A 57,671-nucleotide genomic window follows, 5' to 3' on the forward strand; every position below is an offset into this window, starting at 1 on the left:
CTCACTATTTGTTTCGGGAGCGATGGTAAAATACAGGGAAGAACTCTTGAATAGATCATTGCTGTGGCCTTGCATTTTGGCAACGGCAATCAGTTTTGCGTTTGCCCCGGTATATTCCTTCTCGGGCAAACCCAAGCCTTTGATAATTTTCAGATAGGTTCTGTCATCAAGAAACTGAATTTGCATGGGCAGATTTACCGTTTCGTTCGACGAATGTGCCCCTGCGGATTCCCAATAAGCGTCTGAAAGGTCACTTGCTTTGGCAGCGCAGGAATACTTCATAACAACTTGATAGGAGCTGTCGGTAACACCGGCGGCCGTTTTTAGTTTGTCGTAAAGCTGCAGCATTTTGCTGTCGGTCATATCCTGTGTGCCAAAACCGATGTCGTAGTTGCTAACCGCTTTTGCCTGCTCTGATGCCTGTTTCAAATCCGTTACAAAAGCGCTGGCCGATATAAACAACACGATGCTTAAAACAAGTGACAACACAATGCTGCGATAACGTTTCTTATTTCTTTTGAAGTTTTTCAGCGCAAGGGCTCCTTCCAGGCCGAAGATGTGCTGTGCCGGTTTTGAGGTTTTGATTGTTTTGGCTTCCACTTTCACCTCATTCGTCTGGCGAATACACTCCATCACAGGCATATTGGCAGCTTTGCGGGCCGGGATATAGGCCGAAATCAGAATCGTAACCATGCTGACCGCCGCCGCGCCGATAATCACGGGGGCGAATACCGTTAAGGTTAAAGGGACGTTATCGTAAAGTATGTTTTCAAAATTCTTGGCGACATCGGAAAGGACAAGTCCCATGCTGCCTATTCCGACAATAACGCCAATCGGTATGCCGATCGCACCAATACAAAGCCCCTCAAACAACACAGAATGGCGCAGTTGCTTTGCGGTGGCTCCCACTGACGAGAGAATCCCGAACTGGTGTGTGCGCTCGTTCAAGGAGATGTTGAAGGAATTATAAATTAGGAAAATTGAACCAATCATAATGATGAGGACAACAATGCCCCCGACGGAGTATAGAAGCGCGTTGAACACCTTATCGCCTGGATCGTCTGAAAGACCCATGAAGCGCAGCACATCATTATTGAAGATGAAAGCATGGCTTCCGGCTGTACTTTTTGCGTAAGCGTGTACTTCACGCGGGTTTTTCAGCGTGACAAATAAGCTGAGATCGTCGGCCGTGTTTGCGGCATCTGAGGTTGTGATGACGGTGTATCCCGGTGAAGAATCTTCCTGAAAATGGGGCGTTTGGCAGATGCCCACTACCTTGTAAGTTCTCTCTGCTTTGGGCAGAAGCGTTTCTTTCCCGGGAATGTAAGGGTCGCCCTGACCGAGTTTCTTGTTTCCGTTCATGCGGTTCCCGACAGCAAGGGTAAGTGTGTCGCCCACCTTGAACTGAACGCCGCCCTTTGTCATGACGCTCCCCGAAACAAGAATCTCCCCGCTGTTTTTCGGCAGCCTGCCGGATGCCAGAGTGATAGGCAGGGCAGCAAAGGTTTTTTTGTTGAATCCGGCGATAAAAAGATACGGTTTGTTGGGATTTTTCCCGCCGTCAAGTTTTGCGCAGCCGATATTTTCAAATGTTGCGGTATTGGCTACTTTATCATTGCTTGCCTGTTTCGCCGCGAAAGAAGAATTCACATCCTCAAACTCAACATGCCAACCGCCGTATTTCTGGGCTGCGCCCTCAGCCATATAGTTCAACAGAGAAATACCAAAGGTGGCAACTGCCGTAATCAGGGCGGCGGACAGAATAACTCCGATCACCGTTACAATCGTTCGTGTGCGGCTTTTTTTCATGCTTTGCAGGGTAACTTTGTGGAAAATGTTCATGATCTCACCCTCTCGTCTCGCACGACTTTGCCGTCTGATATACCGATAAGACGGTCTGCTTGCAAGGCGATAGTTTCATCATGGGTGACGACGATAAGGGTCTGCCGATATTTTTGATGGCTTAATTTCAGCAGCTTGATAATTTCATGTCCATTTCGGCTGTCCAAACTGCCCGTGGGTTCGTCGGCAAGCATGACCGCCGGGGCGTTCATCAAAGCGCGTCCTATGGAAACACGCTGTTGCTGACCGCCGGAAAGCTGATTAGGCAAATGGGTTTTGCGGTCTTTTAGCCCAAGCAGCTCCAACAGGTCATTCAGCCGTTCCTCGTTGACCTTTCGCTTGTCCATCAGAATCGGCAAGGTGATGTTTTCCTCCACATTCAGAGTGGGAATGAGGTTGTGGAACTGGTAAATCAGCCCAACCTGCCGCCTGCGGAAGATGGCGAGTTTTTCATTGTTTTGGGTATAGACATCCTGCCCGTCCAAATAGACTTTTCCGCTTGTCGGCACGTCCACGCCGCCAATGATGTGAAGTAATGTGGATTTGCCGGAGCCGGAGGAGCCGATGATTGCAGTAAACTCCCCCTTATCGATGGTAAGTGAAACATGGTCAAGGGCGGTAACTTGATTGTTGCCCTTGCCGTAGACCTTGCATAAATTTTCAACTTTTAAAAACTCCATTATGTGAGCCTCCTTCGTCACGGTTTACCCATATAATAAAGCTTTCAACTTACATCTCAGTGACTTTCCGGTGAGAGATTCGTCACTTTGGGAAACGGATGGCAAATATCGCGCCGCCCTGCGGGTGATTTTTAGCGGTAATCGTCCCGCCCTGCCGGGTTATAATCATCTTGCAGAGAGCCAAGCCAATCCCGTATCCTGTCGCGCCTGAGTTTTTCCCGCGATAAAACCTGTCAAACAGGCAGGGTAAATCTTCTTTCTCAAAGCCAGCGCCGCTGTCGTGGATGATAATCTCGGTAAACAGTGGGTTATCCATGCAGACAATCTCAATTCTCCCATTCTCGCCTGTGCTTTCCAGGCAATTTTTGAGGATGTTTTGAATGGCTTCCGAAAGCCAAGCGGAATCGCCCTGAATCATTAACCCTTTCGGTGCATCTATTTGCCAATCAATATCGTGCAGTTCCATTGGGATTAGGAACGGGCGCAGCGCGGCACCCAGCAAGTTGTTTACATCAATTGACTCGCTTTGAAACTCCACAATGCCCGCATCCAAGCGGGATAATTTTAATAGAGAAGTAATCATCCAATCCATCCGTACAAGTAATTCCTCTGTTTCCCGAACAAATGATTTCCGCTCATTTTCGCCAGGGTTGTTCGCTAACAATGACAGAATAAGGTTCGCGGATGTGAGCGGGGTGCGGAGTTGGTGGGCTATGTCAGCCAACGAATCGGCAAGATGTTCTTTTTCTTTTTTCAGCGCTTCGTTTTGCTCCCGAATACGCAGCATCATTTTTGTGATCTCGCTTTGCAGAATGGAAAGTTCGCCCTCATCCGATTCACCAATATACAGATGGTCAACATTATGCAGCACAAGGTCGATTTGATTTGAAATCTGCGCAAGGCTTTGGTATCGGGCTTTGGTAAAGGCAAAAAACGCTGTGCCAAAGGCGGCGGCAGAAGCAATGGCAAGGATTCCTGCTGTCATATTGATTGCAAATCCCAGCATTATTGCAGCAGCAGCTATTAAGACGAACAAAATGACCAACTGCCGAAACTCTCTATTCCGTAACATACTTGCCACCTAATTTATACCCCGTCCCGCGAACGGTCAGAATGATTTGCGGGCTTGCCGGGTCATTTTCTATCTTCTCCCGCAAGCGTTTGATGTACACAGTTAGAGTATTGTCATTGACAAACTCGCCCGCCGCGTCCCACAATTCGTCAAGCAGCCTGCCCCTCGTAATAATGCTTTTAGGGTTGCTGATAAATATCAGCAACAAGCGGTATTCTAAGGCTGAAAGAAAAACCTCGCTGCCGTTTTTTTTCACAACGCCGCTTGCCATATCGACATGAAGCCCGCGAATTTCAAAACCCGACCCGGAACGGCCGCTCTTGCGCAGGGCGGTTCTTATACGTGCAATCAATTCGCGCGGACGAAAAGGCTTGGTGATATAGTCGTCCGCGCCTATGTTCAGCCCGGTAACAACACTCGCCTCATCGCCGAAAGCCGTCAGAAAGATAACGGGAACATCTTGCGTTTCTTTGATTTCCGTGCAAACTGTAAAACCATTTCCGTCAGGCAAAGAAATATCAATCAATGCCAAGTCAAATTTATTCTCGGCAAGCGCGGTAAGGGCGTCACCCCGTGTAGGGGCGTGGGTGACCGTAAATCCCTCCGAGTGGAGCAAAAGCATAAGGTTTTTGGCGATTGCCTTATCGTCCTCGACCAAAAATATCCGTGGCATTAGTCAGACCCCCGTTTGCTTATCCATTCTTGTAAGTCGCCTAAATCTTCGTCAGTCAATTCTTTGTCTTGATGAAGATGAGGTTATGACTCTTGCTGCTAATCAAGAGTGTTAGATTGATCGCATAATACATCTTGTATTAAAGGGCTGTCAAGTGTTGTCGTTCCTGTTTCAATGTCAATTACCAAAAGAGGCCATTGCGCCACGGACTAATAATTCGTGCGCAATGGCCTCTTATAAAGCAAGAACGAACTTTAAGTATTATTTTTTTGTTAGATACTTTCGTATGTCAAAGGCAACGGCAGCTATGATGATCAAGCCTTTAATAATGAGCTGCCAGTAGGGGCTAACTCCGATATACGTGAGTCCATAGTTGATGACTCCAAAAATAAGAACTCCTACGAGGACTCCAGGGACAGTACCTATCCCGCCGGCAGTAGATACTCCGCCCACAACACAGGCGGCAATGGCATCTAACTCATACATATTTCCGTAATTATTCGTGGCTCCGCCTGTTCTGGCAGCTTCCATGACTCCAGCCAAGCCATAAAGGGCTCCGGCGATGGCATAAACATAGAGCAAGACTCGTTTGACGTTGATGCCGGAAACAATAGCTGCTTGAATATTTCCGCCTATGGCGTACATGCTTTTGCCAAGACGTGTTTTGTTGAAGATGACCCACACAATTAAGGCGACGATGAGAGCAATAATAACAATGTAGGGAATCGAGTAAACTCCTGTTCCAATATAACCGCTTCCCAAGTCGGTAGTGAAATCCGGTCTTAAACCACCAATGGGCTGGGATTGATTGGGTTTCATATCAAAGTAAAGGGAGTTTAGCCCATATACAGCAACCATTGAACCCAAGGTGGCAATGAAGGGAGGGACACTAAACCATGCAATAATAGCGCCATTAATTATACCAACAAGAAGCCCGGCGAAGATAGCAATTAGAACAGGTACTAATAAGGGCAGATTAGGCATCCCGGGGTAAAAACGGTGGGAATATTCTTGGATTTGCAGCATCGAAGCGGACAAAACAGCAGCAAATCCTACCATGCGCCCGGCTGAAAGATCAACTCCTCCTGTGATTAGAACAAAAGCTGCGCCTAAAGCAATAATTGCTCGGGTGGAGGACTGCAGCAAAATATCCCTAAAGCTGCTGAGGGACAGAAAGCTTGGATCAATGACCGCAATACCTAGAATAAGAATTACAAGAACAAAATAAATTGCATATTGAAAAAAGAAACTACCAATATTCTTGGAACTGACATCCTTCGTCGTCATTTAAAGACCTCCACTCAAACCATAAACTTTGTTGCGAGGTGCATGATGTCTTCTTCAGTTTTGTTTTCTTCTTCCAAAATACCAGACATTCGGCCTTCGCACATGACCATAATCCTGTCGGACATGCCGATAAGTTCAGGCATTTCTGAAGAAATCATGATGATGCTTTTCCCTTGTTGGACTAACTCAGTAATAATTGAATAGATTTCAAACTTTGCACCAACATCAATTCCTCGTGTTGGTTCGTCAAGCATGAGAATCTCCGGTTCAGTTAGGAGCCATCTTGCGATCAATACTTTTTGCTGATTTCCTCCTGAGAGGTTTTTAATTTGTGTCTTCGCGGAGGGAGTTTTAATGCGCATCTGGTTAATACTATGCTGGACGTCCAGGCTCATCGCTTGTTGTTTTAACAAAAAGTAGGGACTGATATACCGATTCATGTTGGCCATCACTGTATTTTCCACAATCGGAAGTACGGGGAAAATTCCCGTTGCCCGCCGCTCTTCTGTAAGTAGGGCTATTTTGTGTTTTTTGGCATCAATAGGCGATTTTATTTTTACGTGTTTTCCTTTGACAAAGATCTTTCCGGAAGAGACCGTTCTTAAGCCAAATAGGGCTTCGATCAGTTCCGTGCGCTGGGCTCCGACAAGCCCTCCAATACCTAAGATTTCACCTTGACGTAAATCGAAGGACACATCTTTGAAACCTTTGGGAAAGGGTGATGTCAGGCCTTCAACTCGCAGCACTGTTTCTCCCGGGGCATGATGACGTTCAGGATATCGTTGGGCTAAATCCCGTCCCACCATTTTGGAAATAATAAGATTAGTCGTTAACTCTGCGGCAGGCCAAGAGCCGATACGCTGACCATCACGCATGATCGTTACTTCATCAGAAATCTCCAGGATCTCTTCGATTTTATGAGAAATGTAGATGATAGAAACTCCTCTTTTCTTCAAAGAACGAATAATTTTAAAGAGTTGTTCTACCTCATTTCCCGTTAATGAGGAAGTGGGTTCATCCATGACAATCACTTTCGCTTGATAGGATACTGCTTTAGCGATCTCAATTGATTGGATTTTGGAGACGGATAAAGAGCCTACAAGCACGCGTGGGTCCAAGTCCATTTCCAGGTCTTTAAATATGGTCATTGAGTCTTCATACATTCGCTTATCATCGATTAACTTCAGGGGTCCTATCTTGGTGAGGGGAAAACGGCCGAGCCAGAGATTCTCCATCACACTTCTGCGGGGTACGGGATGAAGTTCTTGATGAATCATCGAGATTCCATGATCGAGGGCTGCTCTGGAATTTTCAATTTCAATGGTTTTTCCGTTTAAGAGAATTTCTCCTGCGTCAGGCTTATAGATTCCAAACAAGCATTTCATTAGAGTTGATTTTCCGGCACCGTTTTCACCCATCAAGGAGTGTACCGTACCGGGGCGAACTTGCAGGGTGACATTGTCAAGCGCTTTTACGCCGGGAAACTCTTTAGAAATGTTTTGCATTTCCAGTAAGAATTCATTTTCAGGCATTTTTACCCTCCTGTGCTCCGTCCTTCCCTAAGATCTATAAGGATATAATGTGGCTGTAGATTGAAAAATCTAAAGAAGCAAGGGGGAATCGTGAAACATTGCCCCCTTGCTTTATACAATGTAATAATCAAGCCAAATGGTTTGCGAAGAAGAATATTATTGGGCGTCTGCTATATTAGCCTTAGTAATTTTTTTGTAAGGAACCCACACATATTTGCCGTCAGTAATATCGTATCCTGTATTATCTTTACTGGGAGTCAATCCTTTAGCTAGGGCAACTGCCAGGTTAAGGGTCGCTGCACCTTGATTCTTGGCATCATTTAAAACAGTTCCTAAAAGAGTTCCGTCTTTCAGTGCCTGCAGGCCGGGAGCTGTTGCGTCGACACCGACGACAGGCATATATTTATTATTTGTGAAGTAACCTTTGGCTTTCAATGCTTCGATAGCACCTAAAGCCATATCATCGTTATTAGCAAGAACGGCTTCGATTTTATCTCCATGAGAACCTAAGAAAGCAGCCATTTTATCCTGAGCTTTAGAACGATCCCACATTGCGGTGTCCTGAGCAAGTATGTTCACTTTGATTCCGGCATCTTCAATTGCCTTTACAGAATATTTAGTACGGGCGATAGCGTCTTGATGTCCGGGTTCACCCTGGAGCATAACAATATCCATGACTCCGTCTTTGTTTTTGTCCATTTCCGGATGAGCCTTCCAATAATCTACGAGGATTTGTCCCTGCATGATGCCGGATTCTTCGGCTTTGGCACCAACATAATATACTTTGTCCCATTTGTTCATATCATTAGTCTGAGGTTCGCGATTAAAAAAGACAACAGGAGTGTTTGCAGCTTTAGCCTTATCGATAATAACCCCGGCAGCGGTAAGGTCTACCGGATTTATTGCCAGAGCATTGACTTTCTTATTAATAAAGAGGTCTACTTTATCATTTTGCGTAGGCTGGGAGTTTTGACTATCTACGATGTCAACAGTGGCTTTCCCTTGAGCAGCATTGGAAATGGCATTGCGAACACCAGTCATGAACGTGTCATCAAACTTGTAGATAGCGACACCGATCGTGGGCTTTTTGTCCGATGTGCCTGATGAGCTTGAACTTGTGGTTGAGGTTGAGCCTGCACCACAGCCGGCTAAAAAGAGCATGGCTCCGGCGAGCATCGCTGGAAGAAGTTTTTTCATTTGAATCCTCCCTTTAATTAGTTTTTTCACAAAATTGACTTAGTAAATTTAATTTCTTAAGTCTATTATAGTGTTCGCTATTCTGAGTAGTCAAGGACTTTATTTAAGCAGTTAGGTAAGCTCAAAAGGAACATTGTACCAAAAAGCTTTTAAAGTTAAGCGCTCTTCAAACATTATTAGTTCGTTAAATTAACCAAGTTAGTTATCACCATAGTGTATGCCTCCGCTTGAAGCCAGAAAAGGCCGTTCTGCTTGCGGAAAACAGTAAATAATTAAATAAAATGCCTGTCTTGTTGAAGGAGAATAGTGACGATAAGGCGAATAAAGTGATATCTTGAAAAGAATAATAATACAATAGACGGAGGATTTTAAATGAAGAGGATCGCACTGGTCACTGACAGTACGGCCGACCTGACCGAAGAAATAACTAAAGAGTATGACATTTACGTCATTCCCTTGAAAGTTAACTTTGGTGATCAAGAGTTTTTAGATGATGAGCTTTCCAGCGATGAGTTTTATCGGCGCTTAACTATAGAAGAAAAGCTTCCCCAAACCTCCCAACCATCACCTGAAGTTTTTCGACGATTATATAGTAGGTTACTCGAAGAATATCAAGAGATTATTTCCATACACATCTCTTCTGCATTAAGCGGAACATTTAATGTGGCAAACTTGGCTAAAGAAAAGTTCAAAGAAAGGATACATCTTATCGACTCCAAAACTATTAGTCTCGGTATGGGCTTAATGCTGATCGAGGCTGCCCGAAACATCAAAGATGGATATGACGCCGGGTGGATTGTCAATAATCTGGAGAAAGCCAGGAAAAATATCGAAACACTATTTACGCTGAATACCTTAGAATATCTGCAAAAAGGTGGTAGAATTGGCAGAGTCCAAGGCTTTATGGGATCTCTTTTAAACCTAAAGCCGATTATTCGTGTGGGAGACGATGGAGTCTATCATACTTATGCTAAGGCCCACAGCCAGAAAAAATCGCTTGAATGTGTAATTCAAGCTTTTCAGGATTTAGCCAAGGGGAGGAAACAAATCCGATTGGCTGTTGCACATGGAGCGGCAGAACAAGCTGGCCATTACCTTAAAGAAGCTTTAGAGAATGTATGTCAACTTCAAACAACGGTTTTCACACAGGTTGGGTCTGTTGTCGGTGTCCATACCGGTCCGGGAACAATAGGTGCCGCTGTTCAGTTTGATTAGTCAAGATTTGGCATTAATTCTGATGAAGATTTTTCCTTAAAGGTGATGACTATGAAGTATATTGAGTTGGCAATCGCGATAGGAATAGTTTTACTTTTTGCTTATTGGTCGAGGTATTGCCGTCGTCGACCAGAAAGGAAAAAGGTCAAGAAAGCCTCGAAAATATATCCTTTAAAGAAAAGGTCGAGACAAACAAAATTGCGCAGAATTAAATAGATGGTTTTTAAGCTCTTCACTGCAGAGATCGCCAAACTATAGTCTATAACTCCGAAAAAGGAGTGTTATATAAATGAGTGACCTGGCTAAACTTTCTTGGAATAGATAGTTAACCAGGTCTTATTTTCGTTATATTTTCAGGCAGTATTGCTGCGCTACTGATGAACGTGAGTTTGTGTCCTGAATGGACATAATGACTTTGCAGCAAGATTGCTGAGCTATGACGTGTCGTAACTAAACCAGGCGGGCTTTGCAAAGACATAGGGTAAGAGTGTGAAGACGTGAATGCGGCTCTATAGTCATTGATCGTCAGAGATATCTATATTTGTCTTTTGGTTTTGCCTTGCTTTAACAATGAGATAGATACCGGACAGGATGAGCAAAATTGGGATTAAACTGCTTTTAAGCATATAGTAATAATCCCAATTTCTAAATAATAGACGTACGAGATCAGAATTTTCTATAACTCGCAATAGGCTAAGAAACCCAAGAACTGTAATAATGATGCCTAAGATGCGACGGTTCTTAAACAGCAACGAGTAATCAAACATTTGCTGCTCAAAGAGATCATGGTCGCACAGTAATTGACCTTCCGCCATTCTTCGCTTTAGACTATGGCTTTCAAAGAAACTAAAGAACCAAGTGGGGATTACGATTAAGGGGATAAAAAAATCTAAATTAATATAATCGGCTATGACACATACACCCAAGGCGAGGATCATTAACTGCAAACCCCGCCGCATAAGCCCCATTTGCATATGAGCTGCACCAGGAATTAGGCTCGTACAGAAAAAGATGAATTTCTCGCTAAGGGATGACTTGTTTTTTGGCGGCAATTCGGAGAAAAGATTTTTTTGGATACATTGATGGCAGAGATTTTGGCCATCTATTTGAAGAGTACACTCTGGACATATTGGGTTTCTGCATTTTTCACAAAGAGCTTGGGCTTCTGCATTAGGGTGATACTTACATTTCATTAAATTAGGCCTCCTTCGAGTTATTGGTTACTTTTGTTTTGATTGTCAGTTAAAGTATCAATTTTTATAAGAAGAGTGTGGGCCAGCTGATTCATTTTGGTGAAAGGGAGTATTATTTGCTTATTGAATCCACTATCTAATTGAGCAACTTGAGTGTTCAGCAAATTGGGAGATAAGGACGATAGGTTCAAGGCGAAAAGGAGGAATCCGGCTGCCATCATACTGAACCCCCAATTTCTTAGTTCAATATGATAGGATGAGGCCGTCTCTTTTTGAGTTGGTTCTTTGTTAGAGTCTGCTTGGTATCCGCTTTTAGTAATAGTTTTCATGATGTTGAGTTTGAGGTCTGGTGGAGGATCGAAATTGATTTTCCCCCTTGCTAAAAGTTCGGCAGTTTCTTGGATTTGCCAAAGGGCATTTTGACATTCAGAGCATTGGGCCAGGTGGCTGCTCATTTCATCAAGTTTTTGTCTATCTAAACTTTTCTTATAATAACTGTGCCAATCATCCTTGCTTAGATAACAAGTCATGACCATCACCTCCTAATACTGAGTGTCTTAATTTTTCTTTCAGCATTTTGCGGGCTCGGAATAAGCGGGTTTCAATAGTCCTTTTTGAGGTATCCAATATATCTGCGATCTGCTGAGGACTAAAATCCTGGAAGTAGTATAAAATAAGTACAGTTCGGTAGATCTCATGTAAACTTCTAACCGCAGTCTGAATCTCTTCGGAAGATTCCTGGCGAAGAAGTATTTCTTCCGGACCTACACTTTTATCAAAGCGATTTTCTAAAGAAGCTGGCTCTATAAAGAGCGGCTTTTTTTTTCGAGACCAATCAAGGCAATGGTTAACGGCGATTCGGTAAAGCCATGTGGAAAAAGCCGAGCCTTGTTTAAATCTGGGAAGGCTGTTAAAGGTTTTGATAAAAATTTCTTGAGTGATGTCTTGGGCATCCTCAACGCTTTGAGTGTAGTAATAAGCGGTCCGGTATACTCCTGTTTGATAACGTTCAACGAGATCTTCAAATAGCCCCGCATTTCCATTTAGAATGCCGGTAATTAATTCGTTATCTTGCAAATATTTATCACCGCCTTACTACTGATTAGACGTTCTAAAGCTCAGATATACGTCAAGGAATTTTAGCTTTTTTAAAAGAAATTATACCAGCCTTCCACGGCGTGACTATCCATATCATGCCATGAAATGTGTTTAGCAAGTAAACATAGTGTACCTGAATAAAACAAGGAACTCCTCAACTCATGTTAGGAGCTGTGAAAATAAAGAGTTTTAAGTTAGAGAGAGAGGAAAGTCAGTTGGCATACAAATTGCAATCAATTCGATTTAGAGAGAGCTAATACGATCGACAGAGGAGGAACTAAGCAATTTAAGAAAAAGGAGGAATCTTGAATGTGCTGGGTATGTGAAAAATATGGTAAGGGCGGGAAATGGTATCTTAATCCGGAAAATTACGCTCGCCGCCTTTATAAAATTCGTAAAGAAGGTAAAGAGGCTGCAGGGGCAGATGCAGACCCCCAAGCGGCGGGAATGGGAGCAGGTGTGGTGGCGGAATTAGTGAAAGCGAGGATCAGTGGAGACAGGGAATGGGAAAATGAAATTAAGCGAGAAGCTTTGGAACAGGCTTATCAAACACATTTTGGGCAGGTAGTTACCTTAGACGAATATTTGCAGATTTTAGACACGGCTTATCCTTTGGCCAAAATGACTTGTGGGTGTCGCCGTGTACAACGCGGTATGCCTGATGAAGAAAACTTCACCTGTATGGGGATAGGCCCAGGTATGTATAAATGGGAGCGCTGGCCTGAAACCTATCGAGGTGGTGTGGAATTTGTTACTCCCGCCGAAGCAAAAGAATGGGCAATGATGAATCATAAAGAAGGACGTGTTCAAACTGTTGACGTTTTTGGTACGCCCTATATTGGCGGATTATGCCAATGTGAATACCCGGGTTGTGTAGCAGTTCGGAATAGAATTGACTACGATTTTAAGTTTTTATTAAAAGGACATTTTGTAGCCAAGGTTGATCGAGAAAAATGCACGGGTTGTAAAAGCTGTTTAGGGCGTTGTCAATTTAAAGCTCTAAACTTGGAAGTCTATACGAGTAAAGCCTATATCGATTTGGAGCAATGTTTTGGATGCGGACTTTGTGTGACGGCCTGCCCAAGCGGTGCTATACAACTGCTTGAGCGGCAAAGTATGCCCGGATTAGCAGAAAATTGGTAATGGAGGGAGTTAAATGATTGCTCAAATAAATATCGATTATGCCTTATGTCGAGATCCTTTAAATTGCCGCAAGTGTTTAAGCGTGTGCCCTTCTGTTGTTTTTGTCTGTGGGCCTACAAAAGTATGGAAAGGTCGGGAAAGCGATTCTCGTGAGTATAAAATTTTTGGTCGTTATTATGACAAGTGTTCCGGCTGCGGCGATTGTGTAAAGGTATGTCCTGCAAATGCTGTTCAGCTGATCTTTGTACCTCGTGAACAATTAGCCCGTAAGTTTCGTGAAGAACGAGCAGCTCAATTAAAGGAACGTTAGTTGTACATTAAGCTATTTCAGGATGGAGGGAGTATGGTATGGATTTGGATTTTAAAGTCTTGCAAAAAATCAAGGGTAACCCCAGTGCCGAGGTGGCACCTAATCGACGTTTGAAGGTAAACCCGGGACAAGACTATGTTTATGATATGCCTAAGGAATTGATCTATAACGTTAATAAAGAATTTCCGCTGGAAAATATGCTTAAGCAAGTAACTGACGCCGGAGAAGAGTCTTTGTCTATTCAGGGAAGGAAATTCATGACTATTTTAATCAGAGAAGCCGATTCTGAAAGATTTCGGGATCGAACAGCTGAGATGATTGAAAAAGTCGCCCAACAAACAGGTATACGTTTTCCCCATGTATTTGAGAGGTATATTGAATTGGGAATACTTGCGCTGCGTCCCCGAGATGCCTGGACGGTCACGGAGGCAACAACTAGGACTTTGAAAGTGCGCAGTTATAACTGTAGTTTAAGTAAACTTCTTGCTGAGAAAGGAGTTAATAATTGTGGCCTGTTTTGTTTGGCTGCAAACAAAACTGCAGCCGAAAGAATTGGAATAACATTAGATATAACTTGCGCTAAGGACAATATGGGGATTTGTGAGTTTACATATCGACCGCAGTAAAGGGGGCATTTAAGTTGCATATTGGGCACAATCACGATGACATTGATCCGGAAAGCTTAGCTTTGAGGCATTATGGAGAGGGGATTTATCAAGAGTCATTGGGCAATTTCTCTGAGGCCTTAAATGAATATATGATGGCGAATGTATTAGATCCCAAGTTAGTGGCGGTTCAGAACAAACTTATCAGTTTGGGACAAAAATTAAGTCTTTAAATTACCGGGAATATCGATCGAGGAAGGAAGGTAGAAGGCTTTTGCTAAGAAAAGAATTAATTGGCAGAGAGAGTGAGTCGATTGTAGTAAAGATTAAGCCCGAAGAAGTGCGCCGTTTTGCCGAGGCTACGGGAGTTCCTTATAATGATCGAGTTCCGCCAACATTCGTAGGTACACTGTTACATGCTTCCATCGATGGAGTTGAATTGCCAATTGTCGGGATGATTCATGGTGAACAAAAAATAACCTATTCTCGTCAACTTCGAATTGGCGAAACTATTTCCTATAAAAAACGAGTTAAAGATATTTATGATCGAAGCGGTAAACTTGGAAAAATGACGTTTATTGTGCTGGAGACGATTGGGTATGACTTAACCGGAGAATTAGTATTTTCCAGCAGTTCAATTATTATTGCTCAGGGAAAGGAGGATGCCTAATGAAAAGTTTGTCTGATCATCAGGTATCTGAAAGGCTCCCTGTCCGTAAATGGATACCTACTCCCATGCAAATTCGTCAGTATGCCGAAGCTTCCGGGGATTTTAATCCTATCCACCTAGATGACAATTATGCCCGCCAGGCCGGTCTTGGAGGAGTGATAGCTCATGGCATGCTGTCAATGGCTCAAATGGCGGCAATGTTGACAGATTGGATTGGAGATGAAGGAATAATTTCCAAAATTGATGTTCGTTTTGAACAGATGGTGCGCCCGGGAGATACTGTCCTCTGCTCCGGTTTTATAAGGGCACGTTCGGAGAAGGTTTTAGTCTGTGATTTAGCGGCCTTTAATGAGCGTGACGAAAGAGTATTGTCAGGTTTAGCACATATAACAATTAATTAAAACAGAGTTTTGAGTAATTCAAAGGGGAAGCAGTAACTGGAGAGAGCTATTTTTACAGTTCCCGGTTGATAATTGTCTGGTGTATGAATTCCATACATTTTGCAGCCCTCCTAAGAGTGTTAAGCACCCTTAGGAGGGCGTTTTTATGCCAGGAGAAAGTAACTTTTGGCAGTGTAATTTCTCCTGGCATGTATTTTGCAAATAGATTACAACTATAAGAGATTTTTTTCGTTAAAATTTCCTGATTTGATTTGGAGGAGGAAAACCAGATGAGAACAAGAGCTCAGTATTTAGAAAGGCTAAGTAAAATGAACAGAAATCTCTATTCGAATGGAGAAAAAATTGACAGGCTTGATCCGCGTCAAGAAGGCGCTCTGAATGTAATGGGGTTGACCTTTGATGCTGCTTGGGATCCCGCCAGCAAAGACCTTTGTACGGCAACCTCCCATATTACAGGGGAAACTATCAACCGCTTTAACCACATTCATCAAAATTCCGAAGATCTGCATAAAAAACAAGATATGACTCGTTTGTTATGCAATAAAGTTGGAGGATGTATTCAACGCTGTATGGGAATTGATGCGGCCAACGCCATCAACGCTGTTTCTTATGAGGCTCAAAAATCACCTAAAGCGAAAACAGCCTATCATGATAATTTCCTCAAGTGGCTGGAATGGTTCCAGAGTGAAGACCTTGTGGCAAGCTGCGCGCAAACTGATGTCAAAGGAGAACGGCTCAAGCGCCCAGCGGAACAAATCGATCCTGACATGTATGTTCATGTTGTGGAAGAACGCAGTGATGGGATCGTAGTTCGCGGCTCAAAGGTTCATATTTCAGAAGCCTCAATTTCGGATGAAATCTTAGTTGTTCCCAACAGAGCTCTGCAAAAAGGTGAAGAATCTTATGCCGTGTGTTTTGCGGTGCCTTCAGATTATGAGGGGATTAAGCAAGTAGTTCATTATCATCTGAATCGTAAACGAGATTTTTTTCAAAAAGGAATTGAAACAGGATATACAGACTCTTACATTATTTTTGACGACTGTTTTATTCCTTGGGAGAGGGTTTTCCTGTGCGGAGAGATTCAACACGGGGGTATTGCAGCTTTGCTTTTTGCCTTGTTTCATCGGCATTCTTATTCGGGCTGTAAACCGGCAGCATTGGATTATGTTATTGGCATGGCAGGCCTGGCAGCAGACATTAATGGTATTGACAAGACTCATCACGTGCGCGAAATGCTCTCCAGATTAATCATGACAGGTGAACTTGGCTATGCAGCCGGTTACACGGCTTCTGCTTTGGCTAAGCCAGAGGTTTACATGCCCGGTATGGGAATGGTTCCTTATGGACCAGGGAGTTACATCCCAAATTCAATTTATGCTAATGTTGGGCGCTGTCTAACTGGTGAGGCGGTGTTTCATGAACAGGAAATCTTATGCAATATAGCGGGCGGAATGCCGGCAACCTTCCCATTTGAAAAAGATTTGATGAATCCGGAAACAAAGGCTCTACTGGAAAAATACTTAAATCGCAATCCGAAAATTCCTATTGAGGATCAAATTAAATTCTGGCTTAACTTCATCGATTTTGGGCTTTCGGGTTATGCAGGTACTTCGCAATATGGCAATTATCACGGGGGAGGGTCTCCTATCATGGAGCAGATCGCCATTACCACTCAATACGATTTAGAGTCTAAGAAGGACATTGTTCGTGAGATCGCCGGAATGTCACAGAGGAAGAAATAGTCCGAATCTTGTTTCAGGCCTTGAGAAAAAGGTAAAGAAGATCTCCCCTGGCGAAAAGTTAGGGGAGAATCTCTTGTTTAAGTTAAAATATTTGTTACAATTGTTAAAAAAAGACAATGTTCAAATGAGGGGAGTTGATTAAGTGCCTTATGCATCAGTTAAAGGAATAAACATCTTCTATGAGTCTACCGGCGGAGATTTTTTGCCTCTCGTTGTAATTCACGGGGCTGGAGGCTCAAGTCAAAGCTGGTCAAAGCAAATCTCGGGATTACAGGAGCAAGGAAATCTGATCGCCCTGGATCTGCCTGGGCATGGGAAGTCCGGCGGCAGTTTGCTTGCAGATATCCCATCAATGGCTGATTTTCTAAATGATTTTGTCCAAACTTTAGGTATTGAAAAATTCTTCCTAGCGGGGCATTCCATGGGGGGAGCAATTGCTCAGGAGTTTACTTTACGCTATCCGCGAAAAGTGACCGGGCTTATTCTCCTTGGAACCGGAGCCAGGCTGAGAGTAGGCCAAGGGATTTTGGATGCTGCTGCTTTAGGAATGTTTCCGTTTAAGAATGTCGATCATTTATATGGTTCCGCAACGTCTGATGAGGAAAAAGCTAAGGAGATGAAAGAACTGCAGAAGATTCCGGCAAACGTATTTTGGGCTGATTTTCAGGCTTGCAACACCTTTAATCGAATAGATGACGCAGAAAAAATTCAAGTTTCCACTTTAATTCTTGTCGGAGAGGAAGATGTGATGACTCCGGTAAAATACTCCCGATTTTTGGCTGATAAGCTTCCCAATACGAACTTAAGAATTATCAAGGGAGCAGGACATATGTGTATGCAAGAAAAAGCAGCCGAAGTCAACGAGATACTCTGGAATTTTCTTGAGAATTCCAGAGTGTAAACGACCGATGTTAATTATTGCTCAAAGAAACTTGGAACTTGCCTTCAATTTTTGAAGATCCGTTTAACCTATAAAAGGATTAGAGGTGAAAGTCTGGTTATAATACCGGACGCATAATGGTTAAAAAATATGGAGACATAATCAAATTTGAAAGACAAGATTATTGTGGAGCTATTATTTTAGACAATGCGGAAAAACTAAATGTCGTAGGAGATGAGTTCCTTAACGAACTAGGAGCCCTGCAACAAGAAATTCTAACCATGGAGGACTTGCGGGCTTTAGCCATTGTTGCCAATGGTGACAACTTTTCCGCGGGGATCGACTTGAAATTCCTTCAGGAAGTTAGTTCGGAAAAAGTGAAAGCAACTTTAACGTGGCTGCAAGGACTATATAGTTTCTGGCAAACCCTTTCAATACCAGTTGTGATTGGGGTGCAGGGATTTTGTTTTGGCTCGGCAGTAGAATTGATGTTAGGGTGTGACATTAGAATCGCCGCTGAAAACCTTAGATTAAGTTTACCAGAGGTCAAACTAGGGTTATCTCCCGATATGGGCGGGACAACGCGCTTAACAAAACTTGTTGGAACGGGGCAGGCTAAGAGACTTATAATGGTTTGTGAGGAGATAGGGGCTCATGAAGCGCTGCAAATTGGGCTTGTGGAGAAAGTCGTTCCTGTTGAAAAATTGCGTGAGGCTACCATCCGCCTTGCTCAGAGGATGTCTGGATTCCCTCCTTCAAGTATTGCTTTTGCCAAAAAAGGTATTAATCTTGCTGAAGAAAGCAGTGTGACTGCAGGGCTTTTATTTGAACAAGCCCAATCAACCTATTGCTGCGGGACAAAGGATATTAAAGAGGCAATCTCTGCATTTTTCGATAAAAGAAAACCCAGTTTCACAGGTAACTGATCATTATTATTTTGCAGGTCTAAGCACATTGTCCAATCGTAAGACTCCCATTTCTTTAAGTGGGAGTGGGTCCCCCGTACTCTGCTTCGGTCCCCTACCGAAGTCTCGATGTTCAGCTTTAGCTAAACGAGTTCACTAGCAATGACAGAAATTATTTGTCTAAGTTAAGCTTATATAAGAAGATATGATTGCAAATTACGGTTAAATCTAAAAAGAATCTTTGGGCGATTCGTCTGTCCAAGATTCTTTTTAGATATTGTATGTTAATTCAAATCGGTTAAGTTAAGTTTCAGTTAGGTCGAGTTGAACTGATCAGAATTCAGCTTAACTTAACCTAACTGAAAAAAGAACAGAAAAGAACAAAGCAGCTTACTTATCTAAGCTTAGGTAAGCTAAGCGTGAAAATCGACAGATGTAGTAAGTTTATTTTTTTGGTCACCGACAGCATCCATAAATGTATTCCAACTATTAGAAAGATATTTAATCTCATTTACAAGATCTGATCGAGAAGCACCGTCAGAATCCGGTTTGTAATTCGATAATATGTTTTTATACACAGAATCTAATTGATCTTTCAAGGTGTCGGGATTTGTGACACTAACGCTATTAAATAGACTTTGATACTGATTTTCCGATGTTTGGAAAGAATAGGAACCATTCTCCAAATCATCTTGCATCGTTGTTCCTTTATCCTTCCAACCCGTTTTAATAAGTACGGGATCGGTGGTATTGGCAAGTTGATCTGCGAAACCTTTTAAAAGGTTTACGTAATTAGTAGACAATTGATTCGTGTAATTATCTACGAATGAATTAAACTGTTGTTGATATTGCTCCGGTATTAGGTTTTTTGATATGTATTTGAATTCCAAATTTGTTTGACTGATGCGCATCCCATATGTACCGCCAACCGTTTGGCTGTTGTTCATCGTCTGAGATGCAGCACTTAATGCGCTTTGAAGTTGAGAAATTTGATCCTTACTTAAACCTTGCATATCGTTTAAAAAAGATTCAAAGTTACTGCTATTAATGATGTTAGGGCTGTCATCCAGCAAATTTAAAGTTATGCCATTCGATTTTTTGGCTGGCAATGATAGATCAATATTATCTGTATTAATATGAAAACCTTCTAAGAATTTATCATGAGTTACATCATTGGGATTAATCGCCGAAGAAGTATCAAGCTTATTGTGCTGTAACAAAGTCCTTGTTTGGTCATAAGAAATTGGTGGATAAGATTGCAAACTACTAATGGACATATATTTTTCCTCCTTAAGAAATGGTTTCCAATTTTGATATCGGCAGTTTCAGATTGATGGATTAGTTTTTTAATGGAAACTCTTACTTCATACATCCTATGTGGAAAAACAAGGTCGGCTAACTATAAAAGTTAGAATGTTTTAAATATTTAGGCATTAATCTTTACTTCGCATGCTCATGTCTAGTATAATGTTTACAAATGATACAAAAATGGGGGAATTTCATGAGTGCAGGAATTCATGCTGTCACTACAATCGATTTTCCACGTTGGGATCAAGCACTGTTGTTCAAAATCCTCGATAATATTCACGACGTGGTATTGGTTATTGATTCCCACACAACAATTGTCTATGTCAATGAAGCCTATGCCCGAATCCTGGGAGTTCCTGTGGAAAAAGTCCTGGGCCGCAGACTCGACAAAATTGAACCAGATTCTGCAGCAATTAAAGCTCTTCACAGCGGAAAATCCATAAAAGGCTCAGAGCATTTGAAGTCTCTAGGCATCGACGTTATAGGCAGCGCGTTTCCCTTGTATAAGGGGAAACAAATTATCGGATGTATCTCAACGTTCAAAAATGTTACCGAAGAACTTGAGCTTAACCGCGAATTGCAGCAAACAAAAGGCGTTGCGGATTATTTAAAAGAGCAGTTGGATCAATGGGAACAACTGCCGTTGTCGTTTAAGGAATATGTTGGGCAAAATCGTAATGTGAAAGAAACCTTGATATTGGCAGCGAAGGTAGCTCGTACGGACAGCACGGTCTTGATTCGCGGGGAAAGTGGTGTGGGAAAGGAAGTGCTGGCCAAAGCAGTTCATAACGCCAGCCGTCGTAAAAACAAACCTCTAATAAAAGTAAATTGTGCAGCAATACCGGAAAGCTTAATAGAAAGCGAATTGTTTGGATATGAAGAAGGAGCGTATACGGGTGCCAAAAAAGGGGGCAAACTCGGGAAATTCGAACTAGCTCATAGCGGGACAATTTTTCTGGATGAAATTGGAGATATGAGTTTAACAATGCAAGCCAAATTGCTAAGAGTTCTGCAAGAAAGAGAATTCGAAAGAGTCGGAGGATCAGCGACGATTAAGGTTGACATACGAGTAATAGCAGCCACCAATCGTGACTTGGAAACGATGATTGACGAAAAAACCTTTCGGAAAGATCTTTATTACCGCTTGAATATTGTTCCCCTGAATCTCAACCCGCTGCGTGAACGAAAAGATGATTTAATAGCTTTGACCCAAACATTTCTTGATCAGTTTTCGCGTGAAGTGGGGCATGAGTTAAGCTTATCTCCCCAGGTATTGAGGATCTTCCAAAATTATAACTGGCCGGGCAATATTCGCGAACTGCAAAATGTTCTGGAACATGCAAGCATTGTGTGCAATGGGTCTACCATTGAAATTCACCACTTACCCGCCAATATTATTCCAATGAATAATCAACCCCCTGATTTAAAGGATAAGACCTATAACTTAAAAGAAATTGTCGCGAGAGTGGAAAAGGAACTTATAGTATCTGCTTTAGCTAACAATAACAATAATCGAACAAAGACTATGGAAGTCTTAGGGATTTCGAGACGGGCCTTTTATGACAAATTACGCAGGTATGGTATTGAGGAATAGTGCGCTTTCAATACCTTTGTACTTCGAAAACTGTATAAAATTCATACACAAACCAACTCAATATTAAAGAGTTTGGTTTGTGTATGGATTTTTACTTGTTTGGCAATTGGCACGTATCTTGCAATATTTTAGTAAATAAAATATCCCCTTGTGAGGCAACGAAAAACTATTTTATTTTTAAGGAGGATAAGTAGGCACTTTTCCTTCGGCAGAGAGTTTTAATGCTTCTGCTAAAGGCTGGAGAACTGCGATTAGTATGAGCGAAGTGATGTTTATTAATTTACTGCCCCATTTATATTTTGTTTCAGGTGAACAAGGGGGACGGTTTCCATACAGTAATGGTCTCTTGATTGAGGGTGACAAAAGGGTTCTGGTTGATACTGGCTTTGGCCCTAGCCGACGTAAAAAGATTTTGGAAAAAGGCAGGGTCGATATCATCATAAACACTCATTTCCATTTGGACCATGCTTATGGAAATAAGTATTTTCCAGAGGCAGAGATTTGGGCCCATGCTTATGATGCTCCACCAATTCGTTCTCTCAATAAATTTATGGCTTATTCGGGTTATGGCGAACTTTCCGCTTTTCCCAATCCTGAATATTTTCCAGACGGGCCGACAAATCAAATTGTGCATAGAGAACTTAAAGATGGTGAGGTCTTAAAGTTTGGAGAGATTTCTTTAAAGGTTATTCATACACCGGGTCACACTCTGGGGCATATTGCACTCCTTGAGCCTCAATCAAGCCTTTTGTTTTCCGGGGACATAGACCTGTCATCCTTTGGCCCTTGGTATGGCAATGTACTCTCTGATCTCGAGGAATTTGTTGACTCCATTAATCGGCTTATTGACTTAAAACCTAAAGTGATAGTGACCAGCCATGAAGGAATTATTTCTGACAATATCACTGAGAGACTAAAGAGTTATGCCGAAATGATTAACCAACGAGATGAAACTATTCTTAGACATCTGCAAATTCCAAGTGGAATGTCAGATCTCCTGGATAAGAAGATTATTTTTAAACGCTACCCTGAACCCCAAAAAGTATATCGTTTTTTTGAGCAGACAATGTTAGAAAAGCATCTGCAGCGTTTAGCCAAGCAAGGAAAGATTATTATGAATCCCAATGGTAAATATAAGGCCTATGCCTGAAAATTTTACTCATTATTATGAATCGAGGGAGTTTAATGGATAAACAAGATAAACCGACCGTATCTATTGTCAAAGTAAAGGACGTTTATGAGTCTCTTCTTGATAGTATAAATTTGTGTGATGGCTTAGCAAACTTGGATACTAATGATATGATCTTAATTAAGCCCAATATTGTCAGCTGGGATTTCGACTTGCCATTTCCTCCTTTCGGTGTAGTAACGACAAGTATTGTGATCGAAGCCTTAGTCCGTATTCTTGCTGAGCATGGGTTTAGTAAATTGACAATTGGCGAAGGTGCTCTGCCTGTATTTAATCCTAAGAGTGAAGCTGTTTTTGAAGCTTTGGGCTATCATAAATTAGTGCAAAGATATGGGGTAAAACTTGCAGATTTCAATCAAGAAGCGTTTGAAACGATTGACTATGGAGAAGGCCTAAAGCTGGATGTAGCTAAACAAGCTTTAGAAGCGGATAAAATTATTAACGTACCTGTATTAAAAACGCACAATCAAGCTAAAGTTTCTCTAGGGATTAAAAATTTAAAAGGTTGTCTTCATAGAAAGTCAAAACAGTTATGTCATGGTATCGCTAATCAGGAACTCAGCCTTATGTTCCCCCGTATCATAGAAAAACTCCCTGTAGCTTTAACGGTTATCGATGGTCTATACACGCTTGAGAAAGGACCAGGCCCCACAGGAAGAGCCTTCCGCAAAAATTTGCTGATATCTTCGCGTGATCCCTTTGCCTGTGATCTGGTGGGCGCGGCTATTCTCGGTTATCCCGTAAATGAAGTTGAACATCTAAGTATCTACGCTAACCGCCATGGGTACAGCACGGATTTAGCGGATTACGATGTAAAAGGAGAAACCCTTGAAAATCACCGGGAATATGTAGAGTATGATTGGGAGTGGTCAAAAGAAGATACAGGACCGGCGGGATTTAAAAAACGAGGCATTACAGGTTTAGCGATTCGCAAATACGACAGCACGCTGTGCACAGGATGTTCCGTGCAATATAATCCGATGTTAATCCTCCTTTCTTCAGCCTATAAAGGTCAGCCGTTTCCTAATGTTGAAGTGGTTTCTGGAAAGAAGCAATTGGCATCACCGGGATTTGAAAAGTCTGTCCTTTTCGGCAAATGTGCTTGCCACCTGAATAAAGATAATCCGAATATTAAGAAGGCAATTCCGCTTTGGGGATGCCCGCCTGATCTTAATAAATTTGTTGATACTCTTGCCCAAGAAGGGATCGAATGTGACTATAAGGATTATGTTCGCTTTCGCCATTATTTAATGGACCGTTATAAAAACGATGCGAATTTCCAGCTTTCTGATTGGTCTATCGAGTAATACCCTGTGAAATAATTAGTGAACACCTGATAGTATTACCTAATGATAGAGGAGCTGTTAGTGTAAAAGAGCCCGAAAGGACGTTATTAATGCCTTTCGGGCTCTTTTTTTAAGCACTTAAGGTTTGGAATTTTGTAACTCGGTTTGAAATTTTGATTTGTATATTATGTATACAATCAGCTGGTCAATATGTTGCGATATTGTAACAATTACCTGCGGATTTAACTACTCCGTAAAGGTTGGACTCTTAAAGCCGGATCTTCTGATGATATGGCTGAGAAACGATGTCAAGAAGGATAGAAAAATTGTTTAATAGCTGGCACAGTTATTGCAAAATAAAATAGACAAATAATTTTGAATGTTTTGAAAAATATTGAGACCATTTTCGGTTCTTGTTGGGAGATTCTTTGAGATTGCAAATAGTCTCGGATTGGTTATTAAGGAGCATTCCTGTAGTAGGAAAAAATGAGCTTTGTCAAAAAGAAGACCTCACGTTACAATTTGAAAGGACTGTTGGCCAACAGAATCCAATCAAAATAACGGAGGTCATCCCAAATGAATTTTACACAAAACGAGAAACTAAAGCAACTTTCTGAAAGAAGTATTGTTATCGGAGTGGACATCGCCAGCGAGCTTCATTACGCCAGGGCTTTCGACTGGCGAGGAGTAGAGCTGGGCAAAGTATTCAAGTTTGAAAACAGTGCTGAAGGATTCAGGGATTTCTATGCATGGATTGAACGTTTAAAAGGTCAAGCACAAAAGGACTGCATAGTGGTAGGCGCAGAGCCAACCGGCCATTACTGGTTCGGCCTGGCATCATATCTAAAAGAGCAAAGCATTAAGCTAGTCCTCGTAAACCCATTCCATGTAAAGCGTAGTAAGGAGCTTGATGACAACCACCCCAGCAAAACGGATGCTAAGGACCCCAAAACAATTGCTAAGCTGGTCATCGAGGGGAGATACAATGAGCCCTATATCCCGGAGGGGATCTATGCAGAACTGCGAATAGCGATGGCTTGCAGAATGCGCATCCAAAAGGAAATGAGCAGTATAAAAAATCGCATTCAGAGGTGGCTGAAAATCTACTTTCCCGAGCATGAAACGGTGTTTGGAAAGTTTGATGCGACAAGTAGCATGCTGGTTCTGCAAGTTGCCCCGCAACCTAGGGATATCAAAAGACTTGGAGTAGAAGGAATAAACCGAATTTGGAGAGACAACAAGTTGAGAGCAGTCGGAATGAAAAGGGCTAAGAGCCTGTATGAAGCTGCTCAGAAGAGCATTGGTTGCACCGAAGGAGAGTCTTGTTCCCGAATGGAAATTCAGCTATTACTCCAAGACTATCACACTAAAACAGCACAATATCAGGCAGTCATAGAAACCATCGATGAGTTGTGCCGTCAGATACCAGAAGTAGCGAAGTTACTTGAAATTAAAGGTGTTGGCCTTGTTACCGTGGCAGGCTTTCTCTCCGAAGTTGGAGATATTAGACGCTTTAATTCTCCAAAGCAGATCCAAAAGCTTGCGGGCTTAGCCTTACGAGAAAGCAGCTCAGGTAAGCACAAGGGACAGACCACGATCAGTAAGCGCGGCCGCGCACGACTGAGGGCAATCCTATTTCAAGCAGTGATGCCGCTAGTCGCAAAAAACGCAGAGTTTGCAGAGATACACAACTACTACACAACAAGGATCAAGAATCCCCTGAAGAAGAAACAATCACTAATTGCCTTAAGCTGTAAACTAATTCGGGTGTTCTATGCAATATTAACAAAAGGTACAGAATACGATCCAGAAAAGCTAATTAAGGACATTCATCGTCCAGTTGAGCATTTAGCAGCGTAATTAGAATAGCAGCGAAACCATAAGAAACAAACGATCTGTGGGTTAAAGCGTCACCACAGAAGCGAGCAATCCAGGTAACCTAGCAAAACAAAAGAGCTGGTAGTCAGTCGCATATTTTTCCATTAGAGCAAGGACTCGGTAGAGGAGCATAACTGACACCCAATCATGGATAGGTGGAACGAAGGAATTTAGGGCAGATTTATAATCTTGACCCTGTTAGACATGGGAGGTTTACCACCGTGAGAATCATGGGTTTACAACGGCCAACATATCCACAAATAGTAGACGTTGGCTTTGCCATATCCAATTTCTCCGAATTAGACATTTTATGCGAATTCTATCCGTGGTGAGCTAATTTGGTTAGCTAGGAATTCTATGAAAATACGAGATATCTAAAGAAAATATCAAGATATTATAGGGAGGTTAAGTAATCATGCTGCCACATGAAAGGCCTTGGTTTAAAAGCTATCCGTTCTATACAAAGCGAAGCCTTGAGTACCCTGAAATAACACTTGGTCAGTTACTTGATGATGCAGTGAGCAAATGTCCTGATACTTTAGCTATGATTTTTGAGGATCAAAAGATAACTTATAGGGAGTTTGGAGATCAAGTGAACCGTTTAGCTAAAGGGCTATTCGATCTGGGGGTAAAAAAAGGTGAACGAGTTGCTCTGATGGGCCCTAATTGTCCTCAATGGGTTGTCAGTTTTTATGCGTTGCTTAAATTAGGTGCGATAGTTGTACAAACAAATCCAATGTACGTGGAACGTGAATTGGCCTACCAAATAAACGATTCTGGTGCCACAACAATTATCGTGTTTGAACCTCTGTATCCCAGAGTCCAAAACGTTTTTCATGAAACAACATTACAACGAGTCATAGCTTTTAATTTTATTGTTCCTGTTAAACAGACACAAGACATAAATTCTTATGATGTGTTGATCAGAAGTGACTTGATTTCGGACGTTGTTGAAATCGATCCGGTTAAGGATCTGGCAGTTTTACAATATACAGGCGGAACAACAGGCGTATCTAAAGGCGTCATGCTTACCCATCGCAATTTAATCTGCAATACTATTCAAAATATATCTTGGTCCTTTGATATAAAATACGGGGAGGAACGAATATTAAGCATTTTACCTCTGTTTCATGTTTATGGAATGACTAACTGTGTAAATTATGCTGTGGCTAGTGCATCGACACAAATACTATTGCCTCGCTTTGAAATAGATAAGGTTTTAGAAGTTATTAAAAATCATAAACCGACCCTTTTCCCTGGGGCACCAACTATATTTATGGCATTAAACAATCATCCTCGAATTGCTGCTTATCGAGAAAACTTAGCGGCAATCAAAGTTTGTAACAGCGGCTCAGCTCCTCTGCCATTAGAAGTTGCTCAAAAGTTCAGCGAAGTAACCCAGGGAGCGGGAAATCTAATTGAAGGGTATGGTCTTTCCGAAGCGTCACCGGTAACTCATAGTAATCCATTGGACCGGCCTACACGCAAAGGCTCGATAGGAATCCCCTTTCCTGACACGGATAGCGTTATTATGGATATGGAAACTGGAACGCGACCACTTCCTGTGGGGGAGATTGGTGAACTATGTGTTAGAGGTCCTCAGGTTATGAGCGGATACTGGAATAAACCTGAGGAAACAAAAGAGACCCTGCGAGATGGCTGGTTGTATACCGGTGATATTGCTAAAATGGATAAAGATGGTTATTTCTATATAATTGATCGGAAGAAGGATATGATTATTGCGGGAGGGTTTAATATTTACCCCCGTGACATTGAAGAAGTGCTTTATGAGCATCCTAAGGTCAAAGAAGTTGTTGTTGCAGGAATTCCAGATCTCTACCGAGGAGAAACTACTAAAGCCTATATAGTACTGCATGAGAACATTGAAGGGACTGAGGAGGAATTTATCTCGTTTTGCAGAAGCAAGATGGCGGCCTATAAGGTTCCGCGGCTTATCGAGTTTAGAAAGGAGTTGCCCAGAAGTATCGTAGGAAAAGTATTGCGACGTAAGCTTGTCGAGGAGGAAACAGCTAAACTGCAAACGGCGGTGACGAGTTAGAATATTCCTCGTCCATTGTTTGGGATTCGGCACCCTCATTGAATCCCCACTTTTCTTGCTAATCATTCAATTTAAGCCGATCTCACTCCACAATACCAGTGAAGCGAGATCGGCTTTCGCTATCTGAACCCACTTTTGATTTTTAACGTTAAGTTTCTACACATCCCCAGTCCTTCGTTAACGAGTTCACTCCTCGGAATAAATCCGTTTTTCTCCCTGGATATTTTGTAACTTTTGGATATCTTGAGTGACTTCCATAGTACCACGGTAGGTTCCTTTTTCATCACGTATGGCAAAATATTGTATATAAACATACATGTCGTTCATATGTAACCAGAATTCAGCGGTATCGCGCTGACCGCTTTTAAAATCTTGAACAATTTTGTTAACAATGTGCACGCTATCAGGCGGATGACAGTCTTTAACATTCCGGCCAATGATCGCTTTACTGCGCTGGAAAATACGTTCTTTGCCAAAGGAGAAATAGCGGACGATATCAAATTCATCCACAAAGGTGATATCTACAGGCAGGTGGTTAAAAATCAGACTTACTTGCTCTAAGGACAAACCGCCAGTTGGAAACGAAAGAAGCCGATGGGATGTAACAGTTGGTTCAGGAGGAGCGGATGGAACCCACCCTTCGTCCGGCTGAATCAGCGTATAGCCGATCTCACTGCTCTGTTCTGCTACTGCCGCCCATTCCGCCTCAGTTAGAGTTTCCATACTCATCGGAAACAAAATATTCTCTTCCTTGTAGATCATATCTTCGATAGCTTTCAGTGCTGGTAAAGCGGTAGCTTGAACCAATTCCGGTAAAGAATGTTTAGCGGGCAAATGGTCTAGAAGGTTTTGGGAAATCTGTTTAAGCTGAGCTCTGATCTCATCATGGATTCCCCACATTACTTTAGGGGGCCCGCTTACCCCATGCTTTTCGAGATAAGCAAAAAGAATATTCTCTTTACGACTGTAATGCTTTTCAAGTTCTAACAATTGGCGATGAAGAACTTGCCATTTATTCAGGTCTTCTTCGGGAATAGTTTCTTGGGTTGTGTCAAGAAGTTGTTTCAGAAGTGGGCGCAGCTCTTGAATTACGTCTGCAATAGCATGGTTTTCTTTGCGAAAGGTTTGGATGGGATGGCCGCCTTGTTCTTGGGATTTCGGTTGTTGATCAAGACTATCTTCAAAGACGGATACATGAACATCACAGAGACTTTGAATTTCTTTTTCTGGTAAACCTTCTTGGATAAGCTCCTGTTCTAAAGCAGCGATCTCTGTTGCGCCAACGTCGGATAAGAGCTCGCGAAACCTCTCTTTCAGTTCTTGAGGATTTTTATTCTGGTGAATGTCACGGATAATTTGCTTGAGGGTTTCTCGCCGTTGCTGATGATTTCCTATGAGTTCGCTCATAGTATCTCTCCTTTCGCCTTAAACCTTATCTCCTAAAGGTTGTGACGATTGAGAGTTTTTCATGCATTCTTCTTCCACCGTTGGCCGACTTTAAGGATAAGCCAATCTCCTAATGTAATTGTGCTCAGGGCTAAAAGAATGCCGGCAATGACATCGGTAACCCAATGGATTTCCAGATAGAGTGTTGAGTAGATGATCGAAAGGCAAAATAATGTCCAAACCCATCGGAAGAGTTTATCCTTTTCTCTCCATGCCAATAGCAGCATGGCAAAAGCTATAGAGGTGTGCATTGAAGGAAAACAATTTACTACCACGACGGCAGCCTCTGCTGCTGAAAGGTGACGGGCCATCCCGTCGGGCTGCCCTAAGACATACCACACTTCATTAACATGAATCGTTAAGTAGAAAGGGAAAATCAAGAGAAACTGTAAAACATGGGCTGACAAGCTGTAGCGAATCATTTTTAAAGAGTCTTTAGCCCAGAAGGAGCGAAAAATTGGAATGAGTACAGGAAGCGTGAAACCATTAGCGTAAATCCATTGAAAATAGCTTGTTAGCCATGGGGTTTTAAGAACTCGAAAAATCCAGCCGTTATTTCCGGGAATCGACTTAAACAAAGCATCTAAGTCCAGCAGATGTACACGAGTTCCCAGTTGCCAATAGACAATGTCATTCCAAACGGGAGGGAAATATTGCCACATTAGAATTGGAAACAATACTAAAGGGATACCGATACCCAAAAAACGCTGCCAAGAGACTGGCAAACGATCAGGTTCAATATTCCAGAAAGCTCCGACTAACAAAAGATAGGAATAGTGGGCAGGACGATTGGGGGCAATGAAAACGAACAGTGTGACGGCAACTAAACAGAAACGCAAAAGGTTTTTTTTAGACCAGGTAACCCAGCGCGCAGTTTTCAGATCCATTGAAGAAATCATGGGTATGAATCAGTCCTTTCCAAACTTATGGCGAAATTGACAAGTTTACCAGTGCAATCGGGTTCCTACTGGCGAATAAGTTTTGGATAAATGTCGAGATTTATGCGATAATCTCCATGCTTGATATTTAAGATTGAGCGGGTAAAGGATTATAATACCCAGAATCCAAATCACAACTCCCGCTAAGAGGGAAAGACAATTAAATCGGGCCAGAACTGCCGGTATTGCGGCATAAAGCCAGAGGTGAGCGTTATAAAAGAAAAGTGGTGATTGTCCGAACTTTTCCAATACCTGACCTAACTTAGAAGTCTGAGACAATCTGAAAAAGAAATAACCCAGCAAGAAGACAAGCCCAAGATAGAGAAGAAAGAAAATGATACTTGGCGGGTATTTGGAAAGTCCGAAGAAGCCTTGCAAAGTTCCGTCGGGACTAAGATAATCCCCCACTCCCAGAAAGCGTAAAACAAAGAAAAGAGCTAAACTGCATAAACCCGACAGCGCAAATCTTTTTGCTTCATAAGTCACGCCGCGTTCTTCTTGATAAGTCTGCCCGTACAACCATCCTAGGACCATCGGCAGAAGCCAAGGAATCAAGGGGAAATTATTATTCACTAATAACGTTGAAGAGAATGGTACGGGAAGAAGCAAAATAGTCTGCAGCGCTTTGTAGAGCGTTTGATGCAAAGGAAAGTTTCTTACAACTGTCGGCAAAAATAGCTGACTCAATAAATAGAGCAAGCCAGTTAAGCTAAAGAGTTTCCAAGGTGAAATTCTGCGACCCGCCACAAGAACAATAAACCCTAAGCCGATGGCGGATAAGACACTAAAGGAGAAAAAGGTTCCCGGCGTAAGGACGGAGAATAACGATTGTGCTTGAACAAATAGAGGAAGATTGAAAGCCGGGGAAGCAATAAAAAGCTGTAGTGCTATAAGAATAAGTCCTCGTTTCAGCAGATACTTGTCAATACTCCAATTAGAAGCACCCAAGGACTGTCGCTTTCTGACCGAAAGAGCTAAAACATAACCGGCAATAAAAAGAAACCCGGGAGCACATAGGCTGGACAAAAACATCACGAGTAATCCGAGAAGGCTTGCACTTCCTATGGGATTAAATGTTACATTCCCGTTCATTAGGAGCGGCAATCCTTCATTATTGACTCGTCCGCTGCTCCAAAAATATAAAGCATGATCCAGAGCCATAAAAAGCATAATTAAACCGCGGGTACGATCCAAAAACCGTAGCCTCATAATCATCATCTCATTTCTTTTTCCTCAAGGCTTCCGGTTATCAATTATACTCCCCAATAAAATTAAAAATTTACTTAAACAATGAACAAGTTGTCAAGAATTAGTGAAGATGAGATGCTGCCAACTTTTTAAGAACTGGGAACTTTTGCTCTTTAAAGGATTCAAATAATCTTCGTCGAATTTCAGAGGAGAAGGTTATTTTGTTCAGCGTTAGCTGAACGACTTCACTTGGAAGGATTATTAGATTGAAAATTGTAAAAGTATCTGTACGAGAATTAGTTGAATTTGTGCTCAAGAAGGGAGACTTGAAGCCTGCCGCGATTGGGGCTGCTCGAACTCAAGATGGCATAAAAGCACATCAGTTAGTTCAAAGGCAAAGCGGTACGGATTACCTGCCAGAAGTGACGCTATCCTATCTTTATGTTCCCAAGGAGAAGCAGATCATTAGAGGAGTCGAAGAGGATATCTGCCTGGAAGTGAAAGGGAGAGCGGATGGGATCCTGAAAAGGGAATCTGGAGCCTGTGTAGACGAAATAAAAACGACGGCTATGGATTTAACCTTAATTGATGAATCAATAAGTGACATGCATTGGGCTCAAGCGCAGTGTTATGCCTTTATGTATGCTGCGCAGGAAGGCTTAGAAACGATTGATGTTCAGCTAACTTATTATCAGCTTGACACTGCTGAAATAAGAAAATTTAACAGATCATTTGCTTTTGAACAATTATCAGAGTTCTTTATTAATTTAGGAGAGAAATATCTGCTTTGGGCTTGCAGGCTCCAAGATTGGTATAACCAACGCGATTCAAGTATTCAGGAACTGCAATTTCCTTTTTCTGCCTATCGAAAGGGACAGAGGGAGTTGGCTGTAGGCGTTTATCAGACGATCAAATCCGGCCAGACACTTTTTGCCCAAGCTCCTACCGGCATCGGCAAAACTATGGGTACTTTATTCCCTGCCATCAAAGCGATGGGGGAAGGTTTAACGGTTCAAATTTTTTATCTGACTGCCAAAACAATTACTCGAACTGTGGCGGAAAAGGCTCTGACGGATTTACAGGTTCGAGGATTAAAAATCAAACGGCTTACACTCACTGCTAAGAAGAAGGTATGTTTCCAGCCAGAATCTTCGTGTCTGCCGGAGGAATGCCCTTTTGCCAAAGGCTACTACGACCGCCTTCGTGGGGCGGCGGAAGATATTTTTGCTGAAGAATCCTGGACTCGCCAAGTGCTTGAAGATTATGCCCGAAAGCATTCCATCTGTCCATTCGAATTTTCTTTGGAAATGGCCACTTGGGCTGATGTGGTTATAGGAGACTATAATTATGTGTTCGATCCTCGAGTTTATTTGAAACGATTTTTTCTTGACGGAGGGGATTATACTTTTTTAGTCGATGAGGCCCATAATTTAGTGGAGCGTGCTCGGGAGATGTTCTCGGCAGAGATAAGAAAGGAAAATTGGCTCGAGCTTAAACGACTTACCAAAGTGGATGATCCGAAACTGTCTAAAAGTTTAGCACGAGTTAACATGGCTATAATTAAAGAAAAAAAAGCTTGCTTGGCTGATAATTCGAAAGGAGAGAGCGTTGAAAAGGAGCTGCCTAGTGACCTAATTAAGGTTTTACGGCATTTTGTCAAAGCGGTTGAAACGTTCCTGAAATATAAAGATCAAACATATGATTGGCAGGAACAGCTTTTGGACCTTTATTTTCAGGCCCTGACCTTCCTTAGAACTGCAGAAAGTTTTGACTCTCATTACGTCACCTGTCTGCAATCTCAGGCAGACTTAAGGATTAAGCTGTTCTGCCTCGACCCCTCTGTTCGCTTGAGAGAAGCCTTAGAAAGAGGGAGGGCCTCAATTTTATTTTCAGCCACTCTGAGCCCTATGGATTATTTTATGAATGTTTTGGGAGGTGAGGAGACCTCGTTCAAATTGAGATTATCCTCACCCTTTCCTGCTGAGAATTTGCACGTAGTGATTCACAAAAGTATCTCTACCAAGTATAGGCAGCGAGCTTCTAGTTATGAGCAAATTGCTGAAACCATCGCCGCTGTTACCGTGCCTAAAGAGGGCAACTATCTTGTTTTCTTTCCTTCTTATGAATATTTGCAAGAGGTCTGTTTCAGATTTCAAGCGCAAAATCCTTTAGTTAAGGTAATTCAGCAAAGGTTAGGTATGCAGGAGGAGGAACGGGAGGAGTTTTTGGCAAGTTTTAGTGAACATCCCCATGAAACACTGATAGGCTTTGCCTTGATGGGCGGAATCTTTGGCGAAGGCATAGATTTAATGGGTGACCGTCTTTCCGGGGCCATAGTAGTGGGAGTTGGCCTGCCCCAGGTAGGATTTGAACGAGAGATAATTCGTGACTATTATGAAAAAGTAAGTCATGAAGGCTTTGAATTTTCCTATATATATCCCGGGATCAACAAAGTGCTGCAGGCAGTCGGCCGAGTAATCCGCACGGAAAAGGATAGAGGCATCGTCGTATTGATTGATGAACGTTTCGCTCAGCCGAAGTACAAAAGATTGCTCCCATCCGCATGGAGGAATATTCGATACGTGACCGATATTCGGGCTGTTCAGCAATCAATCGAGAACTTTTGGTCTCCAATGGTTCCCGAAAATAACAATGAGAATAGCTATAATTGATATCATTGTTAGGATTGAAATACGATTAGAATTAAAGGCCTAACAATAATTATTAAAGAACGCCGATTAAAGGATGTATCATAATTAAGATCATAGTAAGAAAATGAGGGTTGAATATGTTAGAATATATATTTCCTATAGTTCTTATTGTCCTATCAAATGTCGTTTATAATTTAGCTCAAAAAACTACTCCACAGAATGTCAACCCCTTTTCAGCGCTGCTGATCACCTATACAACTGCTGCTGTCTTTACGGCCGCAGCAGGCTTCGTCTATAGATCCGATAAGGGATTTATAGAGTCGTTTTCAAAATTAAATTGGACGAGTTTTGTCTTAGGAATTGCGATTGTTGGGCTAGAGGTAGGGTATTTAATTGCTTATCGTGTTGGTTGGAATATTGGGGTTGGTTCATTAGTTGCCAACATTATTCTGGCCGTTATTCTTATCCCTATTGGTATACTATTTTTTAATGAAGGGTTTTCATTGTATAAACTTTTGGGAGCTGTTTTGTGCATCTCCGGATTAATCCTGATTAACGTCTAAGGACATTTGAAATGGAAGCAGAAAGAACTATGATGCAAGATAATTTAACAGATTTTAGTATAGCCGAGTATTTATTACCTTGGTTTCATTCAGCAAAAAGGGATTTGCCTTGGCGTAAGACAAAAGATCCTTATATGATCTGGGTGTCTGAAGTGATGCTGCAGCAAACGCAGGTAAAAACAGTAATTCCTTATTTCGAACGATTTCTTCATCGCTTTCCAAATTTAAAAAAACTGGGTGAGGCCAGCTTTGAAGAGGTACTGACGGAATGGAGAGGATTGGGCTATTATTCAAGAGCTAAACGGATGTGGGAGGGAGCTCAATATCTTCTCACTCAAAGAGAGGGCGCAATGCCCGACAATTATGAACAGCTTTTGAAAGTGCCTGGTATTGGAAAGTATACTGCCGGAGCCGTAGCCAGTATTGCCTTTGGTGAGAAGGTTTCAGCTATTGATGGTAATGTTTTGCGAGTAATGTCTCGGTTATTGGCTTGGCCGGAGCCCGTAGAATCCGTCAAAAGTTATCGCAGATTTGATCAGTCTATTACTCTTTGGCAATCAACATCTGATCCGGGGGATTTTAATCAAGCTTTGATGGAACTTGGGGCTATGGTATGTACCTCCAAAAAGCCAAGCTGCGTTGAATGTCCCTTGTTTAAACTATGCCTTGGAAGAAAAGAGGGAAATGTTCTTCTTTACCCTGTAAAAAGGCCTAAACCTCAGCGTCAAGAGATGACACGTTTAACGTTTGTAATGAGGAGAGGGAATGAGGTATACCTGCAAAAACGTCCGTCCGATGGTTTGCTGGCGAGTCTCTGGGAACTTCCCGGTGTGGAAATTTTGCAGGAAAACCGCCGTAAAGATTTTCTGCTGTCCTTTTCTCAAAATGAATTGTTTCATCTTTATTATGAAGCGGTAAACGATCGCTCCTTTGATAAAGATGTTACCAAAGGGTTGTCCCAAGCTGCCACTCTTCAGGGCCCTCTATGGTATAATTTCAGTCATCGGCGGTGGAAAATTTTTTGGATCGTATTGGATATCAACGAAACTCTCGAGACTCAGCAATTACCTTTGCCAGTGTCGGTACATGAGCAACCCGAGACTGAACACAAACAACACCTGCTTGGTGAAAACAGGTGTTGGGTTTCACTTAATAAGATAAGTGCTCTTCCTCTTCCAGTGGCGTTTCGAGGAATCTTTCGCGAACTCTTAAAACATAATAATCATACTAATGTTTAATGATTTAAATCATTGATGCTGAACAATTGTCGTCGTTGTGGGAATCTTGGGACAGGGAAGAAAGAGAGCTGTTCCCTAATTGTGCTCGTTCAAGCCATTTTTTAGAAACCTTGCATTTAACGATATTTCCTTTTTCATCAGGTCCTTGGAGAGTAATCTTCTCCCCAAAAAGTGAATCCAATAACCCTATTGAAAAGCGCATATTCAAAACTCCTTTCCACGGTACATTGTAACTTTACAATACGAACCTTAAAATATCCTTAAGATTTCTTTATTTTTTCCTTTATAGGATCATGCTATACAAAGGTCAATAATGAATAATTTTCTGATATACACAGTTGACAAATAGCATACTTCTGTTATAATACTATTAATTAAATCCTTAAAAGCTTCGACGGAGAAAAGTAGGTTATATATTACCGTTCAGGGAGGAAGAGTCATGACTGCAAGCTCTTCTATGTGTGGTAATAACTGAAGTTCCCTCCTGAGCTTCCGGCTGAACAAAAAAAGTAGGCTAGGACGGTTCTTCTCCGTTAACTGGAAGGAGGTATCGGATATCATTCCCGTACCTTGTCGAGCGGCTTTATAGCCAAAAGTTGGGTGGTAACACGAGATAACGTTTCTCGTCCCGTCAGGGATGAGAAACTTTTTATTTTGCTGAACCTCCAGAACTCAACAAAGACGAGTTTGACGACAGTACCTTTTTGAGCGGACCATTTTGGTCAAATTGGGTGGTAACGCGGAAGTCCACGGCTTTCGTCCCTGGTGGGATGAACCGTGGACTTTTTTATTTAAACTACAAGGAGGAATTACCATGAAAGACTTAAAATTAGCCGGTGATAAGTCCAAGAAAAGTGTTATTAAGGTTGGTGACGTTTGTCTAGGCGGTAAAGAAATTGTTCTCATAGGAGGTCCTTGTGCTGTAGAATCGAGTATCCAAATGCAGAAAGCTGCTGCCGCAGTCAGACGTTCGGGAGGGAAAATTTTGCGTGGCGGTGTATTCAAACCGCGCACATCTCCCTATAGTTTTCAGGGGCTGGGGCTTGAAGGAGTCAACTATTTGGTACAGGCCGCAAGAGAGGAAGGCCTTTTATGTGTTACCGAAGTTATTGATCTCAGAAGTTTGGAAATGGTCGTCGATAAAGTTGATTTGCTGCAAATTGGCGCTCGTAACATGCAGAATTTCGAACTTCTAAAATTAGCAGGCAAAGTAAATAAGCCGATTATTCTTAAACGCGGATTGTCTGCGACTATAGAAGAGTGGCTGTTGGCTGCCGAATATATCATGGCGGCGGGGAATTCTCAAGTCATCTTATGTGAGCGCGGAATCCGAACGTTTGAACCCAGCACAAGAAATACGTTGGATTTAAGCGCTGTCGGGGTTGCCAAAGAACTGTCCCATCTCCCTGTAATCGTCGATCCCAGCCATGCAGCAGGAAGACGCGATTTAATCGCCTCCTTGTCCAAAGCGGCTGTGGCAAGCGGTGCCGATGGTTTGCTTATTGAAATGCATCCTAATCCTGAGGAGGCCATGAGTGATGGGCCTCAGTCTCTTACCCCGGAACAATTTATGACCTTAGCACAAGACTTGGAGCTCGTTGCACAATCTGTAGGAAGAAATTTTGTTAGTAGAGAAATGAGGGAAAATTTGGAAGCCTTGCGCTTTGAAATTGATCTCATCGATTATACTATTGTAGAGCGGCTTTCTAAACGCATGCAGATCGTCAGCAAGATTGGTGAGCAAAAACGACTGGATAAAGTTAAGGATGTTGGCCGAGAAAGAGATATCCTCCAACGTTTAGTTCCTCTGGCAGAAGAATTGCAGCTTTCTCCCGAATTTGTAAAAAGGATATATTCCTATGTATTTGAGTTTTCGGTGCAATCCCAAATCAAAAGCAAACTTACTGGGGATGATCAACTGGAATCCCTCTGTCCGATGGGAGGCAAGTAAAGCTTATGGAGATCTTCTCTCTGCTAAGGTGAGAAGATCTCTTTTTCCTTTTAAACATTGATTTTCTTGCCTTAATAAGGGTATTCTTAATTATAAGGTTAGTTTTTAAAATCTTTGAAAATAAGAAAGGGGTAAAAAAGATGTTAGATCTATTATATAAGCGGCGCAGTATTAGAAAATATACCGAAACAAAAATAAATCCGGAAACCGTTAAAATCTTGTTACAAGCTGCTTTACTCAGCCCATCATCCCGGGGCTTCAAACCCTGTCAATTCTTAGTGGTCGACGACCCGAAGTTATTGTCCCAATTAGCATCAGCCAAGAAAGGGGCTGGGCATTTAAAGGGTGCGGCTTTAGCCGTGGTGATACTGGCTGATCCTGAACGAAGCGATGTCTGGGTTGAAGACGCTGCTATAGCTGCCACTATTCTCCATTTAATGGCAGAATCTTTAGGCTTGGGATCATGTTGGATTCAACTTAGGAAACGACAACACACGGACACTGAGGCGGCAGAAGACTATGTACGTGGGATATTGGCAATTCCCGAAAAGTTAAAGGTGCCCATAATTATGGCCCTTGGATACCCTGCAGAGTCAAAATCTCCCTATACGGAGAAAAATATTAACTATGAAAATGTATATTCAAATACCTATGGAGTCCATTTATAGACATCAATTCGATGAAAGAATGAAGACAGAAAATAGAATTGAAAGATAAGGGGGGAGAGTTATGGTGGATTGTGTATTCTGTGGATTGCCTCCGGAAGCCACAATTATGGAAAACAATTACTTTAGAGTTATTTACGACAGAAATCCGGTTAGTAAAGGCCATGCTTTAATTATTTCCAAGCGTCATATGAGGAACATTTTTGAAGCCAGTGCTGAGGAAATGGCAGCAATGGGGAAACTGTTAAAACAGGTGAAGGAGAAACTGGATGAGGAGTATCAGCCTGATGGTTATAATGTAATGGCAAATATTGAAGCTGTCGCCGGTCAGTCTGTCTTTCACATGCATCTTCATGTTATTCCTCGCTATCTGGGGGACAATGATGTTCTAAAACGTATTCAGTAATAAACTTATAGCCGATCTAATATACCAATAGATTCAAAAAGCAAACATTGCCATGCTAGTAAGAGTTTGCTTTTTTATCATCCCCCGGAGCCAAATCTCTATGAGCAGAACAAGGGTTTTCTTGATTTTCTTACTAAAGAATAACCCTGTCGTCTCTGGGGGTAGAAGCTAATGGCTTTTTTAGCCTTGTCATTGAATTTAAGGTTAGTAATTAGGTACTCTTGATCCTTTCGATTTAACGGACGCAGTCTAAATGGATCCTTTCTACTGAATAATTCCTCAAGTACCGTCTCCTGAAATACTTCAAGATCGCGGCGATAAACAAAATAGCGTAGGCCGAGGGAAAATTGTATAAACAAAATTTTAGGATCTTGATTATGGATACCTATAAGTTTAATGGTTGGTTTCATCTCTGTTAATCCTTGCCCAGCCAACAAACATCTCGCGTATTTCCTTAACTCTTTTGGCAAAACACTTGGGACAAATTAAATACTCTGCAATTTGGTTTTGATTTAAAGCAGGGTCGGGATTGCGGAAGAAGTGATCCTGTTCATAGACTTTTGTGGTAAAAAAATTATTAGAACCTAATTGGGAAACGATGAGTAATGCTTCGGTGTCTAATAACATGTTAGTAATTGCCACTGTTAAAAACGCCTCGATCCTTTCATTTAGTCTTAAAAATAGTTATCTTATAGTTAGTAGTTCCCAAAAGTTTCTTTTGCATTCTTATAAATCGGTACCAAACCAAACAGTATGGACAGGATTGTTTAGTGAATATAGTTGGTTTTGCTGAAATGAAATTACTGATTATACTTTCTTATTTGCTTTAGATGTATATTTTTTACCAGAAAATTTCAGGGATTTTTATAGAATTTTTATAATTGCTTAAAAGGGAGTTTAAAGCCTTCATTTATAATGACCACTGTAGTTAAGAAACAAGGAGGTCATTTTGATGAGCGGATTTAAACTTTTGTATGATGTAATTAATACCATGAAAGATAAGGAGGTTATAAACGGGACGTTAAAAGTAGAAGGGACAAAAGATCAAACCAAAATAGTTGATTTTAAGAACGAGTTTGAAAAAAATTTATCCAGCGGAGAGACAAAAGTAAAAATTAACTCTGAACTAGACTATAATGGCAAGAAGTTCAAACATGAAAGCCAAACGGAGTTCACGATTCCGGGGTGTCATGGGTATATGCGGCATGGTTTTATGAAACACCATCATCACTATTTTCATAATCAAGGCGGATGTGGTATTGAAGATCAGGAGGGCCACAGAAGGATAGGAATTCGAGGAAAGTTAACTAGGTTAGCCAATATCCTCAATGTTATTAATCAAATTAAGGTGGAAGAGAACGAGAATCAATCTGTAAAGCTTTCTCTAAGTTTAAAAGAGCTTCCTGAAGAAATGAAAAAGGTTTTTCAAGAAAGAATAAGTCAACACAGGCTTCCTGAGCACCATCAGCATCATGCTTTAATGAACGAGTTTTTTGCTCTTCAAGACTCTGACGTTCAATGTAACCTTTGGATTAATAATTCAAAAGAAATAGAACGAATTTTGTTAACCATTAAGGGTAAGCAGCAAATTCAAGAAACGGATGAGATGCATAATCTTCAGCTTACGGTAGAATTGCTGCTGTTTTAATACTCCAATCAAGCCGCAAAAATTCAGGGCACAGAACAATTGAATTGTTTTGGGCCCTGATTCTCAGTATAATGGACACGAATCTGCGGTATTCAGTTACAAAATGGAAGAAAACGGTGATTAAAGTGCTTAGGAGCCTATTGGAACGTATGTCGCTAATTATGAAGAAGCATAAAATAGCACATCTAAAAAAGCATCAGGAATTTCATCAATGTCATATGGATTTTTATCAGCAGCATGGAGAGCTGTTTCAGCATCAGGAATTCCAGAAAAAACACCGGCAATTCATTCAAGATCATAGGTCTCTGCGCTTTTTTCGGCCTATGAGTGTCATCTTTAACTTGGTCATCCTCTATTTGCTTTTTAAATGGCTAGGAATACGTTCAATTAGTCTTTTTTTTGCAGTATTTATCATTGTAAAGGAAACTTTACAGTTCTCTTTCCTAAGGCGATTAGAAAAGAGAATTTTTAGACCTATTCGTAAACTCCAAAATGGAGTAGAAGAAGTTGCTCAAGGAAATTATAATGTTCAAGTTGAGAGCGATAAGACTTGTGATCTAGGTTTTATCGGGTTATTAGTGGATTCATTTAACGAAATGGCTCTCAAACTGCAAGCCGGTGAGAAAATGAAGCAGGAGTATGAAGAGAACCGTAAGACTTTAATTGCCAATATATCCCACGACCTTAAAACTCCTATTACTTCTGTCCAAGGTTATCTCGAAGCAATATTGGATGGCGTTGGCAATTCACCGCAGAAAGTCGATAAATATCTTAGGACGATATATCAAAACACCATTTACATCGATAAGCTGATCGATGATCTCTTTTTGTTTTCTAAATTAGATATGCAAAAATTAGAGTTTAACTTTGAAGTTATTCCAATTCAGGCATTCATGGAAGATCTTATGGAAGAATTCAAATTTGAGATGGAAGAAAGAAACATCGATTTTCACTATCAGAACAAAATGGAAGATGACTGTGATCTTAATCTCGATAGGAAACGAATAAATCAGGCCTTTAAAAACATCATCGGAAATGCCGTTAAATATGGTTCGAACAAAGATTTAGTCATTTGTATTACCATGAAAAGAAATGATGACATTGTTGCAATCGACATAGAAGATAATGGACCGGGAATTCCTGGAGATAAACTTCCCTATATCTTTAATCGATTTTACAGAATAGATAACGAGCGTACGAAAGACTTAATGAGTACGGGGCTCGGCCTCGCCATTGCTAAGGAACTTATCCAAGCCCATGGAGGTTCGATTACCGTTTCTAGCATTGAACAGAAAGGCACCTGTTTTTCGCTGGAATTTCCAATAGTGAAGAAAACGAAAGAAGGAGGCAAAGAATGAAACGGATATTAATTATTGAAGATGATTTGAATATTGCGGAACTTGAACGAGATTATCTCCTCTTAAATGGTTATGACGCTGAAATCGTTCAAGATGGCATTCAGGGCCTAAAAAATGCTCTAACCGGACGATACGATGTAATTATTGTTGATTTAATGCTGCCCAGTAAAGATGGCTACCAGATTACCAAGGAAATACGCGAAAAGTATGAGATTCCGGTAATTATCGTATCTGCCAAAAATGAAGATATCGATAAAATCAGAGGGCTGGGGTTTGGAGCCGATGATTATTTAACGAAACCTTTCAGTCCCGCCGAACTGGCGGCAAGGGTTAAATCGCATATAACAAGATATGAACGGCTCAAAGGTAAAATAGTTGCTCCTGAAGTGATAATCCATCGAGGATTGGAAATAAATACGGCCTCCCATAAAGTATTTGTTAATGGCAAAGAGGTTTTGCTAACGACTACAGAATATGAGCTTTTGGCTTTTTTCGCCGCGAATCCCAACATTGTTTTTAGTAAAGAACATATCCTCGCCGCGATTTGGGGAGATACATACTTTGGAGATACTGCCACCGTTTCTGTTCATATACAGAAGATTAGAAAAAAGATTGAAAGAGACCCGTCTAATCCCGAGTATATAGAAACTTTATGGGGTGCAGGATATCGCTTTAATGGCTGATATTTTGGCAGAAGGGTTAGTGGTTCCCATGCCTTGCTGAACGAGTTCACTTCTCTTTAGATTTGGAAACGTTTTTATTAGCTTAAATTAAGGAATCTTGGCCTTAAATCAAGGAGAATTGTTATAGGTCAGAAGACATTTTTGGATAGAATTCTAAAAAAGACTTGACAATTAAATGAAGTAGTGTCAATATAATAAAAAAATGCTAAAACGACGATGAGAGGAACTATTACAATTCAGATTTCCATGTCAGCGAGCTGCCGGATGGTGCAAGGCAGTTTTGGGATAGAATTAGAACTCTTCCTCGAGTAGCCGACCGAAATTAATTGTTAAAGTAGGCTCGGACGGGTCTTCCGCCGTTACAAGGAAGAGGATATCGGATCATCGAAGGTCATGTTAATAACCTCGAAAAGGTCCCGTATCTGGAAGAGAAGGCAACTTGTGTTGTCAACTTGAGTGGTACCGCGAATTAACCCTTCGTCTCAAATCAGAGACGAAGGGTTTGATTATTTTTAAGGAGGTTTTTGTCAATGAAAAAATTATATGTTTTTGATACGACGCTTCGTGATGGAGAGCAATCTCTAGGAATAACCCTTAATGTAAAGGAAAAACTTGAAATTGGGCACCAGTTAGTAAAACTTGGTGTTGATATTATTGAAGCCGGTTTCCCGGCCTCTTCTCCGGGAGATTTTGAATCTGTTCAAACAATGGCGCAAGAGATAAAAGGAGTTACGATCTGTGGCTTAACCCGGGCGGTAGCCAAGGATATCGACATCTGTGCCGATGCCCTGCGCAAGGCCGAATATCCAAGAATCCATACTGGAATTGGAGTTTCTCCTGTTCATATGGCCAAAAAGTTAAATCTAACCCCTGATCGAGTCATTGAACAGGCGGTTTCCGCAGTTAAATACGCCAAAAAATATGTCAGTGACGTAGAATTTTATGCTGAAGATGCTTTTCGCGGTGAGCCGGCATTTTTGGCCAAAGTTATTGAAGCTGTTATTTCTGCAGGAGCAACTGTGGTCAACCTGCCGGATACTGTGGGATATGCAAGTCCTTGGGAATATGGTGACCTCATAAGTTTTGTCATCCAAAATGTTAAAAACATTGATCAAGCTATCGTCAGTGTCCATTGTCATAATGATTTAGGAATGGCTACAGCCAATTCTCTGGCAGGAATCAAAGCAGGTGCACGTCAAGTTGAAGGAACTATAAATGGAATTGGAGAAAGAGCCGGGAATACCTCATTAGAAGAAGTTATAATGGCCATTTTTACTCAGCGCGATGGATATGGTATAGAAAGCAGCATTAATCACCGCGAAATTTCCGCGACAAGCAGATTGGTCTCTCGGATAACCGGAGTGACGATCCCAGACCATAAAGCAATAGTTGGGGCAAATGCTTTTAATCATGCTTCAGGTATTCACCAAGATGGAGTCTTGAAAGACAGGGAAACCTATGAAATTATCCAACCTGAAACAATTGGGGTTCCTAAGAATAATATTAATCTGACCGCCCGGTCTGGAAGACATGCTTTGCAATTTCGGCTTGAGGAACTAGGCTATAAAGTGGAAGGAGCACAATTAGATGATGTTTATCAGAGGTTCTTACTTTTAGCTGATCAGAAAAAAGAGATTTTTGACCAAGATCTCTATGTTTTAATGGGCGATTCAGATGACAAGGAGAACAGCATTATTTTCCATAGTATGTCTATAGCGACCTCAGGCGTCGGAATGGCAACGGCCACAGTAACTTTGGAGTTTGCAGGAAAAGTAACCACTGATGCTGCCTGCGGCAATGGCCCTGTTAACGCTCTGTTTAATACCATCGACAGGATAACAGGCAATAAAGCAACACTCGAATACTATGACGTTAAATCAGTTACGCGAAGCAGCGAAGCGCTTGGAGAGGCTACAATTAAACTGCGTTACGAGGATGGGCATTCAGTCGTCGGCAAAGGATTTTCTACAGACGTTATAGAAGCTAGTGCCAAAGCCTATATTAATGCTTTAGTTAAAAGAACTCCTGCAGCAGAGTCTTCTATTGCTATATAGTGTGATTTCAAAATTATTTGTGATAGAAGCTTTATTGTTTTACAAAAAATAGAAAGTCTTCGCCATTTATTCACTTGCCGAAGGATCTCAAAAGAGACAGTCTAAACTTAGGTTTTGATTGTCTCTTTTTAACGTTTAAAGATAATTCACCCTAATATTTCGGGATTGAGGGAAGGAAAAATAAGAAGTTCAGCGAAATGAATTGATATAATGAACTCAGGGGATCATGAAGGGAGATACTGCACCATGGAACAACACTTTCTTGTATTTAAAGAAGTGGCCGAAACAAAAAATATAACTTTGTCCTCTAAAAACCTTCATATGAGTCAGCCTAGTATTAGTTTGCAGATTCAAAATTTAGAAAACCATTATGGAGCTCGTTTTTTTGATCGAACTAATAAAGGCGTTACCTTAACTAAAGAAGGTGAAGTGTTTTATAAACATGTACGGAGTGTCTTAGGGATCTTAGCAAATGCCAGGGAACAGATTTGTGCTTTGGCTAAAGACCAAAGAAGGCTCATTACTCTTGGCGCAACTTTAACGATTGGAGAATATATTCTTCCCAATATTTTAGCCTTTTTGTTTAGAGCTCACCCTGGAGTTGATTTTAAAGTAAAAATTGCGAATACCGGCTCTATAACTCAAGATGTTTTGGAAAAGAAAATTCATATTGGCTTAATTGAAGGACCAGCTCCGCATCATAAGGATCTTAATGTGGAGAGCTTTTGGGAAGATGAACTGGTTGTCGTTTTACCATATTTTCACCCCTGGGCAACAAGAAAAAGTATTGCTCTCTCAGAACTGCCTTATGAGCGGTTGGTAGCCAGAGAGGTTGGTTCTGGGACACGGAAAGTCATGGAAAATGCCATTAAAGAGAGAGGGCTCGATCCTGCGCAGTTAAATATCACTATGGAGTTGGGAAGTACTCAGGCTATCAAACAAGTCGTTGCCGCAGGATTAGGTATTACAATCATTTCGTCCTTGACCGTTCGCAAAGATTATGATCAAAGAATTTTTAAAACCTTGAAAATTCAGGATGCCCCAGTTTATCGTCCTCTAAGCATTTTGACCAATGCTCATTCAACGCAGACAAAAGATGAACGCCGCTTAACTGATTTGCTTCATGATCGCGAATTACTATCAGAAATATTAAGTAAAGATTATAATGAATTAGATGATAATAATAAATTGGGACTTAATGCCAAGTAAAAGGGAAGTAAATAATAGACAGGTAGCTAAATAATAGACAGGTAGCTAAATAATAGATAGATGACTAAATAATATAATAGATAGTATAGCACTAATGATCTCTTTCACTAATGATTTCATTTATTAACGGAATAACCAAATACAGGCAAAAGCCTTCTGGAGATAACAAGAAGGCTTTTATATTTGGGTTTTATAGGTATTCATTTATATATCCTCCCAAATAAGAATCCCTCAGGTCCGAGTAAAAAGGACCTGAGGGATTTTATAGTTTCAATTATTGAGATGGAGTAGAAGGTGTTGAGCCTGATGGTGTTGCATGACCTACATTTCCATGACACGATATACAGTTAACATTACCCGAAATCATGGGTTGGTGGCTGATTGGCGGGGCATTCGGTGCAGAACCGGGGGCTAGGGTTATGTTTTTTGCATTTGGGTATGCGCTATCTTTTCCGCTATGACAATATAAGCATGCATCGATATGGGGGGTCCATTGGATTTGAGACGGAACCTGATGAGTAAAATGGAGATACAGTTCTTTGTAACTACTTACTTTACGAACTATGTAGCCTAGATTTCCTGGTGCAGCATGACAACTCAGGCACTCTACACTTTTATGAGGCCCTTTTTCCCAAGAAGCAACTTGGGGGGCGATTTCATGGCAGGAAGTACAGAATTGTGGACGAGAGGTATAATGCATCCCTGCATATGCTCCAACGAGTAATACTACAAGTACAAGTAATCCAATAAGCACAGTTCTTTGGGCCTTGTTGGCTTTAGCGGGTTGCCCTTCGTTCGGTGCCATCGTCATCACTCCCTTTTTGAAACATTTTTGTCTAACATTTACTACTTCATTCGGTTCTTATTGTTGCAAAAATTCTCGAAAAATATGTAATAGTAAATGAAGTAATCGTTCGTTTTAATGGAGTATAAAAGAATCTTTTTTCGGTAAACTATGGATGTTTAAGGAACCAGTGAAGGAGGTAATTTTTAGTGCGTCGGCTTAAAATTCTTGTTTTATCTATTTTGACATTAGTCATTATCACTCTCGTAGCAGCTTGCAATACCCAGACACCTGCACCAACAACGCCGCAAACTTCGACACCCAATGTAACACAGACAGCGAGTACCAATTTAACTTATGTGGGCGAACAAACTTGTCAATCATGTCATAAAAAAGGAAATTATGATAAGACGCCTCATCATCAGTCTTTTAAACCACTGTCGGCCTACAAATTCGACAAAACGTATGGGACAGTTACCGTTTATGATGGTGCGGCCAATGATGCAAAATCTGCCTCAATTGATCTAAGCAAAGCCCTAGGAGTACAAATGGATACTTATGTAATTGCTGAAATTCCAAAAACCGCTGGTTTTGCCAAGCAGTTCTATCGAGTTGGACGCGTTACGAAAAACTCGGACGGAACGTATAAGATCCAAAGTGCTGGTTTAGTTAAAGGAACTCAGAACTGGTCTGCTGAAGATTACAGTTGCCTCGAATGCCATAGCCCCGGCATGGGGAAAGCCGGTTCACCAGATTTAACGATTACCTGCGAATCATGTCATGGTCCCGGTAGTGCACATATTGCAGCTACTTCGGACGATCAGAGGAAAGCGACAATGCCGCTGCCAACATCTCAAACTTGCCTGAAGTGTCATAAGAGCGATCCGACGAAGGATACCACTCCGGGAGCTACACCTGGGGCTATCATTACAACAAACCACTATGGTACACGTGACTATACTTTCAGTAAGCATAACACGACCGGTATGATCAACGGATGCCTGACTTGTCACATACCACACGCTCCAGACGCCAAGGGCGGATTATTAAGGAATGCCAATCCAAATGAAATTTGCGCCACTTGCCATGCTGGTAAAAATTACGACGTCAACACGATTATGTGGGATAACAAGTCTGATCCACACGGCCACATAACCCCTGATCACAGCTTTACTGCTGTTCCCGAGTCTGCTACAAAAGTCAATCCAAAGACTAAAAACGTAGAAATCACTGATCCTACTGTGCTTAACATGATTAAGAAAGCATTGCCTAATCTGGCAAAGTAAAAATTCTTCTCCAAAATGAAGGGGCTGTGTGAAAACACAGCCGAGAGAAACCGCTAGAAATCATTAGATTTCGGCGGTTTCTCCGCGTATTCGGAAGAAAAATGGTATAATTATGACAAGGAAAGAACGAATGAGGCAGGTGTTTTCTCCTTGTCAAAACCGGGTAAAAAAGTACATAACCAAGTTGTTTTTAAAGAGTATAATCAGAATCAACTGAGCTTACCAATAGATTTGGAATGTCTTATTCCTCCCAATCATATGGTCAGAGTGGTAAACTCTGCTATCGATCAAATGAATCTGGAACCTCTTTTAGCTAAATATCCGGGAGGTGGACGTTCGAGTTATCATCCCGTCATGATGACCAAACTGATCGTTTATGCCTATGCTGATAAAACGTTTTCTAGCCGCCGCATAGAAAAGGCAGCCCGCGAAAACATCATGTATATGTGGTTGTGCGGAGGAAATAGTCCGGATTTTAAAACCATCAACAGCTTTCGGGGCGAACGTATGAAAGATGTGTTGGTTGAGATTTTTAGTGAGGCTGTTGAACTTTTACATAAACAAGGCTATATCAAGCTGGAAAATTATTTCTTAGACGGGACAAAAATAGAAGCCAATGCTAATAAGTACAGCTGGGTCTGGGGAAAATCAACCAAGCGCTACAAAGAAAAGCTGCGGGAAAAGTGCCGAGAACTCTTTGAATTTGCGGAGCTAACCAATCAGAAAGAAAATGAGGAGTATGGGGACCGGAACCTGGAAGAACTAGGAGAAGAAAAACCGATTGACTCCCAGGCTATAGAAGAAGCGGTTAAAAAGATCGATGAACGATTGGCCCAAAACCCAAAGGAAAAGAAATTCATTAAAGTTAAACGAGTCTTACTGAAAGATTACTTACCTCGTATGAAGAACTACGAAAAACAAGAGGAACTGCTGGCAGAGCGCAACAGTTATTCGAAAACGGATACAGACGCCACCTTCATGCGAATGAAAGAAGATGCTATGAAGAACGGGCAATTAAAGCCGGGTTACAATGTCCAAATAGGAACAGAAAATCAATTTGTCGTAGGATATAGTATCCATCAATCAGCAGGCGATACCAATTGCATGAAAGAACATCTGGAAGAATTGAAGAAAAACTTAGGGGGGAAACTCCCTGCCAACATTGTTGCCGATGCGGGATATGGCAGTGAAGAGAATTACGAATATCTGACTCAAAAGAACCTTGGGAACTATGTAAAATATAATACCTTTCATAAGGAAGCAACGGCCAAGTGGAAATCCGATCCGACGCTGGTTCAGAATTGGCTCTATGATAAGGAGAAGGATGAATACACGTGCGGGTTTGGGAGGGTTCTAAGGTTCAAGCACATAAAAACTCAGAAAAGCAAAAGGGGCTATCAAAGTACAATCCGAGTCTATCAAAGTGATGATTGTCAAGATTGTCCCTACCGCAAACGTTGTATTAAGCAAAGTAATAATGCGAATTTTAAGAAGCAGATCAACATTAACCCTAAAGGCAATGAACTAAAAGCAGAGGCAAGGGCTAATCTGACCAGCGAATATGGGATAAAAATGCGTAGCTTAAGACCTATAGAGGTGGAAAGTGTCTTTGGAGATATCAAAGGCAATTTTGGTGTGCGACGATTTATCCTAAAGGGATTGGAAAAGGTCAAGCTGGAGTGGGGATTACATTGTATTGCCCATAACATGAGAAAACTGACTGTCGTCTTAGGATAGACGGTCAGTCAGTTTAGCCTTCCCCATTCGAAACCTATTGAGGGGCTGTGAGAAACAAAGTTTCAACACAGCCCCTTCGTGGTAAGCAGAGGGACAGCCATTTCCTTTGACATATTTTTTGAAGTGCAAGCTATCAGTTATCAGCGTGTTATCAGGACCGTCCCCCTAACACATTAACGAACTTGCTTTAAAAGCTTTGCCATATTCTGACCAAGAACTTGGAAAGTCTGAATCCCTTCAGCGTCTTTTTGGACATCACCAGGATCACAGGATAACGTCATATTCCAGTAGCTAGAAGAACAGATAACCATTTCGGCTATACCGAAAAAGAAGTTAATGGCAGAGTATGTAAAGGTAGATCCTGCTCTGCGGACGGAAACCACTGCAGTTCCGACTTTTCCTCTTAACAATGACCCTCCATTGGCTTTCGCAACATATCCGCAGCGGTCGATTAGAGCTTTTACTTCTGTACTCACATTACTAAAGTAGGTGGGTGAACCAATAATTATCCCATCTGCCTGCTCTATTTTTTCGATGAATGTATTCATCTCATCGTCCTTACGGGCACAGCGATTATCTTTGTTTTTTCCACATTGGCCGCAAGCCAGGCAGCCAAAGACCTTACGTCCCCCTAATTGAACGATTTCAGTCTCGATTCCCTCTTTCTCTAATTCAGCCAAGACCATTTTAAGGCTTTGTGCAGTATTGCCATTAACTCGAGGGCTGCCATTAAATGCAACAACTTTCATAATCTAACGCTCCCATTCTATATTTTTGAAATCGTGACTGGTATAATAATAAACAATATGCATTTACTTAACAAGTACGTACTTTTATGTGCTATAGTATCTAATTATATACTTAACTTGATCTATCAGTTTTGTTAATGTGAAACAGGCTTAAATGAAGTCAAGCTAAGGTCAGAAGTAATTACTAAAGGGGAGTTTGAAATATGATTAAGTTCAAGAATAGTGAGTATCAATGTTCTATGGAATTGACGCTGGCACTTATTGGGGGGAAATGGAAATCATTAATACTTTGGCATTTGGGCGATAAAACCTTAAGATATAATGAAATGAGAAAAATATTACCTAATATTACACCCAAAATGTTGACGCAGCAGCTTAGGGAATTGGAAGACTGTGGATTAGTCAAGAGATTTATTTATACTCAAATACCTCCAAAAGTTGAATATTCCCTTACGAATGCAGGAAAAAGTCTTCTGCCCATTCTTGATACCCTCTGTAAATGGGGCTTGAATTACGCCAGTGAATTTGAGCAGGTGGAAGAAAGCAAAGAGGTTGAATAAAAATAAGAGGCCAATGCTTGCGAACCATTCAGTTCGTTTAGCATTAGCCTCTGTTGAGTATTTTTTGATATCATAATACCTTATATTACCACTGCCTGCCGGGGTCATCGGCCATATAGTTTACAGTTCCTCGTGGATAAAGAACAGAATAGTGATCCATTTTGGGGTTAGGGTTGCTTGCTGTAGGCTGCGGAAATACCATTTCAATTTTGAAATCAGAACTAGCTGTATAGCCGATAATTTCTTGGTTATTGTAGTTTGTATCATAGGCGGGTGTTCCTAAAACTGCTTTGACACTATTGAGAGATAGACTTGATAATCGACTGTCAAAGGATCTTGCCTCAAAAATTTGCTCACCTTTGTTAATGCCAAAAACAAGTTTATGACTTGTGAAGGTCGCGTAGCGCCCTTTAGCAGCACCTACATAATTTGTTGAGTCAGCGGGGCCCAATGCTTTCTCTATATCTTCAATGGTTGTGGTTTTTACAGGGAAATCACTATTAAGGATTTTGCCTTGGCGTGCCAACTGCATCATATTGAGCAATAGGATCTTACTTGACGAATCGGCATTAAGAGAAGGAGTGGTTTGCGAAGAAGCAGATGGTGTTGAAGTACTCGGAGTCGGAGTTGAAGTTTGAGTTTGAGTTTCAGTACTGGTATTTTGCTGATTGTTCGTTGAAGAGGCAGCGCTTTGATTTTGAGTATTTCCCGTTGGCTTTAAGGGTGTGGTCAAGCTTGAACATCCTACGATAAGTGTCATGGTCAGAGCGGCAACGGTCCATTTTAGGCTGCTTTTTCTAAATGACGAAATCATGATAATCCTCCTTGTGTTGAATTTATTGACAAATCCAATCGTACCAGGAATCCAGAATGGCTCAGACAGGAGTTGAATCAGTTCAATAATTGTTTGGGCATATTTTTTATGTTCCTCTGGTCTAATAGCGGCAAGAGCAGTGGCATCACAAGCAATTTCGCAATCCCGTTTCATTTGATGCAGTGCGTACCAAATAAGAGGGTTAAACCAGTAAACAATTTGAAGCAAAGTAACAAAGGTATTGACAAAGAGGTCACGTCTTTTTAGATGACTCAGTTCATGTAAAAAGACAAAGTTTAGTTCTTCAGGAGATAATTTATCAATAATGTGCTGAGATATAATAATTTTGGGTTTTCTCCAGCCGAAAAGCGCCGGTGACTTAAAACTAGTATCATAAACAACCGTTACTTTCGATGTTATTTTGAGGCGTGTTTTGCATTCTTCAAGAATGTTGAGGAGCTCTTGATTCTCGCAGGCAGGTAGTTTTTTGATTTTGGCTAATAACGATCCATTTACCATAAAGATATATATGAATATGAGGGCAGCACCGGTTAGCCACAGATAAGCTGGAGGCGAAATGGCAGCTACTGTTTTGCCCGGCGAAGAAGTCGTCGAATTCACGTTATTATCACTAGTCAATGGAATTGTTAATGAAGATTTAGGGAGGGAATTGTTCTCGTTCAGCGGCGGTGCGAGTGTGTGAATCGTTTGTCTAAATGTTTGGCTTAAATTAGATGTTGATGTGGAGTGGGGAATATAATTTAAGATACTTAGAGAGCTTTGAGGTGAGAAAGGTACAATAAGCCTTAGAACTAAAACAAACCAGAGTAAATAATGGACGTTAGCATTTAGCTTTTGCCTGAATAAAAACTTGATGAACAATAGACCTAAAGCCATAATACTTCCGCTCAGCGACAAGGTGACAAGTAAATGAAAAAGTTCAGCTATAGGCACGTTCTCACTCCCATCTCTTAATCGGTTTTTTCATCAAGCAGTTTGCGAAGGTTTTCAATTTCTTGAGGAGATAAGCGCTCATTTTTGACGAAGTTTGCAACCAGTAGATGGATTGAACCGTCGTAAACTTTATGGAGAAAAGACTTTGTTTCTTCGAGCATGCAATCTTCTTTAGAAACTAAGGGATAGTATTGAAATAAACTTGCTTCTTTATTTACACCAAGGGCTTCTTTTTTTACTAAACGAGTGATTAAGGTGTGAATGGTTTTCGGGTTCCATTGCGTCTCCGATTTCAGGCAGCCGATAATTTGAGTTGCGGTTAACGGGGATTTTTCCCAGAGTACTTTCATAACTTGCCATTCTGCTTCGGATATTTTACATGCAGCATAGTTCATCATTGAGGCTCCTTCCTACAGATGTAGTCTAGAGTAAGATTACACTTGTAGGAAGGATAAGTCAAATGGGTAATTGTTCCTATGCTCTACTATCGAGAACACCTGCATGATGTATGGAAAATGGTTGTAATAGTAATACTATGGTAAATGTAGGATGGGAGGTGTTTGAAGTGGGGGATAAAAGTCCCAAAAACAAGGAGAAGATGAAGAAGCGGGCGGAGAAAAAGAACAATTCGAGTCCTTCTATATTACCTTGAGAAATGATTGAGAGAATTTCAGCATTTGTTGTCATTTTAGCCGGCATTAGCCGGTATTTTTTTAACTAAATAATTTGTAATAATAATGTGACTTAAAGCACTTTATGGTATAATTAGGTATAAAAACATTCTTCAATCTAAGAATTAGTTTAAGAAAGGTTTGAGTTCAAGTGCTGGAATGGAAAGAGGAGTATTCTATCGGAGTAGAACAAATTGATGAGCAACATAGACATCTCTTTGAGATAGGAAATAAAATATATGATTTACTCGAAAATTATCTATATGTTGACAAGTATGACAGAATTGTTAGCATTATCCAAGAATTAAAAGATTATACAAAATATCATTTTCAAGCGGAAGAAGATTACATGATTGAGCTAAAGTACCCAAGATATTTTAGCCAAAAAGTAGAACATGACGATTTTATTCAAAAAATCGAAGGAGTAGACCTCGAAAGTCTAGACAGAGACCAGGACAAGCATATTCGAGAAATTCTAACCTTCGTCTTCGACTGGGTGCTCGAACATATATTAAAAAAGGATATGCTTATTGGAGCTTAAAACAAAGATAGTGTTATGAAAAGGCAAAAGAGCCTTCCGGCTATAGTGGAAGGCTCTTTTGATTTTTAATTCCTAAGCAACAATAAGAAAAGTTTTCAATTTTTAATCGCTTCGTTAAGGTCTTTGAGTAAACGGGGAACATCTATGCCGTGGGCTAAGGCACCTTGTTCAAGGTTTTCGAAACGTGCGGCCATGCATCCAAAACAATGCATACCATAACTTAGAAGTATATCCGCAGTTTTAGGGTACTTTTCAACAATTTCAGTGATTGACATATCTCCAGTAATCATGGGACGATCAACTCCTCATTTTATAATTTTCATTTCTCTTTTAATATGCCTGCATTTTATTTGAATCATTTCTTATTTAAGCGGTAGATTAATCCAGATTTGCACCTCACCTGCTTATTATAATTTGTCAAGGTTCTTATAAGGTAAGAAGTTTTATATGGAAGGGACACGGTTACCTTATGTAAGTATAATACTATAAATCAATGACTACCGTCAAGTAAGTGAATGTGCTAAACTAATAATCAGAGCAGAAACGGAGGGTACCCTACCATGGAAGATTATCATCTTTGTCCAAAATTTGAATCTGCCTTTGAATTAATCGGGAAACGGTGGACAGGATTAATCATTCGAGTTTTACAAACAGGTCCGAAACGCTTCAAAGATCTGACAGAAATAATATCGAATGTCAGCGGAAAAGTGTTGACGGAACGTTTAAAGGAATTAGAGAGTGAAGGAATTATTTGCCGAGAGGTTTATCCGGAAATGCCAGTCCGTATTGAATATAGATTAAGTCCTAAAGGCGAAGATCTTATCCCTGTGTTTAACGAGTTGCAAAAGTGGGCGATTAAATGGGTTGGACCGCAAAAAGATTTGCAGATTCGGGAGCAACTAAGAAAAAATTAAGTCATACGAAGATACAAGTGAACTCGCTTACGCTAAAGCTGAACATCGGGGCTTCAGATACAATAATGTCCAGTGGAGATTATTGTCGAGCCGCCTTTCCCAATAGGAATACTTAGCGGCGAAGGAGGACTCTACCCCCACTTACAAGAAGTGGGGGTCTTAAAAACTGGATAAATTGAAGTTAAAGGCTTTAAAAATTCAAATAGAGTGATTAAAGGAGTTTTTTGCGATGACTCAAAGTGATGTCTTGTATTTAACATCCTGGTTTGAAAACTTTACAAATCGCTATACTTCAAGTGACTTAGAAATCCAAGCTAATCTTCAATATAAAAAAGGTCATTCCCAAAGAGTCAGGGACAATATGTTAATGATAGGAGCAGATCTTCGGCTTGATACAGATCAAATGAAGTTAGCTGAAGTGATTGGACTTTTTCATGATGTCGGTCGTTTTGAACAATATGCGAAATATCATACGTTTAAGGATCATTTAAGTGAAGACCATGCGATTTTGGGTGTGTCTATTTTAGAACGGGAACACATATTAACTGATAGAGTTAATGAATCGGAAATAGAAATTATTAATAAATCCATATTCAATCATAATCGTCGAGTAATTCAGGGGAATATTTGCGGAACTACTTTGAAGTTTTGCCAAATGATACGAGATGCTGACAAATTAGATATTTTCGACCAGATTATTAATTTTTACGAGAATCCGGGGAAAACCCCATATCTAGCTGTAGAGAAAGACCATGAAGATCAACGATATTCTTTAGAAATCATTGAAGGCATTTTAAGTGGAAAACAAATTTCCTATTCGATTGTAAAATATCCCATAGATATTAAGTTGGTTCGATTGTCCTGGCTTTTGGATCTAACATTCTCGATTGCTTTGAAAACCGCTCAACGTAAACAATATTTTGAACGGCTTAAAAAATTTATTCCAAGTACACAGGATACTCTGCAAGTTTTCATGTTCATAGAGCAAAGACTTTTGCAAAAAGCAGCCGCTAATTAAGATTTCTAAGATAATTGTTGCTTTGATGTGTATCATGTTTGTCAAATAGGGAACCCTAAATCACGCAAGATTTAGATGCGGAAAGGGGAAATATATTAATGGGAAATAAGAAAACAGATAAATCGAGAACTCATGCTGCTAATTTGAATGATAATCGACTCAATTCAGATAGTGATAAGAAGAAAGTTCCAACGAGCGCTACCAATAATCCTCAGGAAAGGCTTTAAGAGAACTGATGTCAGGGAAATTAAGACACCCGCCTATGATGGCGGGTGTCTCGCTCTAAGTGATTCTATTTCAGGAATACTCTGGACTAACAGAGTAAACAGAGTATCCCAGCTCGCTTATTTTCGGTATAATGGTAATGGAAGAGAAGGCAACTGAGAGACCATTCAGCAAATACTCAAGTATAGATCAAAGTATAAATGGAGTACTTTAGAGAGAAGTCTGCCTTTTAATGTGATCAAGTGTAGGGGAGTTTTTCGATAATGTCTGTTAAACCTGAGTTGCGCAATAGTTCGAGGCTGCCGTACAGTACGGAAATTTATTGTTCAAAATGTATCTGTGAAGGAAAAATAACTGTTTACGAATTACCTTTAGAATTAAAGGTTGTCAATGTTTCCAGAGAGGGCTTGTGTATTACGACCGAAGTAGAATTTAAAGAAGGTGCTTTTCTTGAATTTGATATTACTTTAGAGGACGAAATATATAAATCAGTTTCGGCCATAATTTTATGGATTATAAAAGATCAAAATATTTATAAATATGGAATGCGGATAAATTACATTACCGGAAAACTTAGCAGGCATATTTATAAAATGGAAAACAGATTTTTTGCGAAGATTTAACCTAAATGGGTTAATGATTATTGTTGTTCCGACCTTAAAGCATAAGCTTCAAGGACTCGCAAATAACTCGAAGAATAAGGAGCTTCCAGGGAGATAACCCGCTGTTCAAAAGGATGGAGGAAGGATAACGAAATGGCGTGTAATGCTTGTCCGGATATGAGGTCTGAACGTTTTCCATACATTCTGTCCCCGACAATTGGGTGACCTAAGTGGCTCAGATGAACCCTTATTTGATGGGTTCTGCCAGTTTCAAGTATGAGTTCTAAAAGAGAGACTCCTGAAGAGGTGCAAATCTCATGATAATGGGTAATTGCGGGATCTCCGGCTTCCGTTACAACCCGTCGGTTTGGCTTGGCAGGATGAGAACCAATTGGCAGGTTGATTGTACCATTTGAAGGATCAATATTTCCCATTACTACGGCATGGTAAGTTCGTTTGATTTCCCCTTCTTTTAGAAACTTATCTAAGTATGCTTGGGTACGTCTATCTTTGGCAAAAAGGACACACCCTGAGGTATCTCGATCTAAGCGATGTATTGGGCGAACAGTGCAAATTGCTCCATGTTGCTGATAATGATAAGCGAGATAGTTGCTTAAGGTACCATGAGAAGTTTGCCCAGTTGGATGAACCAACAGGCCGGAGGGTTTATTCAAGACGATTAAATAGTTGTCTTCATACAATATTTCGATTGGGCCTTGCTCCGGTTCTACTCCGAAGTTTGTATCTTCAAGGGAGAGAATTTTCAAGACGTCCCCTGAGTTAACGTTCTTTTTTAGAAAGGCGTTTTTTTTATTCAATAAAATTCCCTTTTTCCGGGTTAATTTCTGAATTGTTCTACCGGAATAGTTAAGAACTTGTTTTAAATAAGCCTCAACTGTAAGGCCTTGATGAACATCAGTTATCGTGTAGGATAAATACCTTTTCATATCACCAGTTCCAATCCGTAATAAATATTTAAAAGTTAAAAGAATGAATATTGTTGCTAGATTAGGAAGAACCATTAAGCCAAGAGAATCTTTGCAATCAATAATACCATAT

General features: G+C 41.0%; 56 protein-coding genes and 2 other annotated features (1 of these 58 cut by a window edge). Of the genes, 34 read left to right on the top strand and 22 right to left on the bottom strand.

The window, feature by feature from the left end:
- From DEAC_RS12915 to DEAC_RS12945, 7 genes are all read right to left on the bottom strand, one after another.
- Positions 1-1,842 carry the 5' portion of an FtsX-like permease family protein gene (locus tag DEAC_RS12915; RefSeq protein ID WP_047810469.1) on the bottom strand. Its footprint begins 726 nt before the window's first position, so 1,842 of the gene's 2,568 nt are visible here — the first part of the coding sequence; it begins with the start codon at positions 1,840-1,842; the stop codon falls past the left edge of the window.
- Entirely contained in the window at positions 1,839-2,522 is a 684-nt protein-coding gene (locus tag DEAC_RS12920; RefSeq protein ID WP_047810470.1) for an ABC transporter ATP-binding protein, read from the bottom strand. Before DEAC_RS12920 ends, DEAC_RS12915 begins: the two co-directional genes overlap by 4 nt.
- 82 nt (positions 2,523-2,604) lie before the next feature.
- Positions 2,605-3,594: a sensor histidine kinase gene (locus tag DEAC_RS12925; RefSeq protein WP_047810471.1), complete on the bottom strand. Its 990-nt coding sequence runs from the start codon at positions 3,592-3,594 to the stop codon at positions 2,605-2,607.
- Positions 3,581-4,267, bottom strand: coding sequence for a response regulator transcription factor (locus DEAC_RS12930; protein ID WP_047810472.1), 687 nt, complete (start codon positions 4,265-4,267; stop codon positions 3,581-3,583). Before DEAC_RS12930 ends, DEAC_RS12925 begins: the two co-directional genes overlap by 14 nt.
- Before the next feature lie 261 nt (positions 4,268-4,528).
- On the bottom strand, positions 4,529-5,554 hold the full coding sequence (gene mglC / locus DEAC_RS12935; RefSeq protein WP_047810473.1) for a galactose/methyl galactoside ABC transporter permease MglC: 1,026 nt from the start codon (positions 5,552-5,554) through the stop codon (positions 4,529-4,531).
- Between the two features lie 14 nt (positions 5,555-5,568).
- Positions 5,569-7,086, bottom strand: a complete 1,518-nt coding sequence (locus tag DEAC_RS12940; RefSeq protein ID WP_047810474.1) for a sugar ABC transporter ATP-binding protein — start codon at positions 7,084-7,086, stop codon at positions 5,569-5,571.
- A gap of 156 nt (positions 7,087-7,242) precedes the next feature.
- A complete protein-coding gene (locus tag DEAC_RS12945; RefSeq protein WP_047810475.1) occupies positions 7,243-8,283 on the bottom strand; it encodes a galactose ABC transporter substrate-binding protein in 1,041 nt (346 codons plus the stop codon).
- Positions 8,284-8,655: 372 nt separating this feature from the next.
- Between DEAC_RS12945 and DEAC_RS12950 the strand changes: the two genes are divergently transcribed.
- Positions 8,656-9,498, top strand: a complete 843-nt coding sequence (locus DEAC_RS12950) for a DegV family protein (RefSeq protein WP_047810476.1) — start codon at positions 8,656-8,658, stop codon at positions 9,496-9,498.
- A 515-nt stretch (positions 9,499-10,013) separates the two neighbouring features.
- Here the strand turns inward: DEAC_RS12950 and DEAC_RS12955 are convergent.
- Genes DEAC_RS12955 through DEAC_RS12965 form a run of 3 tightly spaced genes read right to left on the bottom strand, consistent with a single transcriptional unit; the run spans position 10,014 to position 11,768 of the window.
- Positions 10,014-10,691, bottom strand: a complete 678-nt coding sequence (locus tag DEAC_RS12955) for a B-box zinc finger protein (RefSeq protein ID WP_047810477.1) — start codon at positions 10,689-10,691, stop codon at positions 10,014-10,016.
- Positions 10,692-10,711: 20 nt separating this feature from the next.
- Entirely contained in the window at positions 10,712-11,221 is a 510-nt protein-coding gene (locus DEAC_RS12960; RefSeq protein ID WP_047810478.1) for an anti-sigma factor family protein, read from the bottom strand.
- Positions 11,196-11,768 (bottom strand): RNA polymerase sigma factor, encoded by a 573-nt coding sequence (locus DEAC_RS12965; RefSeq protein ID WP_047810479.1) that lies wholly within the window; start codon positions 11,766-11,768, stop codon positions 11,196-11,198. The genes DEAC_RS12960 and DEAC_RS12965 overlap by 26 nt, the downstream gene beginning before the upstream one ends.
- Before the next feature lie 330 nt (positions 11,769-12,098).
- Here DEAC_RS12965 and DEAC_RS12970 point away from each other — a divergent pair, with 330 nt between their 5' ends.
- From DEAC_RS12970 to DEAC_RS13010, 9 genes are all read left to right on the top strand, one after another.
- Entirely contained in the window at positions 12,099-12,932 is an 834-nt protein-coding gene (locus DEAC_RS12970) for a 4Fe-4S binding protein (RefSeq protein WP_047810480.1), read from the top strand.
- Positions 12,933-12,945: 13 nt separating this feature from the next.
- Positions 12,946-13,242, top strand: coding sequence for a 4Fe-4S dicluster domain-containing protein (locus DEAC_RS12975; protein ID WP_047810481.1), 297 nt, complete (start codon positions 12,946-12,948; stop codon positions 13,240-13,242).
- Positions 13,243-13,280: 38 nt separating this feature from the next.
- Positions 13,281-13,868 (top strand): hypothetical protein, encoded by a 588-nt coding sequence (locus DEAC_RS12980; protein ID WP_047810482.1) that lies wholly within the window; start codon positions 13,281-13,283, stop codon positions 13,866-13,868.
- 14 nt (positions 13,869-13,882) lie between these two features.
- Positions 13,883-14,080: a hypothetical protein gene (locus DEAC_RS12985; protein WP_047810483.1), complete on the top strand. Its 198-nt coding sequence runs from the start codon at positions 13,883-13,885 to the stop codon at positions 14,078-14,080.
- A 41-nt stretch (positions 14,081-14,121) separates the two neighbouring features.
- The gene (locus DEAC_RS12990; RefSeq protein ID WP_047810484.1) at positions 14,122-14,517 is read left to right on the top strand and encodes an FAS1-like dehydratase domain-containing protein; all 396 of its coding nucleotides are present in this window, start codon (positions 14,122-14,124) and stop codon (positions 14,515-14,517) included.
- Positions 14,517-14,918 carry a MaoC family dehydratase gene (locus tag DEAC_RS12995; protein WP_047810485.1) on the top strand — a complete coding sequence of 134 codons (402 nt, stop codon included), beginning with the start codon at positions 14,517-14,519 and terminating at the stop codon, positions 14,916-14,918. The genes DEAC_RS12990 and DEAC_RS12995 overlap by 1 nt, the downstream gene beginning before the upstream one ends.
- Before the next feature lie 269 nt (positions 14,919-15,187).
- Positions 15,188-16,660, top strand: coding sequence for a 4-hydroxyphenylacetate 3-hydroxylase family protein (locus tag DEAC_RS13000; protein WP_047810486.1), 1,473 nt, complete (start codon positions 15,188-15,190; stop codon positions 16,658-16,660).
- A gap of 142 nt (positions 16,661-16,802) precedes the next feature.
- Entirely contained in the window at positions 16,803-17,561 is a 759-nt protein-coding gene (locus DEAC_RS13005; protein ID WP_047810487.1) for an alpha/beta fold hydrolase, read from the top strand.
- Between the two features lie 116 nt (positions 17,562-17,677).
- A complete protein-coding gene (locus DEAC_RS13010; RefSeq protein WP_053006429.1) occupies positions 17,678-18,466 on the top strand; it encodes an enoyl-CoA hydratase/isomerase family protein in 789 nt (262 codons plus the stop codon).
- 392 nt (positions 18,467-18,858) lie between these two features.
- On the opposite strand, the gene DEAC_RS13015 is transcribed toward DEAC_RS13010, so the two are convergent.
- Positions 18,859-19,722 (bottom strand): hypothetical protein, encoded by an 864-nt coding sequence (locus tag DEAC_RS13015; protein WP_047810488.1) that lies wholly within the window; start codon positions 19,720-19,722, stop codon positions 18,859-18,861.
- Positions 19,723-19,946: 224 nt separating this feature from the next.
- Here DEAC_RS13015 and DEAC_RS13020 point away from each other — a divergent pair, with 224 nt between their 5' ends.
- The 5 genes from DEAC_RS13020 (at position 19,947) to DEAC_RS13040 (ending at position 27,759) form a co-directional block, all read left to right on the top strand.
- Positions 19,947-21,347 (top strand): sigma-54 interaction domain-containing protein, encoded by a 1,401-nt coding sequence (locus DEAC_RS13020; protein WP_047810489.1) that lies wholly within the window; start codon positions 19,947-19,949, stop codon positions 21,345-21,347.
- Between the two features lie 256 nt (positions 21,348-21,603).
- Positions 21,604-22,497: an MBL fold metallo-hydrolase gene (locus DEAC_RS13025; RefSeq protein WP_083996148.1), complete on the top strand. Its 894-nt coding sequence runs from the start codon at positions 21,604-21,606 to the stop codon at positions 22,495-22,497.
- A 35-nt stretch (positions 22,498-22,532) separates the two neighbouring features.
- Positions 22,533-23,843, top strand: a complete 1,311-nt coding sequence (locus tag DEAC_RS13030) for a DUF362 domain-containing protein (RefSeq protein WP_047810490.1) — start codon at positions 22,533-22,535, stop codon at positions 23,841-23,843.
- 555 nt (positions 23,844-24,398) lie between these two features.
- Positions 24,399-25,682 carry an IS110 family RNA-guided transposase gene (locus DEAC_RS13035; RefSeq protein WP_047808144.1) on the top strand — a complete coding sequence of 428 codons (1,284 nt, stop codon included), beginning with the start codon at positions 24,399-24,401 and terminating at the stop codon, positions 25,680-25,682.
- Between the two features lie 433 nt (positions 25,683-26,115).
- Positions 26,116-27,759 carry a long-chain-fatty-acid--CoA ligase gene (locus tag DEAC_RS13040; RefSeq protein ID WP_047810491.1) on the top strand — a complete coding sequence of 548 codons (1,644 nt, stop codon included), beginning with the start codon at positions 26,116-26,118 and terminating at the stop codon, positions 27,757-27,759.
- Positions 27,760-27,945: 186 nt separating this feature from the next.
- Here the strand turns inward: DEAC_RS13040 and DEAC_RS13045 are convergent, their stop codons facing one another.
- Genes DEAC_RS13045 through DEAC_RS13055 form a run of 3 tightly spaced genes read right to left on the bottom strand, consistent with a single transcriptional unit; the run spans position 27,946 to position 31,352 of the window.
- Positions 27,946-29,166: a DUF438 domain-containing protein gene (locus tag DEAC_RS13045; protein WP_047810492.1), complete on the bottom strand. Its 1,221-nt coding sequence runs from the start codon at positions 29,164-29,166 to the stop codon at positions 27,946-27,948.
- 59 nt (positions 29,167-29,225) lie between these two features.
- A complete protein-coding gene (locus tag DEAC_RS13050) occupies positions 29,226-30,092 on the bottom strand; it encodes a phosphatase PAP2 family protein (protein ID WP_242847152.1) in 867 nt (288 codons plus the stop codon).
- A 57-nt stretch (positions 30,093-30,149) separates the two neighbouring features.
- Positions 30,150-31,352 carry a heparan-alpha-glucosaminide N-acetyltransferase domain-containing protein gene (locus DEAC_RS13055; protein WP_242847153.1) on the bottom strand — a complete coding sequence of 401 codons (1,203 nt, stop codon included), beginning with the start codon at positions 31,350-31,352 and terminating at the stop codon, positions 30,150-30,152.
- Positions 31,353-31,597: 245 nt separating this feature from the next.
- Between DEAC_RS13055 and DEAC_RS13060 the strand changes: the two genes are divergently transcribed.
- From DEAC_RS13060 to mutY, 3 genes are all read left to right on the top strand, one after another.
- A complete protein-coding gene (locus DEAC_RS13060) occupies positions 31,598-34,003 on the top strand; it encodes an ATP-dependent DNA helicase (protein WP_047810495.1) in 2,406 nt (801 codons plus the stop codon).
- Positions 34,004-34,119: 116 nt separating this feature from the next.
- Positions 34,120-34,545 carry an EamA family transporter gene (locus DEAC_RS13065; protein ID WP_047810496.1) on the top strand — a complete coding sequence of 142 codons (426 nt, stop codon included), beginning with the start codon at positions 34,120-34,122 and terminating at the stop codon, positions 34,543-34,545.
- Between the two features lie 11 nt (positions 34,546-34,556).
- Positions 34,557-35,783 (top strand): A/G-specific adenine glycosylase, encoded by a 1,227-nt coding sequence (mutY, locus tag DEAC_RS13070; protein ID WP_053006430.1) that lies wholly within the window; start codon positions 34,557-34,559, stop codon positions 35,781-35,783.
- A gap of 4 nt (positions 35,784-35,787) precedes the next feature.
- On the opposite strand, the gene DEAC_RS13075 is transcribed toward mutY, so the two are convergent.
- Positions 35,788-35,985 (bottom strand): hypothetical protein, encoded by a 198-nt coding sequence (locus DEAC_RS13075; RefSeq protein ID WP_047810497.1) that lies wholly within the window; start codon positions 35,983-35,985, stop codon positions 35,788-35,790.
- Positions 35,986-36,165: 180 nt separating this feature from the next.
- Positions 36,166-36,417 (top strand) — a binding site (T-box leader).
- Positions 36,418-36,597: 180 nt separating this feature from the next.
- Between DEAC_RS13075 and DEAC_RS13080 the strand changes: the two genes are divergently transcribed.
- The 3 genes from DEAC_RS13080 (at position 36,598) to DEAC_RS13090 (ending at position 38,805) form a co-directional block, all read left to right on the top strand.
- A complete protein-coding gene (locus tag DEAC_RS13080) occupies positions 36,598-37,734 on the top strand; it encodes a bifunctional 3-deoxy-7-phosphoheptulonate synthase/chorismate mutase (protein ID WP_047810498.1) in 1,137 nt (378 codons plus the stop codon).
- Positions 37,735-37,874: 140 nt separating this feature from the next.
- A complete protein-coding gene (locus DEAC_RS13085) occupies positions 37,875-38,402 on the top strand; it encodes a nitroreductase family protein (protein WP_047810499.1) in 528 nt (175 codons plus the stop codon).
- A gap of 61 nt (positions 38,403-38,463) precedes the next feature.
- Positions 38,464-38,805: an HIT family protein gene (locus DEAC_RS13090; protein ID WP_047810500.1), complete on the top strand. Its 342-nt coding sequence runs from the start codon at positions 38,464-38,466 to the stop codon at positions 38,803-38,805.
- 393 nt (positions 38,806-39,198) lie between these two features.
- Here the strand turns inward: DEAC_RS13090 and DEAC_RS22290 are convergent, their stop codons facing one another.
- The gene (locus tag DEAC_RS22290; RefSeq protein WP_161796454.1) at positions 39,199-39,432 is read right to left on the bottom strand and encodes a hypothetical protein; all 234 of its coding nucleotides are present in this window, start codon (positions 39,430-39,432) and stop codon (positions 39,199-39,201) included.
- Between the two features lie 325 nt (positions 39,433-39,757).
- Here DEAC_RS22290 and DEAC_RS13100 point away from each other — a divergent pair, with 325 nt between their 5' ends.
- From DEAC_RS13100 to DEAC_RS13120, 5 genes are all read left to right on the top strand, one after another.
- Positions 39,758-40,453, top strand: a complete 696-nt coding sequence (locus DEAC_RS13100) for a hypothetical protein (RefSeq protein ID WP_047810501.1) — start codon at positions 39,758-39,760, stop codon at positions 40,451-40,453.
- A 149-nt stretch (positions 40,454-40,602) separates the two neighbouring features.
- Complete coding sequence (locus DEAC_RS13105) at positions 40,603-41,811, top strand: sensor histidine kinase (RefSeq protein WP_047810502.1); 1,209 nt, start codon at positions 40,603-40,605, stop codon at positions 41,809-41,811.
- Positions 41,808-42,494, top strand: a complete 687-nt coding sequence (locus DEAC_RS13110; RefSeq protein ID WP_047810503.1) for a response regulator transcription factor — start codon at positions 41,808-41,810, stop codon at positions 42,492-42,494. The genes DEAC_RS13105 and DEAC_RS13110 overlap by 4 nt, the downstream gene beginning before the upstream one ends.
- Before the next feature lie 207 nt (positions 42,495-42,701).
- Positions 42,702-42,982: a binding site (T-box leader), on the top strand.
- A gap of 42 nt (positions 42,983-43,024) precedes the next feature.
- A complete protein-coding gene (locus DEAC_RS13115) occupies positions 43,025-44,548 on the top strand; it encodes a 2-isopropylmalate synthase (RefSeq protein WP_047810504.1) in 1,524 nt (507 codons plus the stop codon).
- A gap of 246 nt (positions 44,549-44,794) precedes the next feature.
- Positions 44,795-45,757 carry a LysR family transcriptional regulator gene (locus DEAC_RS13120; protein WP_047810505.1) on the top strand — a complete coding sequence of 321 codons (963 nt, stop codon included), beginning with the start codon at positions 44,795-44,797 and terminating at the stop codon, positions 45,755-45,757.
- 274 nt (positions 45,758-46,031) lie between these two features.
- Here DEAC_RS13120 and DEAC_RS13125 read toward each other — a convergent pair whose 3' ends face one another.
- A complete protein-coding gene (locus tag DEAC_RS13125) occupies positions 46,032-46,562 on the bottom strand; it encodes a cytochrome c3 family protein (RefSeq protein WP_047810506.1) in 531 nt (176 codons plus the stop codon).
- A gap of 188 nt (positions 46,563-46,750) precedes the next feature.
- Here DEAC_RS13125 and DEAC_RS13130 point away from each other — a divergent pair, with 188 nt between their 5' ends.
- Both DEAC_RS13130 and DEAC_RS13135 read left to right on the top strand, forming a co-directional pair.
- A complete protein-coding gene (locus DEAC_RS13130) occupies positions 46,751-47,827 on the top strand; it encodes a cytochrome c3 family protein (RefSeq protein WP_047810507.1) in 1,077 nt (358 codons plus the stop codon).
- Positions 47,828-47,977: 150 nt separating this feature from the next.
- Entirely contained in the window at positions 47,978-49,564 is a 1,587-nt protein-coding gene (locus DEAC_RS13135; protein ID WP_047810407.1) for an IS1182 family transposase, read from the top strand.
- Between the two features lie 173 nt (positions 49,565-49,737).
- On the opposite strand, the gene DEAC_RS13140 is transcribed toward DEAC_RS13135, so the two are convergent.
- On the bottom strand, positions 49,738-50,313 hold the full coding sequence (locus tag DEAC_RS13140) for a flavodoxin family protein (protein ID WP_047810508.1): 576 nt from the start codon (positions 50,311-50,313) through the stop codon (positions 49,738-49,740).
- A 203-nt stretch (positions 50,314-50,516) separates the two neighbouring features.
- Here DEAC_RS13140 and DEAC_RS13145 point away from each other — a divergent pair, with 203 nt between their 5' ends.
- Positions 50,517-50,873, top strand: coding sequence for a winged helix-turn-helix transcriptional regulator (locus DEAC_RS13145; protein WP_047810509.1), 357 nt, complete (start codon positions 50,517-50,519; stop codon positions 50,871-50,873).
- Positions 50,874-50,958: 85 nt separating this feature from the next.
- Here the strand turns inward: DEAC_RS13145 and DEAC_RS22295 are convergent, their stop codons facing one another.
- Both DEAC_RS22295 and DEAC_RS13155 read right to left on the bottom strand, forming a co-directional pair.
- Positions 50,959-52,584, bottom strand: a complete 1,626-nt coding sequence (locus DEAC_RS22295; RefSeq protein WP_053006433.1) for a M56 family metallopeptidase — start codon at positions 52,582-52,584, stop codon at positions 50,959-50,961.
- Between the two features lie 74 nt (positions 52,585-52,658).
- On the bottom strand, positions 52,659-53,036 hold the full coding sequence (locus tag DEAC_RS13155) for a BlaI/MecI/CopY family transcriptional regulator (RefSeq protein WP_047810545.1): 378 nt from the start codon (positions 53,034-53,036) through the stop codon (positions 52,659-52,661).
- A 427-nt stretch (positions 53,037-53,463) separates the two neighbouring features.
- On the opposite strand from DEAC_RS13155, the gene DEAC_RS13160 reads away from it, so the two are divergent.
- The gene (locus DEAC_RS13160; RefSeq protein ID WP_047810510.1) at positions 53,464-53,853 is read left to right on the top strand and encodes a bacteriohemerythrin; all 390 of its coding nucleotides are present in this window, start codon (positions 53,464-53,466) and stop codon (positions 53,851-53,853) included.
- A gap of 95 nt (positions 53,854-53,948) precedes the next feature.
- Here DEAC_RS13160 and DEAC_RS13165 read toward each other — a convergent pair whose 3' ends face one another.
- The gene (locus DEAC_RS13165) at positions 53,949-54,143 is read right to left on the bottom strand and encodes a DUF1858 domain-containing protein (protein WP_047810511.1); all 195 of its coding nucleotides are present in this window, start codon (positions 54,141-54,143) and stop codon (positions 53,949-53,951) included.
- Positions 54,144-54,413: 270 nt separating this feature from the next.
- Here DEAC_RS13165 and DEAC_RS13170 point away from each other — a divergent pair, with 270 nt between their 5' ends.
- From DEAC_RS13170 to DEAC_RS13180, 4 genes are all read left to right on the top strand, one after another.
- On the top strand, positions 54,414-54,767 hold the full coding sequence (locus DEAC_RS13170) for a winged helix-turn-helix transcriptional regulator (RefSeq protein ID WP_047810512.1): 354 nt from the start codon (positions 54,414-54,416) through the stop codon (positions 54,765-54,767).
- A gap of 229 nt (positions 54,768-54,996) precedes the next feature.
- The gene (locus DEAC_RS13175; RefSeq protein WP_047810513.1) at positions 54,997-55,785 is read left to right on the top strand and encodes an HD domain-containing protein; all 789 of its coding nucleotides are present in this window, start codon (positions 54,997-54,999) and stop codon (positions 55,783-55,785) included.
- A gap of 98 nt (positions 55,786-55,883) precedes the next feature.
- Entirely contained in the window at positions 55,884-56,012 is a 129-nt protein-coding gene (locus DEAC_RS24580) for a hypothetical protein (protein ID WP_282433346.1), read from the top strand.
- A 261-nt stretch (positions 56,013-56,273) separates the two neighbouring features.
- Positions 56,274-56,633: a PilZ domain-containing protein gene (locus DEAC_RS13180; protein WP_047810514.1), complete on the top strand. Its 360-nt coding sequence runs from the start codon at positions 56,274-56,276 to the stop codon at positions 56,631-56,633.
- 17 nt (positions 56,634-56,650) lie between these two features.
- On the opposite strand, the gene DEAC_RS13185 is transcribed toward DEAC_RS13180, so the two are convergent.
- Positions 56,651-57,559, bottom strand: coding sequence for an RluA family pseudouridine synthase (locus DEAC_RS13185; protein WP_047810546.1), 909 nt, complete (start codon positions 57,557-57,559; stop codon positions 56,651-56,653).
- Positions 57,560-57,671: the final 112 nt, after the last annotated feature.

This window comes from Desulfosporosinus acididurans (assembly GCF_001029285.1).
In the GTDB taxonomy this organism is placed as follows: Bacteria; Bacillota; Desulfitobacteriia; order Desulfitobacteriales; family Desulfitobacteriaceae; genus Desulfosporosinus; species Desulfosporosinus acididurans.

What these genes read in the sequence shown, in the direction of transcription:
- DEAC_RS12920 (WP_047810470.1), bottom strand. Translation starts at nt 2,522, where the DNA reads ATGGAGTTTTTAAAAGTTGAAAATTTATGCAAGGTCTACGGCAAGGGC.
- DEAC_RS12925 (WP_047810471.1), bottom strand. Translation starts at nt 3,594, where the DNA reads ATGTTACGGAATAGAGAGTTTCGGCAGTTGGTCATTTTGTTCGTCTTA.
- DEAC_RS12930 (WP_047810472.1), bottom strand. Translation starts at nt 4,267, where the DNA reads ATGCCACGGATATTTTTGGTCGAGGACGATAAGGCAATCGCCAAAAAC.
- mglC (WP_047810473.1), bottom strand. Translation starts at nt 5,554, where the DNA reads ATGACGACGAAGGATGTCAGTTCCAAGAATATTGGTAGTTTCTTTTTT.
- DEAC_RS12940 (WP_047810474.1), bottom strand. Translation starts at nt 7,086, where the DNA reads ATGCCTGAAAATGAATTCTTACTGGAAATGCAAAACATTTCTAAAGAG.
- DEAC_RS12945 (WP_047810475.1), bottom strand. Translation starts at nt 8,283, where the DNA reads ATGAAAAAACTTCTTCCAGCGATGCTCGCCGGAGCCATGCTCTTTTTA.
- DEAC_RS12950 (WP_047810476.1), top strand. Translation starts at nt 8,656, where the DNA reads ATGAAGAGGATCGCACTGGTCACTGACAGTACGGCCGACCTGACCGAA.
- DEAC_RS12955 (WP_047810477.1), bottom strand. Translation starts at nt 10,691, where the DNA reads ATGAAATGTAAGTATCACCCTAATGCAGAAGCCCAAGCTCTTTGTGAA.
- DEAC_RS12960 (WP_047810478.1), bottom strand. Translation starts at nt 11,221, where the DNA reads ATGACTTGTTATCTAAGCAAGGATGATTGGCACAGTTATTATAAGAAA.
- DEAC_RS12970 (WP_047810480.1), top strand. Translation starts at nt 12,099, where the DNA reads ATGTGCTGGGTATGTGAAAAATATGGTAAGGGCGGGAAATGGTATCTT.
- DEAC_RS12975 (WP_047810481.1), top strand. Translation starts at nt 12,946, where the DNA reads ATGATTGCTCAAATAAATATCGATTATGCCTTATGTCGAGATCCTTTA.
- DEAC_RS12980 (WP_047810482.1), top strand. Translation starts at nt 13,281, where the DNA reads ATGGATTTGGATTTTAAAGTCTTGCAAAAAATCAAGGGTAACCCCAGT.
- DEAC_RS12995 (WP_047810485.1), top strand. Translation starts at nt 14,517, where the DNA reads ATGAAAAGTTTGTCTGATCATCAGGTATCTGAAAGGCTCCCTGTCCGT.
- DEAC_RS13000 (WP_047810486.1), top strand. Translation starts at nt 15,188, where the DNA reads ATGAGAACAAGAGCTCAGTATTTAGAAAGGCTAAGTAAAATGAACAGA.
- DEAC_RS13010 (WP_053006429.1), top strand. Translation starts at nt 17,678, where the DNA reads ATGGTTAAAAAATATGGAGACATAATCAAATTTGAAAGACAAGATTAT.
- DEAC_RS13015 (WP_047810488.1), bottom strand. Translation starts at nt 19,722, where the DNA reads ATGTCCATTAGTAGTTTGCAATCTTATCCACCAATTTCTTATGACCAA.
- DEAC_RS13020 (WP_047810489.1), top strand. Translation starts at nt 19,947, where the DNA reads ATGAGTGCAGGAATTCATGCTGTCACTACAATCGATTTTCCACGTTGG.
- DEAC_RS13025 (WP_083996148.1), top strand. Translation starts at nt 21,604, where the DNA reads ATGAGCGAAGTGATGTTTATTAATTTACTGCCCCATTTATATTTTGTT.
- DEAC_RS13030 (WP_047810490.1), top strand. Translation starts at nt 22,533, where the DNA reads ATGGATAAACAAGATAAACCGACCGTATCTATTGTCAAAGTAAAGGAC.
- DEAC_RS13035 (WP_047808144.1), top strand. Translation starts at nt 24,399, where the DNA reads ATGAATTTTACACAAAACGAGAAACTAAAGCAACTTTCTGAAAGAAGT.
- DEAC_RS13040 (WP_047810491.1), top strand. Translation starts at nt 26,116, where the DNA reads ATGCTGCCACATGAAAGGCCTTGGTTTAAAAGCTATCCGTTCTATACA.
- DEAC_RS13045 (WP_047810492.1), bottom strand. Translation starts at nt 29,166, where the DNA reads ATGAGCGAACTCATAGGAAATCATCAGCAACGGCGAGAAACCCTCAAG.
- DEAC_RS13050 (WP_242847152.1), bottom strand. Translation starts at nt 30,092, where the DNA reads ATGGATCTGAAAACTGCGCGCTGGGTTACCTGGTCTAAAAAAAACCTT.
- DEAC_RS13055 (WP_242847153.1), bottom strand. Translation starts at nt 31,352, where the DNA reads ATGAGGCTACGGTTTTTGGATCGTACCCGCGGTTTAATTATGCTTTTT.
- DEAC_RS13065 (WP_047810496.1), top strand. Translation starts at nt 34,120, where the DNA reads ATGTTAGAATATATATTTCCTATAGTTCTTATTGTCCTATCAAATGTC.
- mutY (WP_053006430.1), top strand. Translation starts at nt 34,557, where the DNA reads ATGGAAGCAGAAAGAACTATGATGCAAGATAATTTAACAGATTTTAGT.
- DEAC_RS13075 (WP_047810497.1), bottom strand. Translation starts at nt 35,985, where the DNA reads ATGCGCTTTTCAATAGGGTTATTGGATTCACTTTTTGGGGAGAAGATT.
- DEAC_RS13080 (WP_047810498.1), top strand. Translation starts at nt 36,598, where the DNA reads ATGAAAGACTTAAAATTAGCCGGTGATAAGTCCAAGAAAAGTGTTATT.
- DEAC_RS13085 (WP_047810499.1), top strand. Translation starts at nt 37,875, where the DNA reads ATGTTAGATCTATTATATAAGCGGCGCAGTATTAGAAAATATACCGAA.
- DEAC_RS13090 (WP_047810500.1), top strand. Translation starts at nt 38,464, where the DNA reads ATGGTGGATTGTGTATTCTGTGGATTGCCTCCGGAAGCCACAATTATG.
- DEAC_RS22290 (WP_161796454.1), bottom strand. Translation starts at nt 39,432, where the DNA reads ATGTTATTAGACACCGAAGCATTACTCATCGTTTCCCAATTAGGTTCT.
- DEAC_RS13100 (WP_047810501.1), top strand. Translation starts at nt 39,758, where the DNA reads ATGAGCGGATTTAAACTTTTGTATGATGTAATTAATACCATGAAAGAT.
- DEAC_RS13105 (WP_047810502.1), top strand. Translation starts at nt 40,603, where the DNA reads ATGTCGCTAATTATGAAGAAGCATAAAATAGCACATCTAAAAAAGCAT.
- DEAC_RS13110 (WP_047810503.1), top strand. Translation starts at nt 41,808, where the DNA reads ATGAAACGGATATTAATTATTGAAGATGATTTGAATATTGCGGAACTT.
- DEAC_RS13115 (WP_047810504.1), top strand. Translation starts at nt 43,025, where the DNA reads ATGAAAAAATTATATGTTTTTGATACGACGCTTCGTGATGGAGAGCAA.
- DEAC_RS13120 (WP_047810505.1), top strand. Translation starts at nt 44,795, where the DNA reads ATGGAACAACACTTTCTTGTATTTAAAGAAGTGGCCGAAACAAAAAAT.
- DEAC_RS13125 (WP_047810506.1), bottom strand. Translation starts at nt 46,562, where the DNA reads ATGGCACCGAACGAAGGGCAACCCGCTAAAGCCAACAAGGCCCAAAGA.
- DEAC_RS13140 (WP_047810508.1), bottom strand. Translation starts at nt 50,313, where the DNA reads ATGAAAGTTGTTGCATTTAATGGCAGCCCTCGAGTTAATGGCAATACT.
- DEAC_RS13145 (WP_047810509.1), top strand. Translation starts at nt 50,517, where the DNA reads ATGATTAAGTTCAAGAATAGTGAGTATCAATGTTCTATGGAATTGACG.
- DEAC_RS22295 (WP_053006433.1), bottom strand. Translation starts at nt 52,584, where the DNA reads ATGGCTTTAGGTCTATTGTTCATCAAGTTTTTATTCAGGCAAAAGCTA.
- DEAC_RS13155 (WP_047810545.1), bottom strand. Translation starts at nt 53,036, where the DNA reads ATGAACTATGCTGCATGTAAAATATCCGAAGCAGAATGGCAAGTTATG.
- DEAC_RS13165 (WP_047810511.1), bottom strand. Translation starts at nt 54,143, where the DNA reads ATGATTACTGGAGATATGTCAATCACTGAAATTGTTGAAAAGTACCCT.
- DEAC_RS13170 (WP_047810512.1), top strand. Translation starts at nt 54,414, where the DNA reads ATGGAAGATTATCATCTTTGTCCAAAATTTGAATCTGCCTTTGAATTA.
- DEAC_RS13175 (WP_047810513.1), top strand. Translation starts at nt 54,997, where the DNA reads ATGACTCAAAGTGATGTCTTGTATTTAACATCCTGGTTTGAAAACTTT.
- DEAC_RS24580 (WP_282433346.1), top strand. Translation starts at nt 55,884, where the DNA reads ATGGGAAATAAGAAAACAGATAAATCGAGAACTCATGCTGCTAATTTG.
- DEAC_RS13180 (WP_047810514.1), top strand. Translation starts at nt 56,274, where the DNA reads ATGTCTGTTAAACCTGAGTTGCGCAATAGTTCGAGGCTGCCGTACAGT.
- DEAC_RS13185 (WP_047810546.1), bottom strand. Translation starts at nt 57,559, where the DNA reads ATGAAAAGGTATTTATCCTACACGATAACTGATGTTCATCAAGGCCTT.